This is a genomic window from Parvularculales bacterium (assembly GCA_036881865.1).
GTDB lineage: Bacteria > Pseudomonadota > Alphaproteobacteria > JAPOUT01 > JBAJNM01 > JBAJNM01.
Genome location: JBAJNM010000002.1, coordinates 1 through 57671, shown reverse-complemented (window position 1 = coordinate 57671; position 57671 = coordinate 1). Strand labels below are relative to the sequence as shown.

General features: G+C 50.1%; 53 protein-coding genes and 3 tRNA genes (1 of these 56 running past the window's edge). 10 read left to right on the top strand and 46 right to left on the bottom strand.

Annotated features, from left to right (window positions below; translation table 11 throughout):
• From V6Z81_01040 to V6Z81_00910, 27 genes are all read right to left on the bottom strand, one after another.
• On the bottom strand, positions 1-209 hold the 5' end (the start) of the coding sequence (locus tag V6Z81_01040; protein ID MEG9861081.1) for an ABC transporter ATP-binding protein. It extends 493 nt beyond the left edge of the window; only the first 209 of its 702 coding nucleotides appear in the window; it begins with the start codon at positions 207-209; its stop codon lies beyond the left edge, outside the window.
• Positions 202-1470, bottom strand: coding sequence for a lipoprotein-releasing ABC transporter permease subunit (locus V6Z81_01035; protein MEG9861080.1), 1269 nt, complete (start codon positions 1468-1470; stop codon positions 202-204). Before V6Z81_01035 ends, V6Z81_01040 begins: the two co-directional genes overlap by 8 nt.
• Positions 1471-1501: 31 nt before the next feature.
• Complete coding sequence (locus tag V6Z81_01030; GenBank protein ID MEG9861079.1) at positions 1502-2821, bottom strand: proline--tRNA ligase; 1320 nt, start codon at positions 2819-2821, stop codon at positions 1502-1504.
• Between the two features lie 10 nt (positions 2822-2831).
• Positions 2832-3110, bottom strand: a complete 279-nt coding sequence (locus V6Z81_01025) for a DUF1467 family protein (GenBank protein MEG9861078.1) — start codon at positions 3108-3110, stop codon at positions 2832-2834.
• A 14-nt stretch (positions 3111-3124) separates the two neighbouring features.
• On the bottom strand, positions 3125-3529 hold the full coding sequence (gene mce, locus V6Z81_01020; GenBank protein ID MEG9861077.1) for a methylmalonyl-CoA epimerase: 405 nt from the start codon (positions 3527-3529) through the stop codon (positions 3125-3127).
• 36 nt (positions 3530-3565) lie between these two features.
• The gene (locus V6Z81_01015) at positions 3566-5281 is read right to left on the bottom strand and encodes a ribonuclease J (protein MEG9861076.1); all 1716 of its coding nucleotides are present in this window, start codon (positions 5279-5281) and stop codon (positions 3566-3568) included.
• Positions 5278-6063: a biotin--[acetyl-CoA-carboxylase] ligase gene (locus V6Z81_01010; protein MEG9861075.1), complete on the bottom strand. Its 786-nt coding sequence runs from the start codon at positions 6061-6063 to the stop codon at positions 5278-5280. The genes V6Z81_01015 and V6Z81_01010 overlap by 4 nt, the downstream gene beginning before the upstream one ends.
• The gene (nuoN, locus tag V6Z81_01005) at positions 6063-7520 is read right to left on the bottom strand and encodes an NADH-quinone oxidoreductase subunit NuoN (protein MEG9861074.1); all 1458 of its coding nucleotides are present in this window, start codon (positions 7518-7520) and stop codon (positions 6063-6065) included. Before nuoN ends, V6Z81_01010 begins: the two co-directional genes overlap by 1 nt.
• Positions 7521-7549: 29 nt before the next feature.
• Entirely contained in the window at positions 7550-9034 is a 1485-nt protein-coding gene (locus V6Z81_01000) for an NADH-quinone oxidoreductase subunit M (GenBank protein ID MEG9861073.1), read from the bottom strand.
• 5 nt (positions 9035-9039) lie between these two features.
• The gene (gene nuoL / locus V6Z81_00995) at positions 9040-10965 is read right to left on the bottom strand and encodes an NADH-quinone oxidoreductase subunit L (GenBank protein MEG9861072.1); all 1926 of its coding nucleotides are present in this window, start codon (positions 10963-10965) and stop codon (positions 9040-9042) included.
• A 5-nt stretch (positions 10966-10970) separates the two neighbouring features.
• On the bottom strand, positions 10971-11279 hold the full coding sequence (gene nuoK, locus V6Z81_00990) for an NADH-quinone oxidoreductase subunit NuoK (GenBank protein ID MEG9861071.1): 309 nt from the start codon (positions 11277-11279) through the stop codon (positions 10971-10973).
• A gap of 3 nt (positions 11280-11282) precedes the next feature.
• On the bottom strand, positions 11283-11897 hold the full coding sequence (locus V6Z81_00985; protein MEG9861070.1) for an NADH-quinone oxidoreductase subunit J: 615 nt from the start codon (positions 11895-11897) through the stop codon (positions 11283-11285).
• A 22-nt stretch (positions 11898-11919) separates the two neighbouring features.
• The gene (gene nuoI, locus V6Z81_00980) at positions 11920-12411 is read right to left on the bottom strand and encodes an NADH-quinone oxidoreductase subunit NuoI (GenBank protein ID MEG9861069.1); all 492 of its coding nucleotides are present in this window, start codon (positions 12409-12411) and stop codon (positions 11920-11922) included.
• A gap of 46 nt (positions 12412-12457) precedes the next feature.
• Complete coding sequence (nuoH, locus tag V6Z81_00975) at positions 12458-13468, bottom strand: NADH-quinone oxidoreductase subunit NuoH (protein ID MEG9861068.1); 1011 nt, start codon at positions 13466-13468, stop codon at positions 12458-12460.
• 3 nt (positions 13469-13471) lie between these two features.
• Entirely contained in the window at positions 13472-15544 is a 2073-nt protein-coding gene (gene nuoG / locus V6Z81_00970) for an NADH-quinone oxidoreductase subunit NuoG (protein ID MEG9861067.1), read from the bottom strand.
• Between the two features lie 15 nt (positions 15545-15559).
• Entirely contained in the window at positions 15560-16861 is a 1302-nt protein-coding gene (gene nuoF / locus V6Z81_00965; GenBank protein ID MEG9861066.1) for an NADH-quinone oxidoreductase subunit NuoF, read from the bottom strand.
• Positions 16861-17448, bottom strand: a complete 588-nt coding sequence (gene nuoE, locus V6Z81_00960; GenBank protein ID MEG9861065.1) for an NADH-quinone oxidoreductase subunit NuoE — start codon at positions 17446-17448, stop codon at positions 16861-16863. Before nuoE ends, nuoF begins: the two co-directional genes overlap by 1 nt.
• Positions 17448-18626: an NADH-quinone oxidoreductase subunit D gene (locus tag V6Z81_00955; protein ID MEG9861064.1), complete on the bottom strand. Its 1179-nt coding sequence runs from the start codon at positions 18624-18626 to the stop codon at positions 17448-17450. The genes nuoE and V6Z81_00955 overlap by 1 nt, the downstream gene beginning before the upstream one ends.
• 55 nt (positions 18627-18681) lie before the next feature.
• On the bottom strand, positions 18682-19266 hold the full coding sequence (locus V6Z81_00950; protein MEG9861063.1) for an NADH-quinone oxidoreductase subunit C: 585 nt from the start codon (positions 19264-19266) through the stop codon (positions 18682-18684).
• Positions 19267-19283: 17 nt separating this feature from the next.
• The gene (locus tag V6Z81_00945; GenBank protein MEG9861062.1) at positions 19284-19781 is read right to left on the bottom strand and encodes an NADH-quinone oxidoreductase subunit B family protein; all 498 of its coding nucleotides are present in this window, start codon (positions 19779-19781) and stop codon (positions 19284-19286) included.
• A 47-nt stretch (positions 19782-19828) separates the two neighbouring features.
• Positions 19829-20194 carry an NADH-quinone oxidoreductase subunit A gene (locus V6Z81_00940; protein ID MEG9861061.1) on the bottom strand — a complete coding sequence of 122 codons (366 nt, stop codon included), beginning with the start codon at positions 20192-20194 and terminating at the stop codon, positions 19829-19831.
• A 134-nt stretch (positions 20195-20328) separates the two neighbouring features.
• Positions 20329-20406, bottom strand: a tRNA-Asp gene (locus V6Z81_00935).
• A 187-nt stretch (positions 20407-20593) separates the two neighbouring features.
• Positions 20594-20669, bottom strand: a tRNA-Val gene (locus V6Z81_00930).
• Positions 20670-20802: 133 nt separating this feature from the next.
• Positions 20803-21096 carry an HU family DNA-binding protein gene (locus V6Z81_00925; protein ID MEG9861060.1) on the bottom strand — a complete coding sequence of 98 codons (294 nt, stop codon included), beginning with the start codon at positions 21094-21096 and terminating at the stop codon, positions 20803-20805.
• 323 nt (positions 21097-21419) lie between these two features.
• Positions 21420-23894, bottom strand: a complete 2475-nt coding sequence (gene lon, locus V6Z81_00920; GenBank protein ID MEG9861059.1) for an endopeptidase La — start codon at positions 23892-23894, stop codon at positions 21420-21422.
• A gap of 111 nt (positions 23895-24005) precedes the next feature.
• Positions 24006-25262 (bottom strand): ATP-dependent Clp protease ATP-binding subunit ClpX, encoded by a 1257-nt coding sequence (clpX, locus tag V6Z81_00915; protein MEG9861058.1) that lies wholly within the window; start codon positions 25260-25262, stop codon positions 24006-24008.
• Positions 25263-25498: 236 nt separating this feature from the next.
• Positions 25499-26119, bottom strand: coding sequence for an ATP-dependent Clp protease proteolytic subunit (locus V6Z81_00910; protein ID MEG9861057.1), 621 nt, complete (start codon positions 26117-26119; stop codon positions 25499-25501).
• Between the two features lie 291 nt (positions 26120-26410).
• On the opposite strand from V6Z81_00910, the gene V6Z81_00905 reads away from it, so the two are divergent.
• Positions 26411-27115, top strand: a complete 705-nt coding sequence (locus tag V6Z81_00905; GenBank protein ID MEG9861056.1) for an ankyrin repeat domain-containing protein — start codon at positions 26411-26413, stop codon at positions 27113-27115.
• 195 nt (positions 27116-27310) lie between these two features.
• Here V6Z81_00905 and tig read toward each other — a convergent pair whose 3' ends face one another.
• The 6 genes from tig to V6Z81_00875 all read right to left on the bottom strand — a co-directional run bounded on the left by tig (position 27311) and on the right by V6Z81_00875 (position 33329).
• Complete coding sequence (gene tig / locus V6Z81_00900; protein MEG9861055.1) at positions 27311-28828, bottom strand: trigger factor; 1518 nt, start codon at positions 28826-28828, stop codon at positions 27311-27313.
• A gap of 54 nt (positions 28829-28882) precedes the next feature.
• Positions 28883-28967, bottom strand: a tRNA-Leu gene (locus tag V6Z81_00895).
• A 99-nt stretch (positions 28968-29066) separates the two neighbouring features.
• Positions 29067-29606: an N-acetyltransferase family protein gene (locus V6Z81_00890; GenBank protein ID MEG9861054.1), complete on the bottom strand. Its 540-nt coding sequence runs from the start codon at positions 29604-29606 to the stop codon at positions 29067-29069.
• A gap of 11 nt (positions 29607-29617) precedes the next feature.
• Positions 29618-31129, bottom strand: coding sequence for an NAD(P)H-hydrate dehydratase (locus V6Z81_00885; protein MEG9861053.1), 1512 nt, complete (start codon positions 31127-31129; stop codon positions 29618-29620).
• A gap of 30 nt (positions 31130-31159) precedes the next feature.
• Positions 31160-31747: a histidine phosphatase family protein gene (locus V6Z81_00880; protein MEG9861052.1), complete on the bottom strand. Its 588-nt coding sequence runs from the start codon at positions 31745-31747 to the stop codon at positions 31160-31162.
• 4 nt (positions 31748-31751) lie between these two features.
• The gene (locus tag V6Z81_00875) at positions 31752-33329 is read right to left on the bottom strand and encodes an acetyl-CoA acetyltransferase (GenBank protein MEG9861051.1); all 1578 of its coding nucleotides are present in this window, start codon (positions 33327-33329) and stop codon (positions 31752-31754) included.
• A gap of 185 nt (positions 33330-33514) precedes the next feature.
• Between V6Z81_00875 and glnA the strand changes: the two genes are divergently transcribed.
• Positions 33515-34924, top strand: a complete 1410-nt coding sequence (gene glnA, locus V6Z81_00870; protein MEG9861050.1) for a type I glutamate--ammonia ligase — start codon at positions 33515-33517, stop codon at positions 34922-34924.
• 47 nt (positions 34925-34971) lie between these two features.
• On the opposite strand, the gene V6Z81_00865 is transcribed toward glnA, so the two are convergent.
• Positions 34972-36270, bottom strand: a complete 1299-nt coding sequence (locus V6Z81_00865; GenBank protein MEG9861049.1) for an NADH:flavin oxidoreductase/NADH oxidase family protein — start codon at positions 36268-36270, stop codon at positions 34972-34974.
• A gap of 147 nt (positions 36271-36417) precedes the next feature.
• Between V6Z81_00865 and parE the strand changes: the two genes are divergently transcribed.
• The 3 genes from parE (at position 36418) to V6Z81_00850 (ending at position 40722) form a co-directional block, all read left to right on the top strand.
• Entirely contained in the window at positions 36418-38556 is a 2139-nt protein-coding gene (gene parE, locus V6Z81_00860) for a DNA topoisomerase IV subunit B (GenBank protein MEG9861048.1), read from the top strand.
• Between the two features lie 250 nt (positions 38557-38806).
• Positions 38807-40195: a DEAD/DEAH box helicase gene (locus tag V6Z81_00855; GenBank protein MEG9861047.1), complete on the top strand. Its 1389-nt coding sequence runs from the start codon at positions 38807-38809 to the stop codon at positions 40193-40195.
• A gap of 134 nt (positions 40196-40329) precedes the next feature.
• Positions 40330-40722: a hypothetical protein gene (locus V6Z81_00850; GenBank protein ID MEG9861046.1), complete on the top strand. Its 393-nt coding sequence runs from the start codon at positions 40330-40332 to the stop codon at positions 40720-40722.
• Positions 40723-40957: 235 nt separating this feature from the next.
• Here V6Z81_00850 and V6Z81_00845 read toward each other — a convergent pair whose 3' ends face one another.
• Entirely contained in the window at positions 40958-42427 is a 1470-nt protein-coding gene (locus V6Z81_00845) for a coniferyl aldehyde dehydrogenase (protein ID MEG9861045.1), read from the bottom strand.
• A gap of 264 nt (positions 42428-42691) precedes the next feature.
• Between V6Z81_00845 and V6Z81_00840 the strand changes: the two genes are divergently transcribed.
• Entirely contained in the window at positions 42692-43483 is a 792-nt protein-coding gene (locus tag V6Z81_00840) for an enoyl-CoA hydratase/isomerase (GenBank protein ID MEG9861044.1), read from the top strand.
• Between the two features lie 186 nt (positions 43484-43669).
• Positions 43670-45061 carry a surface lipoprotein assembly modifier gene (locus V6Z81_00835; GenBank protein ID MEG9861043.1) on the top strand — a complete coding sequence of 464 codons (1392 nt, stop codon included), beginning with the start codon at positions 43670-43672 and terminating at the stop codon, positions 45059-45061.
• On the opposite strand, the gene V6Z81_00830 is transcribed toward V6Z81_00835, so the two are convergent.
• The 11 genes from V6Z81_00830 to V6Z81_00780 all read right to left on the bottom strand — a co-directional run bounded on the left by V6Z81_00830 (position 45058) and on the right by V6Z81_00780 (position 55060).
• Positions 45058-45423: a TfoX/Sxy family protein gene (locus tag V6Z81_00830; protein MEG9861042.1), complete on the bottom strand. Its 366-nt coding sequence runs from the start codon at positions 45421-45423 to the stop codon at positions 45058-45060. The two genes, V6Z81_00835 and V6Z81_00830, sit on opposite strands and share 4 nt — an antisense overlap.
• Before the next feature lie 85 nt (positions 45424-45508).
• Entirely contained in the window at positions 45509-46558 is a 1050-nt protein-coding gene (locus V6Z81_00825) for a fumarylacetoacetate hydrolase family protein (GenBank protein ID MEG9861041.1), read from the bottom strand.
• 10 nt (positions 46559-46568) lie between these two features.
• Positions 46569-46985, bottom strand: a complete 417-nt coding sequence (locus V6Z81_00820) for a DUF6640 family protein (protein MEG9861040.1) — start codon at positions 46983-46985, stop codon at positions 46569-46571.
• 10 nt (positions 46986-46995) lie between these two features.
• Entirely contained in the window at positions 46996-47775 is a 780-nt protein-coding gene (locus tag V6Z81_00815; GenBank protein MEG9861039.1) for an SDR family oxidoreductase, read from the bottom strand.
• Positions 47776-47788: 13 nt separating this feature from the next.
• Positions 47789-49435 carry an FAD-dependent monooxygenase gene (locus V6Z81_00810; GenBank protein ID MEG9861038.1) on the bottom strand — a complete coding sequence of 549 codons (1647 nt, stop codon included), beginning with the start codon at positions 49433-49435 and terminating at the stop codon, positions 47789-47791.
• Positions 49436-49452: 17 nt separating this feature from the next.
• Entirely contained in the window at positions 49453-50538 is a 1086-nt protein-coding gene (locus V6Z81_00805) for a VOC family protein (protein MEG9861037.1), read from the bottom strand.
• The gene (locus V6Z81_00800) at positions 50535-50918 is read right to left on the bottom strand and encodes a carboxymuconolactone decarboxylase family protein (GenBank protein MEG9861036.1); all 384 of its coding nucleotides are present in this window, start codon (positions 50916-50918) and stop codon (positions 50535-50537) included. The genes V6Z81_00805 and V6Z81_00800 overlap by 4 nt, the downstream gene beginning before the upstream one ends.
• On the bottom strand, positions 50915-51811 hold the full coding sequence (locus V6Z81_00795; GenBank protein ID MEG9861035.1) for a glutathione S-transferase N-terminal domain-containing protein: 897 nt from the start codon (positions 51809-51811) through the stop codon (positions 50915-50917). Before V6Z81_00795 ends, V6Z81_00800 begins: the two co-directional genes overlap by 4 nt.
• Positions 51812-51827: 16 nt before the next feature.
• The gene (locus tag V6Z81_00790; protein MEG9861034.1) at positions 51828-52706 is read right to left on the bottom strand and encodes a fumarylacetoacetate hydrolase family protein; all 879 of its coding nucleotides are present in this window, start codon (positions 52704-52706) and stop codon (positions 51828-51830) included.
• Positions 52707-52809: 103 nt separating this feature from the next.
• Positions 52810-54408, bottom strand: coding sequence for a bifunctional 3-(3-hydroxy-phenyl)propionate/3-hydroxycinnamic acid hydroxylase (locus tag V6Z81_00785; GenBank protein MEG9861033.1), 1599 nt, complete (start codon positions 54406-54408; stop codon positions 52810-52812).
• 13 nt (positions 54409-54421) lie between these two features.
• The gene (locus V6Z81_00780) at positions 54422-55060 is read right to left on the bottom strand and encodes a TetR/AcrR family transcriptional regulator (GenBank protein ID MEG9861032.1); all 639 of its coding nucleotides are present in this window, start codon (positions 55058-55060) and stop codon (positions 54422-54424) included.
• Between the two features lie 118 nt (positions 55061-55178).
• Here V6Z81_00780 and V6Z81_00775 point away from each other — a divergent pair, with 118 nt between their 5' ends.
• From V6Z81_00775 to V6Z81_00765, 3 genes are all read left to right on the top strand, one after another.
• Positions 55179-56042 carry a glutathione S-transferase family protein gene (locus V6Z81_00775; GenBank protein ID MEG9861031.1) on the top strand — a complete coding sequence of 288 codons (864 nt, stop codon included), beginning with the start codon at positions 55179-55181 and terminating at the stop codon, positions 56040-56042.
• A 25-nt stretch (positions 56043-56067) separates the two neighbouring features.
• Positions 56068-56637, top strand: a complete 570-nt coding sequence (locus V6Z81_00770; GenBank protein MEG9861030.1) for a cytochrome b — start codon at positions 56068-56070, stop codon at positions 56635-56637.
• Positions 56638-56660: 23 nt separating this feature from the next.
• Positions 56661-57671, top strand: a 1011-nt coding sequence (locus tag V6Z81_00765) for a sulfatase-like hydrolase/transferase (protein ID MEG9861029.1), incomplete at its 3' end; no start/stop codon positions are given.

The window sequence follows — 57671 nt, the reverse complement described above, 5'->3', positions numbered from 1 at the left end:
GAAACCTCACCGCTATCGGGTTTTTCCAGCAACCCTGCAATATAAAGCAAAGATGACTTGCCCGCCCCTGATGACCCAACTAAAGCCACCAGTTCACCTTTGTTCAGATTAAGCGAAATATCTTCAAAGACAGGCAAAGTCTGCGCGCCCTGCATATAGGTACGAGCAACATGGGTTAACTCCAAAACCCGCTCATCACCCTCATTCATAACGTAAAGCCTCAACCGGGTCTAAACGGGCAGCGCGGCGGGCCGGATAAAGAGTCGCCATAAAAGAAAGTCCCAGAGCCATGGTGAGAATCCAGAAGACTTGCACCGGGTCCATCTCGGCGGGCAAACTACTCAAATAATAAACTTCGGGAGAGAAAATCTCCGTACCGCTTAGCTGCGATAACCACTGGCGCAGTGTTTCTATATTCAGACAGAACGTAACCCCAAGAATAAAACCGGTTACGGATCCGGTGATACCAATACTGGCGCCGGCCAGAAAGAAAATACGCATAATCATGCCTTGCGTCGCCCCCATAGAGCGCAAAACGGCAATATCCCGCCCCTTATCTTTCACCAACATGATAAGCCCCGATATAATATTCAGGGAGGCAACGACAATAATCAGTGTCAGGATGAGAAACATAACGTTGCGCTCTACCTCAAGAGCGCTGGATAAAGCTGAGTTGGCCTGCTTCCAGTCAGATAAGAAATAATTTGGACCCACTGCCTCTCCAATAGAGGCCCTGAGAACACTCACCTGATCCGGATCATCAATCATGACAGACACCCGGCCTGCTGAGGCTCCTGCATTAAAAAACGACTGGGCTTCCTCAAGGGACATATAGATGAAACCACCATCAATGTCGGACATCCCTATCTCAAACAGACCCGTGATAGGATAATTCCCTACCCGTGGCATAGTTCCGAAAGGTGTTGAGGTACCTTGTGGTGCATAAAGGGTCACGTTATCCCCAACATTAACTCTTAATGATTTGGCGAGACGCGCGCCCACTAAAACACCATTCCCTATATCAAAATCATTCAGAGAACCGCCCACGATGTTATCGGTAATAAGAGGTAGAGAGCGCAAATCATCTTCCCGCATACCACGCACCAACACCCCCTGAGTATGGGTCGCTGTTGCAAGTAGTACCTGACCCTCAACGACAGGTACGGCACCGATAACACCGTCCACCCCCTGAACTTGCTTAATAAGTGGATTATAATCCGGTATACGCCCCTCCACGCCATAGATCATAATATGACCGTTAACACCAAGAATGCGGCCTAAAAGTTCACTTCGAAAACCGTTCATCACCGCCATGACTATAATCAGCGTTGCCACCCCCAGTGCAATGCCGATGAGCGAAAACCACGCAATAACTGAAATAAACCCCTCCTTACGCCGCGCCCGCAAATAACGCAGAGCCACAGACCATTCAAAAGCAGAAAAAGGGCGTGTGCTTGTTTTAGATGTCATTAGATATCACGGAACTTTCTCACTCTCACAATTAATTTATGAAACGAGAAAGTATATCATCCGGAATTAAAATTTCACTGCTACCCGTTGCCCGGCACTTTAACTCTGCCACCCCTTCTGCTAACCCACGGGGACCAACGATAATTTGCCAGGGTAAACCAATAAGATCCATCGTGGAAAACTTGGCACCGGCCCGCTCATCCGTATCATCATAAAGAACCTCCACCCCGGCATCACTCATGCGCCGGTAAAGTCGTTCACATACGGAATCGCTATCTTCATCCCCTGCTTTAAGATTAACAAGACCAATCAAAAACGGTGCAACAGACTCGGGCCAAACGATACCCTTATCATCATGACAGGCTTCAATAATACCTCCGACCAGACGGGAAACGCCAATACCATAAGAGCCGCTTTGCACCGCCACCTGCTTTCCATCAGTTGATACGACCTCGGCACCCATGGGCTTGGAGTATTTATCGCCAAAGAAGAAAATATGCCCTCCCTCTATCCCCCGTGCTTTAATACGTTTGTCTGATGGTACGTTGGCTTCAAAGCGGGCGGAGTCATGTTTTTCTGAAGTCGCTGCATAAAGGGAAGTCCAGTTCTCTATAATAGGCTTAAGATCACCATCATAATCAACCGATGCATCAGGTGCCGGCATACTCAGGAGATCCCCGTGACAAAAAATCTCGGACTCTCCCGTATCCGCTAAGATAATAAACTCATGGCTCATATCACCCCCGATGGGGCCGGTTTCTGCAACCATGGGAATAGCTCTCAGTCCAAGTCTATCAAAAGTTCGTAGATAAGAAACAAACATGCGATGATAAGAACGTTGACCTTCTTCAGCATTAACATCAAAAGAATAGCCATCCTTCATAAGAAACTCCCGCCCCCGCATAACACCAAAACGGGGACGTATCTCATCGCGAAATTTCCACTGAATATGAAACAGATTAACCGGCAAATCCCTATAAGAACGTACCGCATTCCGGAAAATATCCGTTATCATTTCTTCGTTTGTTGGCCCGTATAACATTTCCCGGTCGTGACGGTCCGTAATCCTAAGCATCTCCCGACCATAGCCATCATAGCGACCTGATTGCTTCCACAAATCTGCTGACTGTATGGTAGGCATAAGAGCTTCAAGTGCTCCGGCCCGCGTTTGCTCATCGCGCACAATATCTTCAATTTTTTTTAAAACTCGCAATCCTAAAGGCAGCCAGGCATAAATGCCTGCACTGGTTTGGCGTACCAAACCGGCTCTTAACATAAGCCGGTGAGATATAATTTCCGCCTCTGCAGGATCTTCCTTTAGCACCGGCAAAAAATAACGCGATAGACGCATAACGACTTCTCTATTCCCATATTCTTTCAAGATTCGCCAGAAAACTGACGGAATCCCGAATCTCCGGCCACCAATAGATAATAGCCAGCAGTATCCCCCATACAAATACCGTCACGATTGTCGTCAAGACTGCCTTAAACCCAATGCGAGGACGTATAGGTGCACTTTCCGCCATGCCTGTCTCAACACTTCCCGCATCGCCATAGGTGGTAATACCCCATGGCAGAACAGCAAAAAAGATAACAGACCAGGTAATGCAAAACAGAACCAGTGCCAACACTAAATCCACGACGCCCGCTCCTGTTACGCCTGCTCCAGCTCGATCAAAGTGCCGCAAAAACCTTCCGGATGCATAAAAATAACCGGCTTGCCATGAGCACCAATCTTTGGTTCACCATCACCGGTGATTTTGGCACCCTTCTCAATCATTTCATCGCGGGCACTAAGTATATCGTCAACCTCATAGCAGAGATGATGCATCCCGCCTTTGGGATTCTTTTCCAAAAACCTTTTGATAGGCGAGGCATCCCCCAAAGGCTCTATGAGTTCAATGGTTGTATTAAGGAGTTTCACGAAAACAGTAGTCACACCATGGTCCGGTTGTGGCTGAGCTTCCGATACGTTGGCTCCCAGCGTATTATGGTATATCTCAGCCGCCACCTGAATATCAGGGACAGCAATCGCTACGTGGTTTAATCGTCCAATCATGAGTATGCCTCCTCTCGTTTCCTGTTCTTCCTACCACTATACTATAACAAGACTCACCTCAATAAGCGGCTTCTTGCCCCAATAGTCCTGAATTGCCTGTCTTATATACCGCCTCACCAAGTCTTTGATACGTCCTGTTTGACGCTCGTCAATTCGGTCCGGCGACAAAACCTTTTTAAACCCCTGGGAGGCCAACGCTTCCCGCGCTGCCTGTCGGGCCATATCCCGCACCGGCAGTTCATCGCTCTCGCCGTCAGGAAGCCCCAGAGCGTGAACATCCGGCTCTTCAATCAACTGCCCCTTTTTATTGAGGACTAATGCCACAAATACCACACCGGCATTGGCCAAAGTTCGACGGGCATGTAGCGCTGGGTCACCGTCGGATACCAACAGATCACCATCTACATAAATCCGCCCGTAAGGCACTTGATCTGTAATGTGCGCCTTGTCAGGTGCAAGATGCACCATATCGCCATTACGGGCCGTTATCACCTCAGGAACCTGCAAACTTTGGGCCAGACGTGCGTGCTCCGCTAAATGGCGGGCTTCGCCATGAACGGGAATAGCCACTTGCGGCTTGATCCAGCTATACATGTGGGTCAACTCATCCCTGCAAGGGTGGCCGGATACGTGAATCTCTCCTCCCCGATTGGTAATAATATCAATACCACGTTCTACCAGCATGTTCTTCATATCACTGATATCAACCTCATTGCCGGGAATAGAACGGGAGCTGAAAATAACCGTATCACCCTCCTCTAAGCGCAAGCTGGGATGTTTGTCTTCCGCTAAACGCATCAAAGCAGCCCGCGGCTCGCCTTGAGAGCCGGTACATAAAATCAAAACTGTCTCCGGCGGCAAAGTCCGTGCTTCATGCTCTTCTATAAACTTGGGTACATTGGTAAGAAATCCATTTTGCCGTGCGGCTTCCACCATGCGATGCATGCTACGCCCCGCCAATACAATGTGCCTGTCACATGCCTTGGCAACCTCCGCAATAGTGCCAAGACGCGCAATGTTAGATGCGAAAGTGGTTACAGCAACGCGTCCCGTGCAAGATTTTACTAAATCGTAAAGCCCATTAAATATTTGGGCTTCTGAACCGGCTACCCCCTCTTCAAAAACATTGGTTGAATCGCAAATCAATGCCCTTATCCCCGACACCCCTATTTTACCGAGAGCATCTTCATCAATAGCCTCACCAATCAGAGGGTCAGGATCTATTTTCCAATCGCCCGTGTGAAAAATATTCCCCAACGGTGTGCGTATCAAAAGACCATTCGGCTCGGCAATAGAATGCGTTAGCGTTACCAATTCAATATCAAATGGCCCAAGGTTTAGCGATCCTTTCAAGGGAAGAACATGAAGATATTCTGCGGCTTCCTCTTCAAACCCCTCACGAACAAGTTTACCTTTCACCAACGAGGCCGTAAACGAGGTCGCATAAACAGGACATTTCAGATGAGACCACAAATAAGGCACAGCCCCGATATGATCCTCATGCCCGTGAGTAAGTACAAGCCCCATTAAATCATCCCGTTTTTCTTCAATAAAACTGATATCGGGAGTAATGACGTCAATCCCCGGTGGCTCTCCGCGAGTGAAGGTGACTCCTAAATCCACCATAAGCCAGCGTCGGTCGTGCTCCGGACCAAAGCCGTAAAGATTGAGGTTCATACCAATCTCTCCGGCACCCCCCAAAGGAAGAAAGATTAACTCGTCGATTGATTTTTGTTTCTTTTTAACCATCATAAAGCATCACGCTTTAATGGTGTTGGAAAGAAAACATCCCCCGCCGGAATAGAACACACTCTCCCCCGCCCCTGAGCCAACATCAAGGCTCCCTGCTCATCTAATCCCGCAAAAATACCCTTATGAATGGTTGAAGGTAACCGCACTTCTATCTTCTCCCCTACGCCAGCTGCCCGCTCAAGCCATGCCAAACGGGTAGTTTCAAACCCTTCTCCATAAATCCACTCCTGAAACCGCACAGAAAACTTGTGTGCTAATAGAGGTAGTACCTGACTGATGGAATGAATCTCTCCTGTAAAAGCGGCAACAGATGCCGCCGGATAAGGTGTGTCTTTCGGATAGTGAACCAGATTAATACCAATGCCTATTATCAGACGCATTCGTTTGTTTGCCGTGCCTGATGCTTCCAGCAAAATACCAGCTATTTTTTTATCCGCCAACAAAACATCATTAGGCCACTTTAAACCAACATTTTTTTTCCCTCTCGATAACTCTACGATCATATCGTAAACTGCAAGTCCGGCAACAAATGATAATTGTGCTGCAACAATAGGCGTAACAGATAAAGAGAGTAACAGACTGGTCATCAAATTTCCTTCCGGCGAGGTCCACGCCCGTCCGCGACGCCCCCGTCCCGCCGTTTGCCGTCGTGCCACAACCCACAACGGCCCCTCCTCTCCCGCCTGCCCTAAGCGAAGAGCCTCCTCATTGGTGCTATCAAGAGTCTCTCTATACAGCAGATTATATCCTGCCGGCATATGCCCAAAATCAGGCACACTCATTATGGCACAAACAAAGCAATTGCTGCAGTATCTGCAGGAACAAGAATAACCGCAGGGTAAAGAACAAAAACGATGGTCAGTATTCCCATTGCTGCGATCAAAAAATTTATCTCCCGCGGCATTGGGCTAACAAAATCTTCAGTTGGCTCATCAAACCAAATGATTTTGATAACACGAAGATAGTAAAACGCTCCCACAACACTTGCCAAAACCCCAAGAACGGCCAAAACATACAGCCCTGCTCCTATGGCCGCTAAAAAAACGTAAAACTTAGCAAAAAACCCCGCAAGAGGTGGAATGCCCGCCAGCGAAAACATAAACACAGAAAGATAAAACGCCATCACGGGTTGACGCTGACCCAGACCCGCAAGATCGTTGATGTCTTCTGTTGCCCCCTCCCTATGTCGCATCCCAAGGATGCAACAAAAAGTCCCAATGTTCATAATCATATAAATAACTAGATAAACAATAACGCTCTGAAGCCCTACTTGTGTGCCTGCCGCTAAACCAACCAGAGCGAACCCCATATGCCCAATAGAACTATATGCCATCAGACGTTTTATATTGCTTTGCCCAATAGCGGCAAAAGCGCCCAATATCATAGATAGGGCAGAGACAAGAATAACTATCTGCTGCCAGTTATTTTCATAGGGAAAAAACCCGTCCATAACGACCCGCATGAATAATGCCATAGCTGCAATTTTTGGCGCACTGGAGAAAAACGCGGTAACAGGTGTGGGGGCACCTTCATAAACGTCCGGTGTCCACATATGAAACGGTACGGCTGATATCTTGAAAGACAGACCTGCTAAAATAAATACCAACCCTACCGTAAGCCCTGCCGACCCCCCGTGTGCATTCAAAGTGGCAGTTAAATTATCAAAACCCGTTGTCCCGCTAAAGCCATAAACCAACGAACAGCCATACAACAGCATACCTGATGACAAAGCCCCCAAAACAAAATATTTCAAACCAGATTCTGTAGAACGCACCGAATCCCGTTGAAAAGCGGCTAGCACATAAAGAGGAAGGCTTTGCAATTCAAGCCCCATGTACATGGCAATAAGGTCATTGGCCGAGATCATCATGAACATGCCAATGGTGGCAATTAAAATCAAAATGGGGAACTCAAACTGTTCCGCTTTTTCCTCTTCAAGCCATGCCAAAGAAATAACAATAGCCGCACCGGAGGCTGCCAGCACCAGAAGTTTCATCAACCAGGCAAAACCATCCATAACATAAGCATTACCAAAGGCTGTAATCCGCTCAGCAGGCAAAGCCAGTAAAACAGCCGCTGTCAGCGCCAACATCCCTAACGCGCCATAGGAAATCGCACGCAACATCGTACGCCCCCCCATATAGGCGCCGACCAACAACAAAATCATGGCTCCACAAGCCAGAATAATCTCCGGTAAGACGATAATTGGTATCCATGATTCTGGCGAATAAACGTTCATATTACCTGTATTTCCTCTAACCTGCTCTACTATCGCGCTAGCGCGTCTCTGTATCCGCTTATAAGGTTTTCAACCGAAACCGCTGTTACCGAAAATATCGCCTCCGGATAAAGACCAAAAAACAAAACTGCTACGAGTAAAGGGGCAATAGTAATAATTTCGCGGTGATTCATATCAAGAATATCTTTTAAATTTTCTCGCTCAAGCTCCCCGAAAACAATACGCCGATATAAGAAAAGCGCATACACTGCACTTAAAATAATGCCCGTTGTAGCCAAAACGGCAACCACGGGTTCAATCTGGAAGACACCTATAATGGATAAAAATTCACCCACAAAACCACTGGTTCCCGGCAAACCCACATTAGCCAGCGTAAACAACATAAAACAGAAGGCATAAATAGGCATTCTGTTAGCCAACCCCCCATAGTCCGCGATTTTCCTAGTGTGAATCCTATCGTACACAATGCCCACACACAAAAATAGAGCCCCCGAAACCCAACCATGAGAGAGCATTTGAAATAATCCTCCCTGCATCCCCTGTTCAGTTAGGCTAAACACACCTATAGTAACAAACCCCATGTGTGCTACCGATGAGTACGCGATAAGCTTTTTGATATCCTCCTGTGCAAGAGCAACCAGTGATGTATAGATAATGGCAATCACGCTCAGGGCATAAACCAATGGCGCAAAATAATCGCTAGCCAGAGGAAACATCGGTAGCGAAAAGCGTAAAAAACCATAACCGCCCATTTTAAGAAGCACACCTGCTAAAATAACAGAGCCAGCAGTTGGAGCCTCAACGTGAGCGTCTGGCAACCACGTATGCACGGGCCACATAGGCAATTTTACGGCAAAAGAGGCAAAAAAAGCGAGCCATAACCAGGTTTGTATTGCGGGCGGAAAATCGTGCGATAACAGCGCAATAATATCAGTTGTACCAGCTTGCCAATACATGACCATGATGGCCAACAGCATGAGGATAGAACCCAGAAGTGTATAAAGAAAAAATTTAAAGCTGGCATAAACGCGCCGTTCTCCCCCCCATACTCCTATAATAAGGAACATGGGGATAAGCCCTCCTTCAAAGAATAAATAAAACAACACCAGATCAAGAGAACAGAAAACACCAATCATCAATGTTTCCAGCACCAAAAAGGCAATCATATAATTCCTGACCTGCTTGGTGATGGATATCCAACTCGCTAGAATACATAAAGGAGTTAGAAAAGCCGTAAGCACGACGAGGAGAAGCGATATGCCATCCACACCCATGTGATAGGTGATACTGCCCCCTAACCATGCACGCCGCTCTACAAATTGAAAATCTGGTGTGCTGGGGTCAAAATTTGCCCAAATACCAAGAGCAATCAATAACGTCGCCAGCGTTGTCCACAACGCCACATGACGCGCATTGCGGGCAACGATCTCTTCTTCTCCCCGTATGGTGAGAATAACAAGCGTTCCCGCCAATGGCAGGAACGTCATAAGAGAAAGAATAAAATTAGATGACACGCCCCCTACCCTTGCACCATAAACCAAGTAATAAGGGCGGCAATCCCAATCAGCATAATAAAGGCATAATGATAGAGATAGCCCGTCTGCAACCTGACAACACTACGTGTGATAGTCAAAACACGCGCCGCAATGCCATCTGGCCCCAGGCCATCAATTAAAGCACCATCACCCTGTTTCCATAAAAGCCTCCCTAATCGCAGCGCCGGACGTGTAAAAAGCGCATCATAGATTTCATCAAAGTACCACTTATTAAGCAAAAAGCGGTATATGATATCATGGGCACGGGCTAGGGAAGAAGGTATATCAGGTTTGCGTATGTAGAGGTACCACGCCAGCACAAACCCTAAAACAAGAGCAAGGGTCGGACTCCACACAACCCAGGATGGTGCATCATGAATCTCATTTAAAACCTCATTACCAGTTTGAACTACAATAGACGTTCGCCAAAAAATATTGCGCTCTTCTCCCACAAAAAACTCAACAAACAATATTCCCGTAAACAGAGACCCTATCGCCAATATAAGAAGTGGTATCAACATAACGGGAGAACTTTCATGGACATGAGAAAGAGATCCCGCATCGGTGCGCATTTCACCATGAAAAGTAAGAAAAATTAATCGCCATGAATAAAATGCCGTTAAGAATGCGGCTACAAGAGTAAGAGTAAAGGCATAGGCATGAGCAGCAGAGTGCGACATATAGGCGGCTTCAATAATCACATCCTTAGAGAAATATCCTGCCGTTAGGGGTAGTCCTGTCAGGGCCAAAACACCAATAAGCATCATGGTATATGTAGCAGGAAGCAGAGATTTAACACCCCCCATACGTTGCATGTCTTGTTCATCAGACAAGGCATGAATAACAGACCCGGCACTTAAAAATAAAAGAGCCTTAAAGAAAGCATGAGTAAAAAGATGAAAAATTCCTGCTTCATAAGCACCTAATCCAAGCGCTACAAACATATACCCCAGCTGGGAGCAAGTGGAATATGCCACCACACGTTTAATATCGTTCTGGGTAACAGCCACCGTGGCAGCAAAAAAAGCTGTTGTTGCACCTATCACGGTAACAACCATCAAGGCATCCGGAGACAAAGAAAAAAGTGGCGAACACCGCGCTACCAAAAACACACCCGCTGTTACCATAGTAGCCGCATGAATAAGAGCTGAGACTGGCGTTGGCCCCTCCATAGCATCTGGTAACCATGTATGAAGAAAAAACTGTGCAGACTTACCCATGGCACCCATGAACAAGAGTAGGCAAATCACGGTGATAGCGTTGAACTCTTGTCCAAAAAGGAGAAAATTTTCACGCTCCATATCCGACGCTTTTTCGAAAACGATATTATAATCAAGAGAACCAAACAGATAAAAGATAGCGCAAATCCCTAACAACAATCCAAAATCACCAATACGGTTAACAACAAAAGCCTTAATAGCTGCCGCATTGGCAGAAGGTTTTTTGTACCAAAAGCCAATTAATAAATAAGAGGCTAACCCCACTCCTTCCCATCCAAAAAACAGCTGTAAAAAATTATCCGCCGTAACCAACGCCAGCATCATGAAGGTGAACAGTGACAGATAGGCAAAAAACCGTGCCCGGTGAGGGTCGTGAGACATATAGCCTATGGAATATATATGCACTAGGCTTGAAATACCGGTGACCACTACCAGCATGACAGCGGTAAGTGTATCTACATAAATAGCCCACTCAGTGATAACATCACCCACATTTATCCAAGGGAAAATAAAATCATAAATAACCGCCCCTTCAAAACCTACCTGATAAAAAATAATCAATGACAGCGTTGCCGAGATAACAAGCAGCACTGTAGTGAAAGCCATAGCCCCACGGTCACCAATCCAACGATGACCCAGACCTGCAATTAAAGCACCCACGAGAGGGAGAAACAAAACTGCCTGTGCCACTCTTGTTACCCCTTCATAAGATTAATATCTTCCACGGCAATAGTGCCGCGGTTGCGGAAATAGGTCACCAAAATGGCCAGACCAATCGCCGCTTCTGCGGCGGCTACCGTGAGGGCTAAGAGTGCAAATATCTGTCCGGTTAAATCTCCCAGAGCGGCCGAAAAAGCTACCAGATTGATATTCACTGCCAGCATTATTAGCTCGATCGACATCAAAATAATAAGGACGTTTTTTCGATTAAGAAAAATACCAAAAATGCCAAGAGCAAAAAGAATAGCTCCAACAGTAAGAAAATGTCCTAACCCTACAAGCATGATTCAAACACCATCCCCGGGTTTTATGTTTTTGAGTGCAACCGCCTCTTTAGGTTTTCGGGCAACCTGTTCATATATTACTTGCCGACGCACCCGGTCTCTGTGGCGCAGGGTAAGGGTGATGGCACCAATCATAGCAACCAGCAAAATAAGACCCGCCGCTTGAAAAAAATATATGTAATTTGTATAGAGGATCGCACCAATCGCTTCAGTGTTTGTCAACGTTGCCGGTTCAGGTACAGGCGTAGCGATACCCGACAAAGTTTCTGGACGCACCCCCCAACTTCCTAGCACCAAAACAAGTTCAACCAGCAAAATAATGCCCACAAGACTGCCTGTCGGTAGGTATTGCAAGAATCCTCGTTTTAGTTTAGCAAAGTCAACATCCAACATCATGACAACAAACAAAAACAAGACCGCAACAGCCCCTACGTAAACTACAATCAAAATAAATGCTAAAAACTCCGCGCCTGCTAAAATAAATAACCCCGCCGCGCTGAAAAACGCCATAATAAGGAAAAGAACGGAATGCACCGGATTACGTGCGGCAATCACCATAAAGCCTGACCCCACCACTACGGTGGAAAATACATAAAAGGCCAGTTCGTAAATGATCACACCAAATCCCCTCGCGATAATTCTACCGATATGGTGCGTCTTTGGCTAAATTTTCGGCAATAGAGCGCTCCCAGCGATCACCATTGTCCAACAATCGCTCCTTGTCGTAGAGAAGTTCCTCACGTGTTTCAACAGCAAACTCAAAATTAGGCCCTTCTACAATAGCATCTACCGGACAGGCCTCCTGACAAAAACCACAATAAATACATTTAACCATATCAATGTCATACCGGATAGTACGACGCGTTCCGTCTTCATTACGTGGCGCTGCTTCTATAGTAATCGCCTGAGCAGGGCAAATGGCTTCACACAATTTACAGGCAATACAGCGTTCTTCTCCGTTAGGATAACGCCGTAGAGCATGCTCGCCTCTAAAACGCGGCGAGAGCGGCCCTTTTTCATGTGGATAATTAAGAGTAGCCTTAGGTTGCACAAAATAGCGCAACCCTAATGCCAAAGCACCCCAGAATTCTTTAAGCAACAGAGGTTTTATAACACGCACTATAGATAGCATTTATTTGTATCTTTCATTGTTGCTACCCTACTCACTATTTTGATCTTTACGCCGGTAGAATATCAAAGAAAACTAATACACCTGCCGTAGCGATGACATAAAATAACGTTAAGGGTAAAAATACCTTCCACCCCAAACGCATCAGCTGGTCATAACGATATCGGGGCACGATGGCCTTTACCATAGATATCATAAAAAACAGAAAGATGACCTTTAAAAAGAACCACCCCACCCCGGATAACCAATTAAAGGGAGCTATATCTACGGGTGGCAACCAACCCCCCAGAAACAAAATAGTTCCCAGGGCGCACATTAAAATGACGTTAGCGAGTTCTCCGATCATAAATAGTAGAAATGGCGTTGAGGAGTATTCAACCATAAAGCCTGCGACAAGTTCTGATTCGGCTTCAGGCAAGTCAAAAGGTGGACGGTTGGTCTCTGCCAGAGCCGAAATAAAAAACACAATGAACATTGGAAAGAGAGGAATAAAAAACCAGACGTTTTTTTGTGCCAGCACAATTTCGGATAAGTTTAATGACCCTGCACATAACAACACAGTGATAATAACAAAGCCGATTGATACTTCATAAGACACCATCTGCGCTGCCGACCGCAAAGCTCCCAAAAAGGGATACTTTGAATTGGATGCCCAACCCCCCATAATAATGCCGTAAACGGATAGGGATGAAATAGCGAATATATAAAGTACGCCTACATTGATATCGGCCACAGCCCATCCGTCATTAGCGGGGATAACTGCCCAGGCGCTTATGGCCAGAAAGAACGTAACAAAAGGGGCCAACAAAAAGACCCCTCTGTTGGCTCTGGACGGAATAACGACTTCCTTAAAGACATATTTGAGAAGATCAGCAAAAGATTGCAGCAACCCCCATGGCCCTACAACATTAGGCCCACGCCGCATCTGAACCGCCGCCCATATTTTACGGTCAGCATACATAACAAAGGCTAACGACACTAACAAGACAACAACCACAGCCAGACTGTGAATAATCGTCCAAACTAATGGCAAGCCATATTCTGTCCAGAATTCAATCATAGATTAAAGCGCCGTCTTGCGCTGTTCGTCCTGCAGCACTTCTAGAGCAACCCTGCTACATTCAGACATCGTTACACTGGCCCGCGCTATAGGGTTAGTAAAATAAAAATCCACTATGGGGGACACAAAAGGCTCTAACCCTGACGCGGTGATTGTGTCAGGAATCGGCTGAACGGGATGCTCCGGTGTTGTAATAATCCCGTCAAAAGCAAAATGAGGGGCATCCTCAATTATAGAATCTCGTAGTGATGCCTGTGTGTCATAAGGCAATTTATGCCCCAGAACCTCAGATAAGGTACGGAGGATACGCCAGTCTTCGCGCGCCTCTCCCGGGGGAGAAACAGCACGTTTACCATATTGAACGCGGCCCTCAGTGTTTACCCAGATGGCATCTTTTTCCGTATAGGCAACCCCTGGCAGTATAACATCTGCCCCATGGGCGCCTCTGTCACCATGACTGCCTTGATAAATCACAAACGTCTTGTCAAAATCCTCCATGTCAATTTCATCAACGCCTAGCAGATAAACCAGATCAAGAGCACCCTCTTGTGCAGCCGCAATAATCTGTTGCGTATCGCGCCCGCCTTCGCCCGGTAAGAATCCTAAATCAAGGCCCGTAACCCGCCCCGCTGCCGTATGCAGAACATTAAAGCCGTTCCAGTCTTGACTAATGACGCCAGTTTCATGAGCGAGGGCCACTGCTTTATTAAAGACGGCCGCTCCATCGGCTCTTGCCAGAGCACCCATTCCTAAAATTATCATGGGGCGCTCGGCCCGCTTCAATACTTCATAAAAAGAATGTGTGCCGGAAACTACATAGTCCAATGCTTCCGGTCCGGCCCCCAACAAACTCGCCTCATAAGTTAGATCAAACGGCCCCCCGATAATGCTCACGGGAAAGGGTCCGGACCGCCAACGCTTACGAAGGCGCGCATTGATAACAGGGGCTTCATAGCGGGGATTACTACCTACTAAAAGCAAGGCATCTGCCTTTTCTATACCGGCAATGGTGCTATTAAAAAGATAATTGGCACGGTTACCGCCAATTTTGGCACCATCCTGACGGCAATCCCGATGAGGTGAACCCAGAGCGACCATCAGATCTTTTAACGCCTTAACAGACTCGCCACATACCATATCGCCCGCTAAAGCCGCAATGGCATCAGGTTTCGCTCGCCCTGCATGATGTGCAATCCGCTCAAAAGCCTCTCCCCAACTGGTGGGCCGCAAAACACCATCATCCCGCACATAGGGTTGGTCAAGACGCTGGTTTTTCAAACCATCCCATACAAATCGGGTTTTGTCAGAAATCCACTCCTCATTTACCTCATCATTGACCCGGGGCAAAATACGCATCACCTCACGGCCACGGGCATCAATCCGTATGTTAGAACCCGCTGCATCCATGACATCAATGGTTTCCGTCTTGCGCAGCTCCCAAGGCCGTGCCGTAAACGCATAAGGCTTAGCCGTAAGTGCTCCCACAGGGCAAAGGTCGATAATGTTGCCGGATAACTCTGAGTTGATGGATTTCTCCAGCCACGTGGAAATCTCCATATCCTCACCACGACCTATAGCACCCAAATCATCCACTCCTCCCACTTCAGCAACAAAACGTACACATCGTGTACAATGAATACAGCGCGTCATAATGGTCTTGACCAAGGGTCCCATATATTTATCTTCTACCGCTCGCTTGTTTTCTCCAAAACGGCTGGTATCAACGCCGTAGGCCATGGCTTGATCTTGCAAATCACACTCACCGCCTTGGTCGCATATAGGGCAATCTAAGGGGTGATTAATCAGGAGAAACTCCATCACACCCTTTCGGGCTTTAATAACGGTTGGCGTTTTAGTATGAACCACCATGCCGTCTGCTACAGGCATGGCGCAACTGGCAATCGGCTTGGGGGATTTTTCAACCTCCACCAGACACATGCGGCAATTTCCGGCAACCGAAAGACGTTCATGATAACAAAAGCGGGGTATCTCAGCGCCCGCCTCTTCACAAGCGTGAAGCAACGTCTCACCTTCGGCAACTTCAACCTCTATGCCATCTACGGTAAGTTTTGGCATTAGCCCTCAACCATTCTATTCCGCCGTCCGGGCAGGTTTAGATTCAACCTGCCCGCCACGGACTGCAATCCTTTCTTCAATCTCAGGACGAAAATGTCTGATTAACCCCTGAACCGGCCATGCAGCCGCATCTCCAAGAGCACAAATCGTATGCCCTTCTACCTGATAGGTGACATCCAATAGCAAATCAATTTCCGATGCCGAAGCTTTACCCCGCACCATGCGCTCAAGAACCCGCCACATCCAACCCGTTCCCTCCCGGCAGGGCGTACACTGACCACAACTTTCATGTTTATAGAAGGCAGCTAGGCGGGCAACCGCCTTAATAATATCCGTACTTTTATCCATCACAATTACTGCTGCTGTACCAAGACCCGATTGAACGTCACTTAACGAGTCAAAATCCATATACACATGGTCGCAAATACTCTTGGGCAATAAAGGTACTGATGAGCCTCCGGGAATAACCGCCAACAGATTATCCCAACCACCCCGCACGCCGCCAGCGTGTTCTTCAATCAGCAATTTAAGGGGAATACCCATCTCCTCTTCTACATTGCAAGGCCTATTCACATGACCTGAGATACAAAATATCTTGGTGCCCGTGTTATTGGGACGTCCAAGGCTGGCAAACCATTCGCTGCCCCGGCGCAAAATAGTAGGCACAACTGCAATACTCTCAACATTATTGACAGTGGTCGGACACCCATAAAGCCCTACATTAGCCGGAAATGGCGGTTTCATACGGGGCATTCCTTTTTTGCCCTCCAGACTTTCCAGAAGGGCTGTCTCTTCACCGCAAATATAAGCCCCGGCTCCGTGGTGCACATAAAGGTCAAAATGAAACCCCGATTCTGCTGCATTCACCCCTAACAAACCCGCTTCATAAGCTTGAGCGATGGCGGCCTCTAATATCTCACGCTCACGGACAAACTCACCACGTATGTAGATGTAACCCGTGTGAGCATTCATAGTAGCGCCCGCAATCAGACACCCCTCAATCAGTTTGTGAGGCTCGTGACGCATGATATCGCGATCTTTGCAGGTACCCGGCTCGGACTCGTCTGCATTCACCACCAGATAATGAGGCCGCTCTCCAGTCTGCTTAGGCATAAATGACCACTTAAGACCGGTTGGGAACCCTGCCCCGCCCCGCCCGCGCAAGCCGGATGCCTTGACGGCATCAATAATCTGCTCAGAACCCATAGCCACAATGTAAGACGTATTATCCCAATCGCCACGTGCTTGCGCTCCTTTAAGTCCCCAATCGTCAAACCCGTAGAGATTGGTAAAAATACGGTTTTCTTGCGATAGCATTAAACTTTTTCCTCTTCTGGTTCCGGTTCAGAAGAATGACGTCCACTTTGCGGCCCGGGCTCTACAGCCTGTCCTTGCCTCAATGCTACCAAGATGTCAGTGAGTTTTTTGCCGTCAAGATCTTCATAATAGTCATCGTTGATTTGTACCACCGGTCCATTAACACAGGCCCCTAAGCACTCCACTTCCAACCAGCTAAACTTACCGTCTGCCGAGACGGCCCTTTCCGGACCTATCACCTCACGGCATGCGTCTTTTAATGTGTCCGTATCCCGCAACCAGCACGGCGTCGTGCCACACAGTTGTACAAAATACTCGCCTACAGGTGACAAACTAAACATGCTATAAAAAGTTGCGACCTCATAAACCCTGATGTACGACATAGACAAAAAACCAGCCACATAACGAATAGCAGGTTCCGATAACCAGCCTCTGTGTTGTTTCTGAGCGCGCCATAACAAAGGGACAACAACACTGCTCTCCCGTCCCTTGGGATATTTATCTAATTGCTCTTTCGCCCATGCTTTATTTTCCGGCGTAAACTCAAAGCTTGCCGGTTGTACAGGGTCAAGTCGCCTTACAACCATTAGCGGTCCACTTCACCAAACACAATGTCCAGAGATCCCAATATAGCAGAGACATCCGCCAGTAAATGCCCCTTACCCAAAAAATCCATAGCCTGCAGATGGGCAAACCCAGGTGCACGAATTTTACACCGGTAGGGTTTATTGGTTCCATCTGATACCAAATAAACGCCAAACTCTCCTTTAGGCGCTTCTACAGCAGCATACACTTCACCGGCAGGTACATGATAACCCTCCGTATATAATTTGAAGTGATGTATGAGAGATTCCATAGATTGCTTCATTTCAGACCGGGAGGGAGGGGCAATTTTACCGTTTTGGGTTGTAACTGGCCCTCCCGGCATTTTCTCTATACATTGCTTTATAATACCTAGAGACTGACGACATTCCTCCACACGCACAAGATAGCGGTCGTAACAGTCGCCGTTTTTACCGACCGGAACATCAAAATCCAACTCATTATAGCACTCATAAGGTTGCGAGCGGCGTAAATCCCACGCCAAACCGGAGCCCCGCACCATGACACCTGAAAAACCCCATGCTTCGGCTTCAACCGCTGAGACAATGCCAATATCCACATTGCGTTGTTTGAAAATACGGTTCTCCGTCAGCAATTCCTCAATGTCATCTAACGTTCGCTCGCAAGGATCACAAAAGGTGTAAATATCCTCTAGTAAATCCGGCGGCAAATCCTGATGAACACCTCCCGGGCGAACATACGCTGCATGCATACGGGAACCACTGGCACGCTCGTAAAATACCATCAGTTTTTCCCGCTCTTCAAACCCCCATAGAGGCGGCGTTAAAGAGCCCACATCCAACGCCTGTGTCGTAATGTTGAGTATATGACTCAACAAGCGCCCTATCTCGCTATACAACACCCTTATATATTGTCCCCGCGGGGGTGGCGTTATACCCAACAACCGCTCTGTAGCCAATGCAAATGCATGCTCTTGATTCATGGGGGCCACATAATCAAGCCGATCAAAATATGGTACTGCCTGAAGATACGTCTTATGTTCAATCAGTTTTTCTGTACCGCGGTGCAATAGGCCAATATGAGGGTCTATTCTCTCAACAACCTCGCCGTCTAACTCCATCACCAGACGCAACACGCCATGAGCCGCAGGATGCTGAGGCCCAAAATTAATGCTGAACGTACGCTGTTCCGTATCTTGCATCGGGCCTATCTATTTATCCTGACCGGACAACAGGGAGGCATCACCGCTCTTCACATCACCGGACAATAGATCCCCCCATACCTTCCCAGGGACTCATGAAATCAAAGTTTCTATATTCTTGTGCTAATTTAACCGGCCCATACACCACCCGCTTTTGTTCATCATCGTAGCGTACTTCCACATAACCGGTGAGGGGAAAATCCTTACGCAACGGATGTCCCTCAAATCCATAATCCGTCAGCAGACGCCGTAAATCAGGGTGATTTGAAAACAACACCCCATACAAATCAAATGCCTCCCTCTCATACCAGTTTGCCGTTGGAAAAAGTGAACACACACTGGGAACCATAGTTCCTTCTCCAACCGGCAATTTAATCCGTATCCTTAAATTGCGGGTCATGCTGAGTAAATGATAGACAATGTCGAAACGTCGTTGGCGACCCGGATAATCCACACCACATATATCCAGCAGAACCGTAAACCGACACATCCCATCGTCCCGCAAAAACTTAAGTACGCTCATAATATGAGATGCCTCAGTAACAGCGGTCAATTCGCCATGCCTTATTTCCCGTTGCGTAATCCGTTCCCCTAAAACATTAACGAGGTGCTCCTCAAGTTCTCTTAACGCCTCATCCATAAATTCTGTCCTGTCCGTTAACGGTCAATAGTGCCGGTGCGACGTATCTTCTTTTGCAACTGCATCACCCCATAAACCAGTGCTTCGGCTGTTGGAGGGCACCCCGGTACGTAAATATCTACCGGGATAATACGGTCACATCCCCGCACCACAGAGTAAGAATAATGATAATATCCGCCTCCATTAGCGCACGACCCCATTGAGATGACGTAACGGGGCTCCGGCATTTGATCGTAAACCCGCCGCAAAGCCGGTGCCATTTTATTGGTCAATGTGCCCGCTACAATCATCACGTCAGATTGACGCGGAGACGCCCTCGGTGCAAAACCAAAACGCTCCAGATCATAGCGCGGCATGGAACTTTGCATCATCTCTATGGCGCAACAAGCAAGTCCAAACGTCATCCAATGCAAAGATCCCGTGCGCGCCCAGTTAATAAGCGCATCAGAGGCCGTTACAAAAAAGCCCCTGTCTGCCAGATTATCCACCAAATTATCAGACAGCGCCGTTGTCATCCGATCTTCAGATAGCTCTACCCCACCTGCCGGCTGCCCTGCCTCATTTAATCCCATTCCAACGCCCCCTTCTTCCACTCGTAAGCAAAACCAACTATCAAAATGCCAAGAAACACCATCATAGACCAAAAGCCCGCTATACCTATATGTCCAAGAGAAACAGCCCAGGGAAACAAGAACGCAACCTCAAGGTCAAAAATAATAAACAAGAGCGCTACGAGATAAAACCGCACATCAAATTTCATGCGCGCATTATCAAAAGGGTCAAAGCCACATTCATAAGCCATAAGTTTTACAGGGTCCGGCTTACTGGGTGCTATAAAAAAGGCAGATAGCATCAAGGCGAGGCCAATTCCTGCCGCCAAACCCATAAAGACAAGTATCGGAAAATAGGTGGCTACAAGTTCAGCCATTATCTCAACCGCCAGTTTTTTTCACTCAATCGCTACCACACTATACGCTCCCGCTACATCTTTTCATAGCCTAGAATATATCAAGCAGGCACCGATAAAGCATGGCACACGTCTGGCTTAAATATATACCGACATGGCGGGAGTGACGGGACTCGAACCCGCGACCTCCGGCGTGACAGGCCGGCGCTCTAACCAGACTGAGCTACACCCCCACAGTGTTGACGGCAGTGGATTTACGCAACCAACCGTGGCTCTGTCAAGTAAAGCCCTCCTGACTAAGTCTTGCATAATGAGATCTATGATAGTCTTGGTCAGCGGATAGATCCTTAATAGGATTAACAGGCCGTCCTTCCGTCTGTAGTTCAATATAGACTGAATAGCCGATAGACTGGACACCCATGGTGGGCGGTGACAGGATCGAACTGCCGACCTTTCGGGTGTAAACCGAATGCTCTCCCAGCTGAGCTAACCGCCCGTTGCCATAACAAGCCGTCACACGGGGCCGCTATTACATGCCACGCTCCCATCTGACACGAAAAGCCCTGCCCCAAAGATTCCAGTAAGGATTCCGGTTAAGAATCTACACAAAATACTAAAGAGAAGAACCGTTAAGGATTAAGGGAGTCCTTGAGAGCCTTACCGGCACGGAACTTAGCTTGTTTAGAGGCTTTGATGTCAATCACCTCTCCCGTCCTCGGATTACGCCCTTTAGAAGCAGCACGGTTTGTCACGGAAAACGTACCAAAGCCAACCAGCCTCACTTCACCACCTGATTTCAGGCAACCCGTAATAGTTTCCAGCATACTGTCAACCAGCTTTGCTGAATCGGTTTTGGAAATATTGTTTTTTTCAGCCAGTGCTGAGATTAAATCATTTTTATTCACTGTCTCGCCTTCCCTCAAGTTATGGAAATGGACCTAATGTCCCAGACTCAGTGGAGTCTATCTACTCAATTCTACCTCGTCAAACCCAAAAGCAAGAGTTTTGTAGGAGAATCACTCAACCACCCTATTCTATTCCATATATCCAGCAGAAGCACAATAAACTGTCTCTTTCATAAATATGCGCCAAAAGTGGGGATATTTGGCGCAGTGCCTTCTCTGAAAGCACGAAACGCAACAAAAGGGAAAAAAAGACCCCCATTATGGTCTCCGGACTCCATTAATCTCCAATCAGGAGAAATCACCCGAACAATATATACCCGGGCAATATTTAAAGATCTGAATCAGTGAGCGATAATTGTCTCGCCCGCTTCCTGAAGAGGCGTACCGGTTGCCTCCTGCGGTGTATTATAGAGTTCTCCCTCACCCTCATCTGATGAGAGCGAGGTCACTTTTTTCGTTAAAGCACGACCAATAACATCATCCATCGTGGCAACCGGAATAATCTCAAGGGCCTCTTTGACCTTCTCCGGAATATCAGGTAAATCTCTGGCATTCTCCTGAGGGATAAGTACCGTGTTGATGCCTCCCCGCAAAGCGGCCAGCAATTTTTCCTTTAATCCGCCGATAGGTAACACCCGGCCACGCAGGGTAATTTCTCCCGTCATGGCAATATCCCGCCGCACAGGAATGTGGGCCATTGTAGAGGCTATGGCCACCGCCATGGCAATCCCCGCCGAAGGGCCGTCTTTGGGGGTAGCCCCTTCCGGTACATGAACGTGAATATCATTTTTCTCAAACAAAGAAGGCTCTATGCCAAATGAGCATGCCCGCGACTTCACATAAGAGTTCGCCGCCGTGACAGACTCTTTCATCACATCACGTAAATTACCCGTAATGGTAACCTTACCTTTGCCGGGAGCTATAACACCCTCAACGGTTAGAAGTTCACCACCCATCTCGGTCCAAGCCAGCCCGGTTACAACACCGACTTGATCTTTTTCCTCTGCTTCACCATGCCGGTATTTAGGCACACCGGCATAATCCGCCAGATTGTTTGTGCTTACGTTTATTGACTCAACCCCATCCGTCAAAATACTCCGCACCGCCTTACGGGTTAAATTGTTTATTTCTCTCTCAAGGTTACGCACACCCGCTTCTCTCGTGTAGGTGCGGATCAGTTCTTTCAGAGCACCATCATCAAGAGACCATTCTCCTTCGCACAACCCATGGGCCTCAACGACCTTAGGAAGCAAATGCCTGCGTGCAATTTCGATCTTCTCGTCTTCGGTGTATCCCGCAATCCGGATAATCTCCATACGGTCTGCCAGAGGAGGCGGAATATCAAGAGTATTCGCTGTCGTCACAAACATGATATGGCTAAGATCGTAATCCAGTTCCAGATAGTGATCCGCAAAGGCATTATTTTGTTCCGGATCTAGCACCTCCAGAAGGGCCGCCGATGGGTCGCCCCGAAAATCGGCACCCAGTTTGTCAATTTCATCAAGCAGAAAAAGCGGATTGTTGTATTTCACTTTCTTCAAAGACTGCAATACCCGCCCGGGCATGGAGCCAATATACGTACGACGATGACCGCGGATTTCAGCCTCGTCCCGCACACCACCTAAAGACATACGCACAAACCCGCGTCCTGTTGCCCTAGCAATAGACCGCCCCAGAGATGTTTTACCTACCCCCGGTGGACCAACCAGACACAAAATCGGGCCTTTTATCTTATTAGTGCGCTGTTGCACCGCTAAATACTCAAGAATTCTTTCTTTAACCTTCTCCAGACCATAATGATCTTCGTTAAGTATTTTTTCAGCCGCCTTTAAATCTTTCTTTATGCGGCCCTTCGCACCCCAGGGAAGCGACAGTATCCAATCCAGATAATTACGCACCACGGATGATTCAGCTGACATACCACTCATCTGACGCAGTTTTTTGATTTCCGCCCGCGCCTTTTCACGGGCAGCTTTGGTCAGTTTCACTTTTTCGATGCGCTCTTCCAGCTCGGCAATATCATCCTTACCATCTTCGCTCTCCCCGAGTTCCTTTTGTATTGCCTTCATTTGCTCATTGAGATAATACTCGCGCTGATTTTTCTCCATCTGATGTTTTACGCGGCCTCGAATTTTCTTCTCTACCTGAAGAACACCAATTTCTTTTTCCATATAGATGTAAATTTTCTCCAACCGATCAGTTAGAGATATAATCTCTAACATCTCTTGACGTTCGCTCAGCTTGGCCTGAATATGCGCCGCCATGGTATCAGCCAGCAATGCAACATCATCAACGCGGGCAATGACCTCCAATACATCCGACGAGATCTTCTTGCTCAATTTAACGTAATTTTCAAAACGACGACGTGCAGAGCGGGCTAAACCCTCAATATGTTCAGCATCCTCAATAACATCCGGGACAGGGGCCACTTGAGCTTCCATACAAGCCTCACCGTCATCAAAACGCTCAATACGCGCCCGCTCGACACCCTCCACAAGTATCTTGACGGCACCATCAGGCAATTTCAATAATTGAAGAATGGAAGCAACCACACCAACATCATAAAGGTCATCACGGGCTGGATTATCTTGCCCCGGATCTTTTTGAGTAACCAAAAAGGCACGATGATCACCTTCCATGGCTTTTTCCAGCGCCCGAACAGATTTCTCCCGCCCGACAAACAACGGCACAACCATGTGAGGGAAGACAACAACATCCCTCAAAGGCAAAACCGGCAATGTTTCAACCTTTTGACTCTCCTTAGAGAGATCAGAAGAAATATCCGCACTGCCTACTGTATCATCGTCTATAGCCATCTGATCTTATTTATCCTGTTATTCTGTTACCTCTGAGTAAATGGGCGTTGATTACCTTATTTCAAGAGTGCCCCGCAATGTTAAAGAGAGTCCAAAAAAACTAAAAGCCAATCACGCAGACGTCTCTACCTCACGATTAAGGTCAGAATAGGTAAGCAAAGGCGCTGCATTCCCATCTACAACCTCACCGCTAACCACAACCTCTTCCACTTCTTCTAACTCCGGCAAATCAAACATGGTATCCAGCAATATGTTTTCCAAAATAGAGCGTAGGCCCCGCGCACCGGTTTTACGCTCAATAGCCTTCTTGGCAATTTTGCGCAATGCATCGCCGGAAAACTTCAATTTAGTGTTTTCCATTTCAAACAGGCGTTCATATTGTTTGGTAAGCGCATTTTTCGGCTCTGTTAAAATTTGAACCAAAGCATCCTCGTCTAAATCTTCTAACGTCGCTAACACAGGAACCCGTCCTACAAACTCGGGAATAAGACCAAACTGCAATAAATCTTCCGGCTCTAACCCTTTTAGGATTTCACCAGTCTTGCGCTCATCATCAGCCTGTATAGCAGCCCCAAAGCCAATAGACGTATCTTTCCCACGCTTTGAAATAATTTTCTCCAGACCCGAAAATGCTCCGCCACAAACAAACAATATATTGGTAGTGTTGACTTGTAGGAACTCCTGTTGGGGGTGCTTGCGGCCCCCCTGAGGCGGGACAGAGGCAATCGTGCCTTCCATAATTTTCAGCAGAGCCTGCTGCACACCTTCCCCCGACACATCCCGCGTGATGGAGGGGTTGTCAGACTTACGGCCGATTTTATCAACCTCGTCAATATAGACGATACCCCGTTGGGCGCGCTCTACGTTATAATCTGCCGCCTGGAGTAATTTGAGGATAATATTCTCTACATCCTCGCCCACATAACCAGCCTCCGTTAATGCCGTAGCATCAGCCATGGTAAAGGGTACTTCCAGAATACGTGCCAGAGTTTGAGCAAGCAGTGTCTTGCCGCATCCTGTGGGACCAACCAGTAAAATGTTGGACTTCGCCAATTCTACCCCACCGTTTTCACTGCTATGGTCAAGGCGTTTGTAGTGATTATGCACCGCCACTGACAGAACCCGCTTGGCGTGACTCTGCCCTATAACATAATCATCAAGGGTACTGTTAATTTCGGTTGGGGTTGGCACCCCATCGGACACCTTGACCGTGGAACTGCGGTTTTCCTCACGGATAATATCCATGCACAGTTCAACGCATTCATCGCAGATAAATACCGTCGGCCCCGCAATCAGTTTACGCACTTCATGCTGGCTCTTTCCGCAGAAAGAACAATAAAGGGTATTCTTTGAATCACCGCTACTCACTTTATCAGTCCTTAATTTGTCCTTATAATCCGTACTATTTGTGCTTTACCCGACTGTTATCCCTCGTTTAATCAGAATCGCGGGTTATGGGAGCATATTATCTCTAATCATATCAAGAGGATATTTCCCACATTACCGGAATTAAAGCCATATGGCTGAGCCATACGACTAAATTGTGGCACTGATCCATCGTAAAATTCTTAAAAAAGCAAGGTTACGCCACTTTTTATGTCGCTCTATGCCGCACTATCAAGGCTGGAACTATCCGGTTCAGGGCGTTGATTCACCACCTCATCAACAATGCCGAACTCTTTGGCTGCTTCTGCCGTCATGAAATTGTCCCTCTCCAGCGCCTCCTCTATGGCCTCTAAGGGCTGGCCGGTGTGATGGACGTAGATTTCATTGAGACGGCGGCGCATATCAAGAATCTCGCGGGCATGGCGTTCTACATCTGAGGCTTGCCCCTGAAACCCTCCCGAGGGCTGATGCACCATGACCCGGGCATTAGGCAGGGAAAAGCGCATACCGCTCTCTCCCGCCGCCAGCAAGAGCGACCCCATAGACCCCGCCTGCCCGACGCACAAAGTAGAAACCGGAGGGCGGATATACTGCATCGTATCGTAAATCGCCAGACCGGACGTCACAATTCCTCCCGGCGAATTAATATACATGGAGATTTCTTTTTTGGGATTTTCGGCTTCCAGATACAGCAATTGCGCTGTGATCAGACTGCCCACCATATCATCAATCCCGCCGGTGAGAAAAATGATGCGTTCCTTGAGTAGCCGCGAATAGATATCAAAGGCCCGCTCACCCCTATTAGTTTGCTCCACCACCATAGGGACAAGAGTGTTCATATAAATATCAGCCGGATTTTCCATATCTGCCATGATCGTCACTTCCCTGCTTATTCTTACCTTAATATAGGGCTTTATAGAGGATTCTGCTATCTCTCACCCAATATAGATCAACATAGATAAAGGGGCTTATATACGATAATCTCCAAAATCCAAAATCAGACATATGGTGTAACGGCAGTTTTTAGCCTGCCTGTTTTCTAGGCGGATATGCTAGCGGTCATTGAGAAACGCAACCTATGGCATCACCGAAGGTGCTCTGGAACGAAGTGAACAGAAAGGGAATACGCCATGAGAACAAAAACGGATATCTTTCTAGGGTGTTTGTTTTTACTTTCAGTTTTGCACTCCTCTCTGGCGGCCCAGAGCCCGAGCGCTACCGCAATGCAGACGCAGGACAATGTGCTGTTGGACGGGAAATTCTGGGAAACGGCCACCGTGGAGGAGGTTAAGTCCGCCCTCAAAGGGGGAGCGGATGTCAGTACCCGAACTAAGAATGGGCTAACACCCCTGCATTTTGCGGTGCGCTATAGCAGAACACCGATGGTGGTGGAATTGTTACTAGCCCACGGCGCCGATATAGAGGCCCGCCATGAGTTAGGCTTCACGCCTCTACATTGGGCTGCGAGGGATAACCAAACACCGGCGGTGGTGAAAGCTTTACTGGACCACGGAGCCAATATAGAGACCCGCACTAAGGATGGAGAAACGCCCCTACATTGGGCGGCTGTCTTAGATCCAACACCGGAGGTGGTGAAGTTGTTACTGGACCATGGAGCCGATATAGAGGCCCGCAATACGTATGGCAACACGCCCCTGCATTGGGCTGCGATGTTTAGCCAAACACCGGAGGTGGTAGAAGTGTTGCTGGATTATGGGGCAGACGGTACGGCGCTAGGGGAAACAGGAAAAACACCTTTTGAGTACGCTAAGGAAGACGAAGCCCTCAAGAACACCAAAGCCTATTGGCGGCTCAACGAGGCTCAATACCGGTAGGACAGTGAATCGTGGGAGATTGCCTTTGATTACTACTGTGTATAATCACTCTAAATTCAGAAGGCAGGTGAATTTTATAAATCTCTTTATGTATAACATATAAAACCTCGTGCAACATATTGATTATAGAACACGAATTCAAAAACACCTAATATTATTTCAAACCCAAAACCCCCTAATATTATTTCAAAAGGCTCACTTTGAGGTCTTTTTAGCGGTGGCCTTTTTCTTTGCCGCCGTTTTTTTGGCACCCGTCTTTTTCTTAGCGGCAGTCTTTTTGGCGGATGCTTTTTTGGCCGTCTTACCCGTCACACGGGATGACGCCCCGCCCTCCTCGTCAGGATCACGCCGCAATTCTTCCGGCGTTACCTGCCGGTCTGTGACCTGCACCCGTTCCAGAATAAAATCAACAACCTTCTCCTCGAAAAGCGGCATGCGGATTTGATCCATCAGATCAGGCCGCTCTTTGTACAGGTCAAAAACCTTCTGCTCCTGACCCGGAAATTGCCGGACATGATTAGCCAGAGCCTGCTGGATCTCCCCTTCTTCAACGTCGATATTATTTTTTTCTCCGATTTCCGCCAACACCAGCCCGAGGCGCACCCGCCTTTCCGCCATCCCCTGATATTCTGCCTTGAGGGCATCATCCTCCGCATTTTCTTGGTCCTGTTTTTCCGGTTCCGGAGCCTCTGATGCTTCTTCCCCTCCTTGAACTTCCTGAGCTTGTGCCTGATTTTGAGCCTGAACCTGCTTCCAGAGTTGATCAAACTCATGGCTAACCAGACTCGGCGGTAAATCAAAACTGTAGTGTTGATCGATCTCGTCCAGCAGCAGCCGCTTGACTTTGCTGCGGGCAAGAGTCTCATAATCTCTTGCAATCTGCTTTCCCATCTCATCTCTCAACCGGGCCAGACTTTCCATACCGAAATTCTTGGCAAACTCATCATTAACGACCACCTCCTGCGGCACCGCAACACCCTTCACGGTGACCTCAAAGACAGCCGTTTTGCCCTTGAGGTGCTCGGCCGGATAATCATCCGGAAATGTCACCGTCACCTCCGGCGTATCCCCCACCGAACTCCCTATCAGCTGATTTTCAAAACCCGGAATAAACTGACCGGACCCTAGCTCAAGATGCGCATCCTCTGCCGTACCCCCTTCAAAAGACTCTCCGTTGATACGTCCTACAAAATCAACGGTTAGCCTGTGCCCTTCTTCAGCCTTGGTTTTTTCAGGTGCATCCCCGTAATTTTTCTGATTGGCCGCCAACCGCCCAACCGCCTCATCAATGGCCTCTTCCGTTACCGCAACCGTCTCTCTCTCTACTGCAAGAGTCGATAAATCCATGATTTCTATGTCAGGACGAAATTCAAACTCCATGGAGTATGCCAAATCCGCCTCACCGGCCATAACCGCCTCCGCATCCCCCTCAATATGAATATGAGGTCGCTGCACGGGGCGCAAAGAGCGCTCCTCCAACGCCTGCACACTGGTTTCTCCAATAACTTGCTGGACAATCTCGCTCATAAACTGGCGGCCAAAGACTTTACGTAAATGACCAACCGGAACCTTGCCCGGGCGAAATCCTTTCAGATTAACCTGAGACTTTGCCTCCTCCAGCCGCTTATCCAGCCGGCCACTAAGGTCTGCACTCTCCACAACAATTTTAAAGGCGCGTTTTAGCCCGTCAGATTCTGTTTCTGTTACCTGCATGAGACCCACTCATTTCATCAACTAATCCAAACCATAACAATTATAACCCAATATTGGTGCGGGCGGAGGGACTTGAACCCCCATGCCTTGCGGCACAGGCACCTAAAGCCTGCGTGTCTACCAATTTCACCACGCCCGCTTTTGGGTCATTGACCCCTCTGCTGTTGTGCGTAGCCCCGCTCTATAGCAGCCACAACGCCCAAGCGCCAGTCCCTCTCCCGGAGAGACCGAAGGCTTATCAGAAAGTTTTTTCAAACCATGCCACATCCCAATATTGCTCAAACTTGAAGCCTACCTCCCGAAACAGACCACAGGGTCTGAACCCGAGACTCTGATGAAGAGCCACGGAGGCCGGATTGGGCAGGGTAATCCCCGCGTATGCACGATGAACACCCGTTGCAGACAATCGTGCCAAAAGAGAGTCATAAAGAGGTGGCCCGTACCCTTGATGACAATATTGAGGATCAAGATAGATGCTGGTTTCCACCGACAGGCCATAAGCCGCTTTAGGGCGAAATTTTGTGCTGCACCCATAACCCACAATGCGGTGATCTTCTTCTGCCACGAGGCATTGATAGCGTCCTTCCTCTTCAAACGACTCAAACCATGATGCCCGCCGTTCTTCTATTGTGTAGGGGGTGATATCAAAAGTGATCGCCGTTTCGCGAATATAGTGATTGTAGATATCAACGAGGCTGCTCAGGTCAGAGGGGTGTCCGTGACGAATGACGCATCTGTCATTTATGGTAGCAAGGGATGCGGAAAAGGACTGTGTCATTGGTCCGCTAATTATCTGTGGTCCAGCCATTCATAAACGGAGGGTATTCTATCGGGCAAATCTTCGGCAATCAGCCCGGGACCGCCAAAAGAGTCCGCCGCCGCCCCGTGCATCCATACCGCCATGGCCGCCGCCTCAAAGGCGGGCATGGCTTGTGCCAATAGTCCGCCGACCATACCCGCCAAAACATCACCTGACCCGGCCGTAGCTAAAAACGGTGGTCCGTTATCATTCAGGGCACAGGTCCCTTGCGGTGTTGCAATGACACTATCAGCCCCTTTGAGAATAACAACGGCCCCCGATCTACGGGCGGCTTCACAGGCGCGGGCTGTTTTGGAAACATGGTTTATATCAGGAAATAACCGTGCAAACTCGCCTTCATGGGGTGTGAGAACCACAGCCCCTTCGCGTTCGGCAATAAGGGCAAATAAACGCGGTGCCTCTTCCGCCCACGAGGTCAACCCGTCAGCGTCCAGCACCACAGCCGCTTGTGAGGCAAGAACGCACGCCACTCTTGTTCTGGTTTCTTCTCCCGCTCCGTTACCCGGCCCAATGACAATGACATTTTTACGCCGGTCCTGAAGTAATCTCTCCAGCACGGAGGTGTCATCAAAAGCCTCTACCATGATAGATGTCAGATGAGAAGCATTAACCAGTGCCGCATCCGGCGCACCGGCCACGGTTACAACACCGGCACCGGTCCGGAGAGCACCGCGTGCTGCAAGACGTGCGGCACCTGTCGAAAGCGGCCCGCCCGATATGACAACCACATGACCGCGCTCATATTTATGCCCCCCGACAGCGGCGTGTGGCATGACCTTGCTCCACAATTTTGCTTCATTGTAATGCAGGGATGGGTTTATGCTTTCCAATACTGAGGGGGGGATACCGATATCGGCGACGGTAATCTGCCCGCAATAATGCCGCCCGGGCATTAAAAAGTGTGCCGGCTTGGGACGAAAAAAAGTCACCGTCCGCACCGCCCGCAGTGCATACCCCCTGACAAAACCTCCATCACCATCAATGCCGCTCGGCATATCAACGGCAATGACCGGCGCACCGCACTCCCGTACAATGTTTATGGCGTCGGCCGCTTCTCCGGTTATATCCCGCACGAGTCCGGCACCAAACAAAGCATCCACAATGACATTATCCGGGCCGGCACCTTCACCGGTTAAATCTCTCAGGGACTTAATAGAGGACGTTTCATCCCCTCCCCCTTCATTCATCCAGCGCCGTGCCATTTCGGCCGCATCACCCGCCAAGTTTTCCGGGCTGCCTGAAAGATATACATCTACCATCCAGCCTCCCTCGCGCAAATGACGTGCAGCTACAAATCCGTCTCCCCCATTATTACCCGGCCCGCACAAGACCTTAACCGGCACTGACTTATCAAACGTCTCCATAAGTGACTGTGCAACGGCTTGTCCGGCATTTTCCATCAGGGTCAGACCGGACACCCCCTGCTCTACGGCTAGGCGGTCCGCCTTACTCATTTGCTCACACGTCAAAACAGCAGTCATGGGGAACCCTTTCCCGTCAATTTCTGTCAATCAGTTAACTTGCGTTTGCGCCTCATGCCCCTGCTTCACGAGATGCAAAGCACTTCCGTCACTTTCAAAAACCGTGCATGACCCGTTGTCGGGCCGAAAGGAGACAACATCATCGATTCCCCGGGCAAAACCTGCTGCTACGTTGATAGCCACAAAATGACTAAAGATGACAGCGTCCGCAGTACAACCCGTAAGGACCTTTATAACACCGCTCCGCCACCGGGATAACGCTATCCCTTTACTGTCGGGATCAGAGTTGGCATCCTGCCAGCTGCCGCTCATAATGCGCTGTAGCCAGGGTCCCCTGCTCTCCAGAGAAAGATTGTCCGGTGACGGTATTTCAGAAACCCCCGCACATACCGTTGCCTCTGTCTGCCAATGCCGCTCCAGAGGAGCTGCCGTTTCACGGCACCTTAATAAAGGACTTGTCAGCACAGATACCTCCGGTGGGGAAGCAATCAATAAACCCTCAATGGTTGCTACGGCTTGCCCGGCCTGTGCATGGCCATGCTCGTCCAGCCCCGGGTCACGGTCTTGCGTCCAGTGAGCGGCCGCACGTCCATGTCGTACCATAATTATTCTTGGCATGAGGTCACGCACTGCCACCCGGTGTAAAGATATTGCGGCCATCTTCACCGGCCCCGACATGACCGGGGAGGTCAAACCAGTCACGGGTCATCATGTCAGACCACATCCCGGGCTCTGATGGCGTATGGGCAATAAAACGTCCGTTGCCATCTTCCAGCCGTCCGATAACAAGGCCGATATGAGGACCGTTTCGGTTGTGTACGACCGTATAGGTTTCCACACGGGCAGCGCCCCGAGGATGGTCCACTGCTACCGGATGGGGTTCATTGTCAATCTCGGCCTGATAAGTAGAGGCCTCCTCACGTTGCCACGTGCCTTCCCTCGGCGTTGTTGAGTAAAGCCCGATGGCATGCTTGGTCAGATGCCACCCGTTGGCCGTGCATATTCCCCGGGAGCCGGGTTTGGCGCGGAGCCTGTCCATCATGGTTGCTACCGAGTGCATAACGTAACTGTTTCCCGCACCCCCAAAATAAGGCAAACCGCCTGTTACCGTTAAGGAGCGTAGGTCATCATCGGCAATGCCCAATGCTTCCCGGGCAATTTGAACGGCCGAGGGAAAACACGAATAGATATCAAAATAATCAACATCATCAATACGCCACCCGGCCATATCCAGCGCCTTGCGTCCTATGGTGCGAATGGCCGGAGAACTGTGATAGTTCACTCTTTCCGTTACATGCCAGATGTCATTGGCTTCTGCCCCCCCGTGGAGAAACACGTATTTCTCTTTAGGAATATTCAAAGCCTGCGCCACACCATAGGCCATCATCACAACGCAGGCTGCCTGGTCTACCTGCATGACGGCGTTCATATATTTCGTATAAGGAAAACCCACATAGCGGTTATCCGGTCCGGGGGTTGCAATTTCCTCCGCGCTGCGCGCTACCGGAAACCACGCTTGTGGATGATGGGCAGCAACCTCGGAGAAGGGCGCAAACAACTCTCCCAACTTGAACCGGTGGGCTTCACTCTTACGTTTTTTGTGATGCCGGATGCCATTCTCGAATAACGGATAAGCATTGACCGGAAACTGCAATCCATGGGTACGCTCAACCGTACTCACCCCATCCCGTTCAACCCCGAGGTTAATGCAATCACCTCCCGGATCATCTCCCCAATCCAGCGTTATCCCCTTGCCCATAGCCTTCATGAAACTGAAAAAACATTCGCCCCCTCCCACGAGAGCGACGTTCACCTCTCCTTCGGCGATACGGTCAGCCATGGCATTAATGAGATATTGCGGTGAGTTTCCACCGGTTGGTCCGTAGAACAACCTGTCCGGTTTGGTTCCCGTCAGTCTTGCCAACGTCGCCGGAGGGTTGGTGTAACGCCCGAAAGGAAACTCACGTACGCCGGGTGAATCTATGATAAATCGCACCACACACACGCTGTCCACCTCACCCCGGAGCCTGTCGCCCAGACCACTATCTTTAGCCGCCAACCGGGCGGCCTCGGACATAAGCGTGAGAGGTGATTTTGCTTCCTCCAACGCCCCACCCTTCTGAACCCGCTGCCCACAGCCCACCAGAACCGGTGTCCGCTCATCAATCAACCTATCTGGCATCATCTTTTTATCCGGCATACTTTCCCTCTTCTCTCTTTCTTTCCGTGAGATTACATCGGCTCCCTGAGTGAGTTTATCAGGACTGCCGGATAGAACAAAATGCTATAAATGACCTCAAAACCCTTTACAGAATGCTCATATCGTGCCAAATAGAGCCCTGATTGCGGGTCAACCGTACCCATCATAAAAAAAGGATAATCGCCATGGCGGCTGTGGATACCATTCAGAAAACAATCAAGGAGAAGGGCATCAAATTCGTTGACATCCGTTTTACCGATCCACGCGGTAAATGGCAGCATCTCACCATGGACGCCTCTATGATGGATGCCAGCGCCTTCAAAAACGGGATTCCTTTTGACGGCTCCTCCATTGCCGGCTGGCGTAGCATTGACAAATCAGACATGTTGCTCATGCCTGATGCGGAAAGTGCCGTGGTTGATCCTTTCTTCGCCCAGCCTACTCTTGTGCTGATGTGCGACATTTTCGAACCCGGCAATACGAAACCTTATGATCGTGACCCCCGCAATACGGCTAAAGCGGCTGAAGAATACCTCAAAGAGACCGGTATAGGCGATCAGGTTTTTTTCGGTCCGGAACCTGAGTTTTTTATCTTTGATAGTGTTCTCTTCTCGGTAGATCCCTACAACACGGGTTTTATGCTGGACGGCAGAGAATTACCCAGCAATATGGACACTCCCTATGAAACCGGCAACATGGGGCATCGCCCCCGCACGAAAGGCGGATATTTCCCGACACCTCCTGTCGATGCAGAACAGGATTTACGTTCCGAAATGCTGAGCGTTATGACCGAAATGGGTGTATCGGTAGAAAAACATCACCATGAAGTGGCTGCCGGGCAGCATGAACTAGGCATTACCTTTAACACACTGACGAACATTGCCGATGACGTCCAGAAATACAAATATGTAGTGCATAACGTAGCGCACTCTTTCGGCAAGACGGCAACCTTCATGCCTAAACCCGTTTACGGCGACAATGGAACCGGCATGCATTGTCATCAATCGATCTGGAAAGGCGGTAAGCCTTTGTTTGCCGGAGACCAATACGCCGGGCTTTCACAAGAATGTCTTTATTACATCGGCGGTATTATCAAACACGCCCGCGCCATTAACGCCTTCGCAAATCCCACGACCAATAGCTACAAGCGTTTGGTGGCCGGATATGAAGCACCGGTGTTGCTGACTTATTCCGCTCATAACCGGTCGGCATCCTGCCGTATTCCGGTTTCCCATTCGCCGTCCGGTAAGCGGATTGAAATCCGCTTCCCCGACCCTGCGGCCAATCCCTATTTGGCGTTCTCTGCTATGTTGATGGCGGGGCTCGATGGGATTGTCAACAAAATTGACCCGGGTGAACCTTCAGACAAAAATCTGTACTTCTTATCCAAAAGAGAACTGGACCTGATGCCGCACGTATGCGCTTCGCTACGACAGGCCTGTGATGCGTTGGACGAGGATCGCGAGTTTTTGAAACAAGGCGACGTCTTCACGGACGGTCAGATAGACAGTTACCTTGAACTCAAGAAAGAAGAAGCGGAACGCTATAAGATGACGCCTCATCCTGTTGAGTTTGATATGTACTATTCCGTCTAGGGTTGGTTAACGGTTTAGTCTTGCAATAACGCCTTTTTTGGTTTGCGTTATTCTTGCAATAGCGCCTTTGCTGTAGCCGTTTCGTTTTTCTGATAATTTATAAAAGCGCGTAACGCGCCCATTTTGATGTCCGGGTTTTTGCCGTCTCCCATGCGGATAAGTTGAAGGCAGAACCATCCCTGTGCTCCCCAGCCATTGAGAGCTTTAATCAGATTGACAGAACTATTCGGGCCTAAAAAGCCCGGGCCAATCCGTAAACTTTTCTCAAAACGGGGTCCTTCCGTAACCGACCCGTTCAGGAGTCTGTTAGGAAAAGAAGGATCTACACAAAGAGGCCGCCCGATCCCGATAACATCAAGAGCATCGGCCTCAAGGGCCGCCTCCATGGCCCCCTTGGTGCGAAAACCTCCGGTTACCATTAATGGCATGCCGGCTACCTCGCGAATGTCTTTGGCATATTCCAGAAAATACGCCTCACGGGCAAGGGTGCTTTCACGACGGGTTTCACTAAGTTCCGGATTAAGGGTCATCGAGTCACTGCCCACCATGCGTGGTTGCTCGTAAGTACCACCGGATATTTCTAATAAATCTATGCCTTCATCATTGAGCCAGCGCACAACTTGCAGGGAGTCTTCCGGAGCAAAACCGCCCTTTTGAAAATCTGCCGAATTGAGTTTGAGAGCTACCGGAAAGTCTGCGCCCACGGCATCCCGCACGGCCCGTACAACGGACAGCAACAGGCGTGCCCGGTTTTCTAAAGACCCGCCCCACTCATCATCACGAACATTGACATCAGGTGAAAGAAACTCGCTGATCAGATAACCATGAGCGCCATGAATTTGAACACCTGTAAATCCTGTATCCCGTGCTACACGGGCTGCAGAGGCAAAACGCTCTATGACCTCTTCAATCTCCGTATTCTTAAGGGCACGGGGTTTACCAAACTGCCCGCCCGGCATCGAAAGGCCAATGTCAGAGGGACCGACAGGTTCCGGATTGACCGATGCCGGTGTCTGACGGCCGGCATGACTTATTTGCATCCAGCAATGATTGCCGGCCGCCGTGCCGGCCGCCGCAAAGAGCCGCAGGGCCTCCATGGCCTCATTAGCCTGCTGTCCGTCAATAGCAACATTGCCGGGGCGCTCCAGATACCGCCGGTCTACCTGCACATTCCCCGTTAAAAGCATCCCCGCTCCTCCGGTAGACCAACGATGATACAAGTTTACATGGCGTGCCGTAGCCCTGTTGAGCGGGTCTGCCAACCCTTCTGTCATGGCAGCCTTCGCCAACCGGTTTTTCAAAACGGCACCACACGGCAGTCTTAAAGAAGAAGCAATCAGTGTCATGGTCAATATCCCCGTTCTTGTCTCTATATCCTCAAGAATGACAAAAAACGGTAAATTTGCAAGACAGTTCTTGGGGGATACTCCCTGCCCCTTTAAACTGCCGGAACCATTCTTTGATTCGCCCCGGGAGTCACCCTGAGCTTCTTCATGCCGACACGCAAAACCAGAACATCTAAAACGTCTAAAGCCTCTAAAGCTCCTGCTCAAAAAAACCTTGACCTTTTTGCGTCTCAGAGCACGCGCAAACCCGCATCTCGCAAATCTGCATCTAAAGTTAAAACTAAAAAGACCGCTACTAAAAAAACGTCAGTCAGAACGGCAAAAAAAACCGGGAACACACGTAAAACCGGCAGTTCTGCATCCTCCTCCTCTTATGACGCACGTGATATCGAAGTTCTGGAAGGGCTGGAGCCGGTTCGCCGCCGGCCCGGCATGTATATCGGAGGAACCGATGAACGGGGGCTTCATCATCTTTTTGCCGAAGTTCTGGACAATGCCATGGATGAGGTCATTGCCCATCATGCTTCCCGCATAGACATAACCCTCCATAAAGACGGTTCCTTAACAATTGTTGATAATGGCCGGGGTATTCCGGTGGATGCTCACCCCCGCTACAAAAAGAAATCCGCCCTTGAAGTGATCATGACTACTCTCCACGCTGGTGGAAAATTTAACGGTAACGCTTATGAAACTAGCGGTGGCCTCCATGGTGTGGGGGTTTCTGTCGTTAGCGCCCTGTCCGACTGGCTTGAGGTAGAAGTTATACGCAATAAGACGCTCTATCAGCAACGTTATAAACGGGGTCAACCAACATCCTCCTTAAGCAAAAAGGGAAAAACCGGCAACCGGCGCGGCACCGCCATTAGGTTTCATCCGGACCCGGAGATTTTTGGTAAGACGGCACGTTTTAATTCGACCGCCCTTTATCACACGGCTCGCGACAAGGCTTATCTGTTTGGCAATGTAAAAATTAACTGGCAATGCCCACAACAGCACGGTGATACGCCGGCCAAAGCGCAGCTTCATTTTCCCAACGGCCTGCAGGATTATCTGGCAGCCTTATTAGGCGGCAAGACAACGGTCACCGCCGCTCCGTTTTGCGGACGCATCGATAAACCAAAAGGCGGCGGTGCTGTAGAATGGGCCATTGCCTGGGTCAGTGATACAAACAATGCTCTGCACTCTTACTGCAATACCATTCCAACACCCGCAGGTGGTTCCCATGAACAAGGGTTACGCACGGCCCTGGCAAAAGGGTTGCGGGCCTACGGAGATCTTTCCGGCCATAAACGCGCCGCCAGGATTACAGCCGATGATGTTCTTGGCACAGCGAGCGCCATTTTATCGATCTTCATTCAGGAACCTGTATTTCAGGGGCAAACCAAAGAAAAACTGGTCAGTGCCGAAGCCACCCGCCTCGTTGAAAACACCATCCGTGATCATTTTGAGCACTGGCTTACGGCAGCCCCGGGTCAGGCGGACAGTTTGCTGGAATGGGTTGTTGAGCGCATGGAAGAGCGGTTGCGTTCCCGTAAAGAGCGTGAAGTCAACCGCCAGTCGGCCACCCGCAAATTACGCTTGCCCGGTAAACTTGCCGACTGCGCTATCAATGAAGCGGAAGGGGCTGAGATTTTTATTGTGGAAGGTGACAGTGCCGGAGGATCAGCCAAACAGGCACGCAACCGCCATACTCAGGCGGTGCTTCCCCTGCGTGGCAAAATCCTTAATGTTGTCAGCGCCGGCGAGAGTAAACTGCACCAGAACCAGCAAATTGCCGACCTTGTTTTAGCATTGGGTTGTGGCGTGGGACGCAACTATAAAGAAGGCGCGTTGCGCTATGAAAAAGTCGTCATTATGACGGATGCCGATGTGGACGGCGCTCATATTGCTTCTTTGTTGATGACCTTCTTTTACACCCAGACGCCGGATTTAATTAACAACGGGCATCTTTACCTTGCCGTCCCGCCTCTCTACCGCCTTTCTCAGGGGGCCCGCACGGCCTACGCCAGAGATGACACTCACAAGGATGAATTACTGGAGACAGCCTTTGACAAGCGCAGGAACGTAGATATCGGCCGCTTTAAAGGACTTGGTGAAATGCTTCCGGCCCAGCTTCGGGAAACGACCATGAGTCCGGAAACCCGCACTTTATTGCGCGTTACAACGCCCGACCGGCACCGCAAAAACACAAACACGCTTATTAATCATCTGATGGGCGTTAAGCCGGAACACCGGTTTGCATTCATACAGGAACGCGCTGCTTTTGCCGACGGCCTTGATATCTGAACACAATATTAATGACTAACAAATTAATGACCGGTAAAACGTCTTCACCGTGGCACCTTGACATAAAAATAGAATCTGCTACATTTACCGGTACAGGCTTAGGCCTTCCCGCTAAACAGGAACTCTGATAATAGAGATCTGCTCAACCACTCGATAAGAGTTCTACTCTGGTATAAGAGAATATGTTTTTTCGTATGCGCCATCGTAGCGCAAAACCGCTCTTGAGCGCACTGTAGCCCTTTCAATCAATATGACATTCAAAGAACTCGGATTGGATAGCGCCCTTTTAGACGCCATTGAAACGGCTGGCTATACGACCCCGACCCCCATTCAGGAAAACGCCATTCCTACCATCCTGAAAGGACGCGATGTTTTGGGGATTGCTCAGACCGGTACGGGAAAAACGGCTTCTTTTACTCTACCGATTATTGACCGGCTGGCACGTGGCCGCGCCCGGGCCCGTATGCCCCGGTCGCTTATTCTGGAGCCAACACGCGAGTTGGCCGTTCAGGTTTCCGAAAATTTCGAAAAATATGGAAAAAACCACAAACTCACCATGGCCCTCCTCATCGGAGGTGTGTCATTTACTGAACAGGACAGAAATCTGGACCGGGGCGTTGATGTTCTTATTGCCACACCCGGCCGGCTGTTGGATCACTTCCAGCGTGGCAAGGTGATGCTCAATGGAGTTCAGATTTTGGTTATTGATGAAGCTGACCGGATGCTGGACATGGGCTTCATTCCGGACATTGAAGAGATTTGCAAAAAAATACCTTTTACCCGCCAGACGCTTCTTTTTTCGGCGACTATGCCACCGGAGATTCAGCGTTTGTCGGAGAATTTTTTGCAGGGCGCTGAGCGTATTGAAGTTTCACCCCCGACATCTGCGGCAAGCACCATTACGCAGTTTATGATTACCGTAGGGACAGACAATAAGAACCGCGCTCTTGAAAAAATCTTGCGGGAAGAAAAGATAGAAAGCGGCCTTATTTTCTGTAACCGCAAACGCGATGTCTCATCTCTTCAACGTACTCTCGAAAAGAGCAATTTCAATATCGGCGCTCTGCACGGTGATATGCACCAGCACATCCGTCTACAGACCCTCAATAAATTTAGAAACGGCGAAACAACCCTTCTGGTAGCCAGCGATGTAGCCGCCCGCGGGCTGGATATCCCCGAGGTTAGCCATGTCTTTAATTTTGACGTACCAACCCATGCGGAAGATTACATTCACCGCATAGGCCGTACGGGCCGGGCTGGACGAACGGGACGTGCCTTCATTCTCGTTACCCCCCGCGATATCAAATATATTGAAGCTATTGAAACTCTTATTGGCCGCAAAATTGACTCTCACACAGGACACAATATTGATAAAGATGCCGGCACGGAGGAGACACAACCCCGCAAACGCAGTCGGGGGCGTGCACAGGCTGCAAAACGCCAACAGACTTCTCCTGACCCGGAAGGCCGCAGCGGGCAAAAGAAGACATCTGCCAAAAAAGGCAATCGGCCTAAAAAGGATGACAGGCGGCAACGGGCCAACGCTCAGGGGCAAAAAGAAGTCCCGGATGAGCCTGAAAGCAACGCCCATCTGCCTGACTTTCTGCTCAGGCCACCCATTCCTACAAACAGCGGGTAAGTCACCCTGACCGGTTTAGGGGTCAGGCCGGCTCCGTTTTCTTCCAACCCTACCTTTTGATCTGCCGTTAGTTTATATTAATCTCTCTGGAAACCGGCTATGGGTAAACAAGTCAAGTATAGAGGTATCAAAAAATGAATAAAGCAATTCTGGCAACTGTTGTACTGGGGTCCTTACTCATCGGGTGCACCTCGAGGGATACTCCGGTTTCAGTTGTTGCTGAGGATATTCAGCAACAGTCATGGAAAATTGTTTTCGATCCGCAAAGTGCCGACCCACAGGCCGGACCCAATGATCTTGATGCGGCGCTTCAGGCAGGTCTTGCCCGAAGGGGCCGGTTAGTGCTTGATCATTGCCATCCGATAGTCGCGATGGGTGTTTTTGGGGACGAGGCCGTCAGAAAACTTCATGAAAACCGTTTGCAGGCCTTGGGAGAATGGTTCAATGCGCGCGGCGTTGTCCTTGATCTGCGCACGGGCGATTGTGGGAAAGATGCCCCTGTAAGTTTCGTTTTGCGCGCCCGGTAGGAAGAGACGCCATTAACCGGTTTTAGGCATAGTGGTTCCGGGAACCGCCTTTTGCGGTGCCATGATGTTATCACATGAAATTAAGAACACCAGACAGGAGAGCAAGCAGAAGAGACAGGCATCAGGTGAGGACCGGCCTGACCTGATGTCTTGACAATTGGTGCCGATGGCGCATGGCAAAGCCGGCGGGTCTGATTCCCGGCTGCTTTTAGAGGAAAAGCTAGCGTATAAGCTCCTACTTTTTAATGCCGGTTGCAATCCGTTTCCGGGTCTTTTCTCCGTATGGTGGACGGAACATCTCCGCTACCATCTTGAACTTTGACTGCACATAAACCGCCTTGGCGTGGCTGAAAGTATGGAAGCCGTCAACACCATGATACGACCCCATACCGCTGGGGCCGACACCTCCAAACGGTAAATCCTCCATGGAGACATGCATAATCACGTCATTGAGGGTGACTCCACCGGAGGTTGTTCTGTCCAGCAGTTTACGCTCCTCGGTTTCATTCCGGCCAAAGTAATAAAGCCCGAGAGGCCGATCATGATCATTGACATAATCAATGGCCTCATCCACCGATTGATATTCCTTAACCGGCAAAACGGGACCAAAAATTTCATCCTGCATGACTTTCATGTCATCGGTAGGATTAAGCACAATGGTAGGTGGAATCTTGTGGGTTGCCTGCTGGCTGAAATCTTCCTTCGCCGGATTAATCTCGACGAGTTTAGCACCCTTGCTGTCAGCATCTTCAAGATAGCCCCGCAAGCGGTCATAATGCCGCTGATTGATAACAGACGTATAATCCGGATTATCTTTCAGAGTTGGAAACATGGATTCCACAGAGCGGGTTGCCTCACGCACGAAATTGTCTCCCTCTCCTTTTGGCACAAAAACATAGTCCGGCGCTAAACAGATCTGCCCCGCATTCATGGTTTTGCCGTTCATGACTCGTGCCGCAGCGTCCTCCATGTCCGCACTGTCGGAAATAATCACGGGGGATTTACCACCAAGTTCCAGCGTAACCGGCACCAGATTTTCTGATGCCGCCCGCATAACATGGCGTGCAACGGAGGTAGCACCCGTAAACAAAAGATGGTCAAAGGGCAAACGGCTAAAGGCCTCGCCTGTTTCCGGACCACCCGTAATGACGGTGACTTCCGTTTCATCATAGGCTTCACTGAACATGCGCCTCATCAGTTCAGAACTTGCCGGCGTGTATTCGGACGGCTTGATCATACAACGGTTACCGGCTGCAAAAATACCCGCCAACGGCGCAAATGTAAGATTAACGGGAAAATTCCACGGGCTAATAACACCAATACACCCTAACGGCTGATATTCAACCCGCGCCTTGGCTCCCATCAGGTTTAAGGGAAATTGAGGCTTTCTCTTTTCCGGTTTTACCCACCGGTGAATATTTTCTTTGGCGTGCTTCAACGGACCGACAGAACCCATAACATCGGTCAGTAAACTCATCTCTGAACTGCGGTGACCAAAGTCAGAGGAAATAGCTTCGGCAATCTCGGACTGATTATCCACCAGTAATGCAATAGCCCGGTCAATCCACTCAATACGTTTCTCGACGCTCGGGGGGCCAGCCTCCCTGTGAGCCTGTTTTTGGCGCTCAAGTATATTTTGCATAGTTTCGCCGGTCTGCCCCGTAGGTGTGGCGACTACATTAAGTCTGTCTTCTGCAACACTCATAACATTATCCTCCTCTTAACTCATGCGGCCGTACCCTCTCACGGGTGCACAGCCTCATGGTAGCACAACCTCATGCTTGCGCAACGGGAAACCCCATAACAAACCGGCAAAGCTCCCCAAAAAAATCCGGTTAACGGGAGAAATTGGGGGATTTCTCATGCTCTTGAAAACAATCCCTTTGAGGGCTAGCATGACGCCCCGTCAGGATGGGCTTCCGGAATGAGCCCATGAGACACAAAAGTTAATCAAGCAGGAGTAGAGTCGGTGGAATTTAATCGTGTCAAGCTGGATAGTGATGGCCAGTTGGGTATTATCACCCTTAACCATCCGGAAGTTATGAATGCCGTCTCTCCGGAAATGCTGGAGGGATTATCGGAGGTTCTGGATTATGTAGAGACGTCTGACAACGGGTTTCGTTGCCTGTTAATGACAGGCGAAGGGCGCGGCTTTTGTACGGGGGCAAATCTGTCAGGGCGCGGTGATAATAGAGAAGGTGCCAATGATGCCGGTTCTGCGTTAGAGACCGGCTATCATCCGATCCTGCGCCGTTTGCGCAATCTGCCCGTACCGTTTTTGACGGCGGTTAACGGCCCGGCTGCCGGTGTCGGCATGAGTTTTGCGCTGATGGGCGACATGGTTTTGGCAGGACGGTCGGCTTATTTTCTGCAGGCTTTTCGGCGGATTGGCCTGGTGCCCGATGGCGGTTCAACCTGGCTCCTCCCCCGGTTGGTGGGTATGGCCCGTGCCAGGGAACTCGCTCTGATGGGTGAAAAATTACCGGCCGAAAAGGCTCTTGAATGGGGTCTCATTAACAGGGTCTATGATGATGAGGCTTTGATGGAGGAAGCGATTAAACTGGGCCATGAAATGGCTCAGGGGCCGACCCGGGCTCTTGGTCTCATCCGCCGCGCTTTTTGGGAAAGCCCGGACAATTCTTATGAAGAACAATTGAATCTGGAACGCCAGTCACAAAGACAGGCCGGACGCAGCGGCGATTTCCGCGAAGGGGTCAAGGCTTTTCTTGAAAAACGCCCGGCACAGTTCAAGGGCCATTAAACAACTCTCTCAACACACTTGAATCTCCGGTCTCTCCGCGTCTTCCGGCCTGTGGCGGACTCTCAATCATCGCAAAGAAAATATGGCGGGGCGGGTTCAGACAATAGTACGATGGTGACGTCGGGATAGACAGCGATGCTCCTCTCGTACCTGAGGGTTTTCCTATAGAAATAACAATGATTAGAAATGATTAAAACCTTACCCTCAAGAGCCACTTTAATAGCACTGGCCGCTGTTGTTATTTTTGCCCTGTCCCCAGTTTCGGTTATGGCTGAGTCCATAGCTGACCCTGTAACTCCTTCCCTGTCCTCCTCCGGCGCCTCTATGGCATACGCCCAAAGGCTCATTGACACGGGGCGCTTTGAGGAGGCTCTAAAAATACTGCAATCCCTGCCACCCGGTGACCTCAGCACCATAGAGGCCCTGTTTCTGTTGGGGTTGACGTCTCTGGAAGTAGCCAGTCGGGAAACGGCAGAAGACAGGAAAAATGCTTTACTCGATCAGACCATTACCGCCTTCCGGTCAATTTTGACAAACAATCCGGGTCTTGTGCGGGTACGGCTCGAATTGGCACGTGCTTTTTTTCTGAAAGGCGACGATGATTTGTCCCGTGAAAACTTTGAACGTGCTCTGGCGGGCAATCCGCCTCCGGTTGTCGCTGCCAATATCCGGTACTTTTTAACCTTGATACGGCAACGCAGACGCTGGAGTAGTTATTTCGGCATCTCTCTGGCACCCAGCACCAATATCAATGCCGCATCGGAGAACGACACAGTATATATTTTCGGGCTGCCTTTCCGCTTTGGTGAAGAATCCGGCTCAAAATCAGGAATCGGTGTTAATATCTGGACAGGAGGGGAATATCAGTATCCTCTGGGCGACAAGATCAGATTGCGAACCGGCGGTTCGATTTCACGTCAGGATTATGCCGCCAAAAGTTTTGACAGAACCACAATCTCCGCCCATATCGGGCCGCGCCTGCTTACCGGTCCGGATACGGAATTCAGCATACTGGCCAACGTCCGTATGAACCTGACGGCCGGTCGACGTTACAACCGGGAAACCGGGCCCTCTCTTGAAATTATTCACCGCCCCACCCGGAGCCTTCAGATTGACGGGCGCCTCTCCCGGTATGAGCGTTCTTTTCGGACGCAAAAACATCTTGACGGATATCAAACGGTCCTTGGACTGGGTGGCACATACATTGCATCCCCCACCGTGCGCCTTGAGGGCATGGCAAACTATATCTGGGAGCAGACCGAAGCGGAAAGATGGCGCAATGCTACCCGCCGGTTTCGGCTGGGGACATCAATAGCCCTGCCGCGGGGATTTACACTGGGCATCGGCGGTGAAATACAGCGGGTACGGTATAAGGGCCAGTGGCTTCCTTTCGTATTGGATGGCTCATCCCGCAGAGACAGCATCTGGCAACTGGATATATCCCTTTTTAACAGGGCTTTCACCATAGGCGGCTTTAGTCCTCAACTTTTCGTTGCCCGCGAAGTGCGCTCGTCAAACGCGCAGCTCTACGACTACCGCCGGACCCGCGCTGAAATGAGAGTTGTTCGTCAGTTTTAGCGGCGTTTTTTTGTGCGGGCAGGCTTGGCGGCTTTAGCCGCATGGGCAACATCTAAAGCACGGCGGGCCCACACGGCGGCCTCTTCAGGGTCGTCATAAAGATAGTCCGGCAAAGACCAGTACGACATGGTCGCGCTACGGCCATTGGCCATTTCAAAAACAAACGGGCTGCATCCTTCCGCCTCATATGAGGGGATCGTAGTCTCATTAACTTTAAAATAAAGCGTTTCATCGGCGATGAGGGCAAACATCACCTCTTCACAATAGACCCCTCCCCCGCCGAACATATTTTTAATGCGCACCGCCCCGAGTCCTTCAAGCAGTTCGCACACCATTTCTTTATATTCTGCACTAACCGCCATGACGCCCCTTCTGGAGTCTTAAGTGAACACCGCAGTCAGAATCCGCTAAAATAGGGAAATTATAGTCCTGTTTACCCATTGACTGTTATTTTCCGATGCGGGTTTCCAGAATGCCCAGATGGGTGCCGTAGGTCAAAATCATGTCGCCTTTGCGCAAATAGGCCCATGGCATCCATATATTGGGCAATTGGAACGCTACCCCTTCCGGTGTACCAAGCAGAACCGCCGTGCCGCGTTTCAGGCCATCGCATTCGGCGATTTTCAGGATCTCTTTGTGCAAATAAAAATCCTCACCGCAAATTGAAAGAGCCTTTTGGGCAATGGCATCTGCATCCCAGATCATCAGAGCCGCACCGGCACGCTGGCGCAGACGACCGTTAACACTGAGGCCCAGTTCAATTTCATTGTAAAATTCAGCCTGTTTGGGAACGGTCAAAATAGCGCCAACAGGCAGCATACCTTCACCGCCCTTGCCTTCCGGAAAGCCGGTGCGGCCAAGCGGGGTTTTAAGACTAATGTTTCTTAGCAAAGCCCATCGGTCAGTCAGATCATTACACAACACGTATGCAAAACGTCCTTTTTGTCCGGACGCGATGTCGTCAATGGCAACCGCGCATAGTTCAACCTCATAATCCAGTCTGGTGCGCTGGACCACAGGTACCTGCCATGCGGTCGGCTCTGATAATTTCGGAAACAGAAACGGTCCGTCCTCCAAGCCGACTTCTTCGGCATGGGCTTTGAAGTTGGTGCCGGCGGCGATAATGGTGGTTTGCGTATCAAACGGCACGCCGAGGTCTTGCCAGCCATAGTTTTTGCTTTCACCGCCGATCAGCGGCATCAATCCCTCTTCACCAAGCGCCCTGAAATAGTCCAGTGGTTCGGATTTTTGTGAGCCGGTAGCAGCGGCAAGATCAACGGCCGTCACACCGTTGCGGCTCATCTCTGTTACCAGAAGACTTCGGCCATCCGGCGTGCGGGCAAAACTCAATGCTTTTTCCACCGGCGCAAGGGTGAAAGCGGCCTCCGGTGCTTCACTCAAATGCTCTTTGAAGAGTGGCTGTGAAACATAAAGACTGCGGCCAACAAAAGCGGTAACCGCAATGAGGAGAATAAGGGCGGTTATTTGCAATGCCATTCTCATACCCTTAGGCCAATACGAGGCCGGTCGTGTTGAAAATTGTCATGATGGAGGCGCCGAACAAATTGGTATCGACTTTCACAACCTTGTTTCCGAACTTCCAGACAAACGGCTTGATACCGTTTACATCGGCTAGTGCCCCTTCAAACATAGGCATGGCGGCCATTGTCGCAAAAAAAGTGGCAATCCAGATATAATTCATCAAAGCACCGAGCACGAGATTGTCCATTCCCCAGATGAAATACAAGGTTAACAGCGCCAGTGCCGAATTGGTCAGCACTTGCCAGACAACATGAAAGCGCGCATGGGGTGTCCATAAAGGATTGGTAGCATGGGTCTTGTTAAAATCGGCAAACACCGGGCCAATCATGATCATCACGGCGACAAGGCTGACGAACCCATGAGCAATTAAATTCACAACCATTTGTCTCTCCTCAAATCAATCCGGAATAAGAACCGCCATCCAATTGCAGATTTTGACCGGAAATAAATCCGGCCTGCTCGGAACATAAAAAGGCACAGGCATCACCTAATTCCTCCGGTTGTCCGAGGCGGCCGGCGGCAATGCTGGCTTCCATCTCGGCCCACGCTTCCTCGTATGAAATCTTCTTTAGTGCCATGGCCAGTTCGGCCATTTGCTGCTGGCGTTGCGTGTCAAAACGCTCGGGTAGCAAATTATTAATCGTCACATTATCTTTCGCGACCTCTTTGGATAAGCCTTTCGAAAAGGCCGTCAAAGCCGAACGGGCCGAATTTGAAAGCCCCATATTGGGGTGGGGCGATTTAACCATGGCTGAGGTTATGTTGACGATGCGACCGAATTTGCGTTCGCGCATACCGTCCACCACAGCACGGATAAGCAGTGCCGGCGCAATCATATTGGCAGTGAAAGCATCACGCCACATGGCTTCATCCCATTGCTGATAAGTGCCGGGCGGAGGGCCGCCATTATTGGTCACCAGAATATCGGGCGCATCGCATGACTCCAGAAGTGCCGCACGCCCGTCTTCGCTGTCCAGATCCGCCACCACTGAACTGACCGCGCCTGCTTTCAGTTTTCTAATCTCGTTTTCAGCCGCCGTCAGTGTCTCGGCGTTGCGCCCGTTAATGATAACATGTGCGCCCTCGCGCGCCAGCGCGGCAGCGCAGGCATAACCAAGCCCGCGCGATGATGCACAGACCACTGCTTTTTTACCTGTTAATCCGAGATCCATTATGAACTGCCTCCTATTGATTGGCCAGCACACGGGCTATAGCCGCGCTGACATTTTTCTCACTCACGCTACCGGCTAAAAAATGAGCAGCAATGTGCCCGTCAGGCCGCACAAGCAGAGCCGCCAGATTATCATCCCACGCGGCCAGTTGCTCACTCCAGTTGCCGGTAAAATCAATTCCGTCCCGCATAATATCCAGTCGCTCATCGGATATTGGGGGGACTTCCTGATTATCGCGCAACAGCAGGGTAAAGTGCCCGCTCTGAACCAGTTCAATAAGCGGTAGTGTTGCTTGTTTATGGTTGACGGCACAATGCGGCAGGCAATCGCCAATGCGGAATTGCGGGCGGTAATCATCAATACCGAGCGCGGTATCGTCGTGACCGCCATAACTATAGCCTATTTGCAGGCGCAGACTGTCGAAATGGAGCTTTTGCGCCGCTATGGCACCGGCCAGTTCAGTCGAACTTTCGGCATGTTGGCAAATGGTGTCAAAATGCGTTTGCATATTTTCCGGATCGGGCCCAAGCAAAAACCCGATCAATTCAATCATCCGCATGGCGTTTTCAAGGCTTTGGGCGCTGTTGGTTTCGGCCACCGGTTTACGCTCGGCCTCATAACTGTCCAGCAAAACCGGTCCGGCAACACCCTTTTTAACGGCTGCCAGCTTCCACGCCAGATTTTGCGCGTCACCAACGCCGGTATTCAGCCCCAGCCCGCCGGCCGGAGGAAACCGGTGCGCCGCATCACCAACCAAAAAGGCCCGGTGCTTGCGGTATTGCACCGCCACTTGTGCCGTCATCACCCAGGGGTCAATAGTGTGAATGGTAAACTCAACGTCATTCCGTCCCAGCGCCGCCGCCACCAAACCGCGGCAGCGTACTTCATCATAAAGTGCCGGATCTTCCCCATCGGGCGGGCAATTATGCATCAGAACCCAGTTTTGACCATCATCATAAGAGATCAGCGCAGCCGCTGCCGTTGGCTCCATAATCCAATGCAGAATACCGGGCTTGTCGCCGATCAGTTCCGACAAATCGGCATGAAAATGAATCGTCATAAAATGTTGCAGCGCGTCCGGCCCTTCCATCTCAATGCCCATTTGCCGGCGCAGAGGAGATCCGGCGCCATCGGCGGCAATCAGATAATCACCCTTAAGGGTTTCTTCCCTGCCCTCCCCGCTCTGCACAATCGCCGTCACGCCTCTATCGTCCTGACTAAAACCGGTGCATTGCATCCCGCGTGACAGGCTGATTCCGGGATTGGCCGTCACATGGTTTTCCAAGATCGCTTCAAAGCGTGGTTGTGAAATATTGACCAGCCTGTAGGGAGCAAGTTCCAGAACCGCATCATCCTGACGTTCATAAGGCAACCCGCCGAGATAAGTGCCCGACAGGGTCGACCAGAAATTAACCATACCGCCGCGCCTCACAGGCATACCGGCGACGTAAATCTCTTCGGCGGGAATACCGGCCGTGCTGCTAATTTCAATTGTTTTGCCGTTTACCGCATGAGCGCGTGGTGTTTCCGCAATTTTTCTGCGCCGCTCAACAATATGGCTACTCAGTCCGTGCCTGGCCAGGAGAAGTGCTGCCAGCATGCCGGCAGGGCCCGCCCCGATAATGATAACGTCCGCATCATTGTTGCCGGTTTCCGACATCGCACTTGTCTCTGATTTTAGCGGGGGGCGCCTTTGACAATGATATCGACCAGACCTGGCACGGCTTCACGGAAATCGTCCAGTGCCTCAGGCGGCATCGGCAGATTAAAGCTGGAATGAGGAGTCGGCCCATATTGCCCCTTCACCACATTGATGAAGGGTACATCCTGCGGTGGCTGATCGGCGGTTACCAGATCGCCATCAGTCCAGTGCTCAAGAATAAAACCGGCTGTGTCACGCCAGTAATCATACAGTTGGCTCCCCAGAAGATGACGCCCGATACCCCATTCGTGGGTGTATTTGCCGGTGGTTTTCATATGAAAGTGACCGGCCAGCAAATCATCCATCGATTTTTCCAGCTCGAAGCCGGCATGGCCGAATGTGCCGTGAAACGGTTCGGCTTCAGGCGGCAGGGCCACCACATTTAATGTATGGTGATCGCTCGGCATTTCGCCATTATCGCAGCGAATGAAAGCCCCGCCGACATTACCGTCCGGCCCGATGATATTATCGGAGACAATCATGCCCAGCACATCATGATACCACTGTATGCTGGCCTGCCCGTCTTTCACATTGATGGCGGTATGACCCAGCCGCATGACGCTGCTCGGCAGGGCGTAGCGCATATTACCCTCACTGTCGATTTCCCACTCATCCGCACCGCGCCCGAAACGCTGGGGTTCATTCAGTCGTTTTTTCTGCTTGCCGGAGTTCAATACCGGCACGCTTTCATCAATCGGGCTGGATTTATTGACGCCATGATAGACTTCAACGCCCAGACCGTCGGGATCTTTAAAGCGCACCATTTTACCGCCCATCAGTGCATCGCCGTCTTCAACCTCAACGCCTTGTGCAGAAGCCAGAGCGTCCAGTTCGTCCATTGTGTTGACTTCATAACCTGCGGCAATAAAAGCATCTGCCCCGCCTTTTTCAGCGGCATAAATATACGCATCGGTGCCGGTGCCACGATAGTAAATTGACTCATTGTCTCTGGTGACGGCAATCATGCCAAAATCTTCCAGATAATCGGCTTGCGCCTTGAGGTCGCGCAACTGAAACCGCACAAAAATGACATCAGAAACTTTTGCAACCGGTCGGGTCATTGGGCCATCTCCTCATCCATTTCTTTCCAGACATCATCCAGTATGGAACTGGCGGTGACGGCCACAGGCCAGCCTGCATAATGGGCCACATGCAGGATCACTTCCTCAATGGTCTCACGTTCTATGCCGAGGTTGCGCGCGCCGCGGAAATGCAAAACCAGCTCATGCTCGCGATTTAGTGCAATCAACGTTGTCAGGGTGATAAGGCTGCGTTGCTTCAATTCCAGCCCGTCGCGCGTCCATATAGTACCAAACAGGGCCTGGAGCGTATGCGCACGTAAATCATCGCTCAGCGCCGGACCGGCCTTTGACAGCAAACCCAGTTTTTCAACAATGGCTGCACCCGCAGCCATTTTTTCTTCATCAATTTCATAACTCATGCGGCGTCCTTTCCTTGCTTTTGGGCGGCCAGATGCTTATCCACTTCACTTGCCAGAAGCGGCAGGAAGGGTGAAGGCCGGCCTTTGTAAATCTCATCTATGGCGGCACGCCATTCCCAACTGTGAAACCCGGTTATTGCCGGTTCATAGCTGGGCCGTGCCCGTACGCGTTGCCAATAGGCAGTAAGATATGGCAGGCGGCCGGTGGTGAAGATCATATCGAGATGCACATCTTCCAGCCGGTGAAAATGTGACGTCATCATCACATCAAGTAGCGAATAATCGCCAAACATGTAATCACGGCCGTCAGACAGCCGCTGCTCGCTATCGGCCAGACCCCGTGCGAGACGGCGGATGAATTTTTCATAAAGCGGCTTGGGCAGCCCGCCACGCAAACGCAGCACACAAAAAGCGACTTTGCGCATGCGGTCCGGATGTTTGGTCAAATAATCCCACATCACCGCCGGTACCGGACGGCGCTTTAATATATTGGCAAGGATATAAGTGCTGGCACCGGCAATTGATGTGCCGAAATTTTCACCCAGTTCTACATCACCGCGGAGCGCATTTTCATGCACTAAACTGTCCAGTGCAGCCAGACCTTCCGCCGTTTTCGGCAAAAGTGGCGTGCCCTGTTGCGGCGCATAATCATCCAGATAGCGCAAAATTTCCCAACTATTATAAATCGGCGTGCCGTTATGCACGAGCACCGGGACAACCACATTTGGATTGATTTTCTTATAAGCACGCGACAGGTTTTCGCCGGTCAGTTCCAGATGCATGTGGTGTGACTTATAGGCAATCTGCTTTTCCTCCAACGCCAGACGCACCATTTGCGAGCACAGGGACTCGCCATAATGATAGAGTTCGAATTCTGCCTCATGCGGGATCATCTTCTATCCATCTGCCCTATTCTATAACGGTACCGACCGGATCTTTTTCGACAATGTTTTCGATTGTGCCGAGCGGACCGAAATTACAGGTGACGACATCACCGGGCTTCAGCCAGGGCTGGCCTTCCATCCAGAGCGCCACGCCCGAGGTTGTCCCGGTCAGGATGATATCACCCGGATGCAAAGTACATACCGTTGATAAATGGTTGATGAGGGTCGGAATATCAAACACCAGAAGACCGGTATTGGAGCTTTGGCGTACTTCGCCATTCACCAGACAGGTGAAATCAATATCGGCAAAATCAAGTTCATCCGGCGTCACCAGTGCCGGCCCCATTGGGCAATGACTGTCCCAGCTCTTACCCATCGTCATGGTTTGCGAGGCCATTTGCCAGTCGCGAATGGAGACATCATTGGCGGCCATGCCACCGGCAATGACCTCGTGCGCACGCTCTTTAGGGACCCGGCGGCAGGTTTTGCCGATAACAATGGCAAGTTCGGCTTCATAATCCAGTTGCTCGGATTCCGGTGGCAGATAAATCGGGTCATAGGGGCCGGTGACGGAGGAGTTTTGCTTGGTGAACAACATCGGTATTTTGGGTGCCGGAAAATCCGGCATGGCTTCCTGCACTTCTTTCAGATGATCGGAATAATTCAGGGCAACGGCCAGAATTTTACCGGGCTGCGAAACAGGCGAGAGGAGCTTGACGTCGTTTAGTGCAAAATCATCACCTTTTGCGGCACGTGCAACCTGTACAGCCGCATCACCGGCGCGTAAAAATGCGTTCATCTCGCACGGTAAATCCGGTTTGGCGCGGGACAAATCGGTGATGCTTTCACCATTCAAAACGCCAATACGCATTGTGCCATCTTGTGTAAATGTAACCAGTCTCATAAATCCCTCCTCTTGTTCAATTGACTGTCCGAAATTTTCAAACGTCTGTCAATGAGTTATTGACACTTTGTCAATTTTCGGATCTTTGGTGCATGGGGTTCTTTCATTCTGCAGGCAATTTTTTTCCGTTGGCAAAAAGATGTTGCGATAAAGTTGCCAAATGCTCTTCCAACTGGTGTGGCAACGGTGGGCCGCCCTCTTTCAAAGCGGCATAAATTTGCCGGTCTGGCCTTAATAAAAACCCGCTCAGCCGATGTTGTCCGGCCATGACTGAGAGCAATCCATCGGTTTCTACCAAATCATCTCCCAACACCAGAATTTTACAATCGAGTTGCGGATAGGCATCACTGACTCTCTGGAAATCGGCTTTACCGGTATTGTGCAGGGCCAGCAGGCAAAATCCCTCCGGCAAAAACGCATCAAGCTTTTCCGTTTTGTCAGGCGTATTGGGGTGATGCACAAGCGGTTGCGGAATTTGCCGGCCGGAGGCCGGATCACCCGAAAAAAGACCGCTACCGAGCCGCCAGGTCTGACCGAATTCAATGCCGCTAAGCAGTTTCGGCAGCAGCTTGCCGAGGCGCAGAAAAGTATCGCGCATAATGGCTTTCAGTCGGTTTCGTGTCTGGATAATTTCACCAATTTTCACGGCCTGTTTTATAACCGCCCGGACATGCGCATGCCGTTCACTGTGATAGCTGCTGAGAATATGGGCTTCATAGCGCCCACCCAAAACGCCGGCCAGTTTCCATATGAGATTTTCGGCATCACGCAAACCGGCGCACATGCCCTGACCCAGAAAAGGCGGCATTTGATGTGCCGCATCGCCCATCAAAAACACTCTTCCGGCACGCATGCGCTCAGCCAGCAGGCCATGAAACTGATAGACTTTAGAGCGTAATATCTGCCCCTGATCGGGGCGAATATGGGGTGATAAATGGTGCAGATAAGGTGCCATCATGGCACGCACGGCATCTTCCTCTTCCATCGCATCATAATCATCACCCGGGTTAATCATAAATTCCCAGCGAATGTGCTGACCGGCGCAGGGAACTAAAGTGCCGGGCCGTGCCGGATCGCAAAACTGGTAAACATCATGATTAAACGTGATATCCGGCTCAAGCTCCCAATCAACCACCAGCCAGGGTTCATCGCATTGCATATCTTCAAGCGGAATATCCAGCAATTGGCGCACTGTGCTATCGGCCCCGTCAGCGCCGATGAGGTAAGCCGCCCTGATCTTCTTTGCTTCGCCGCTTTCAACATCTTGCAGTGTCAACTCTACGCCGTCTTCATCTTGCATCAGCTCCCGCAATGCCCAGCCCGGATTTTCGGTGACGCTGTCAAAGTGGCTCAAATGATCACGCAGGTGTTTTTCCACCAACGGCTGGCGGAAGAATATACTTGCCGGCCAGCCGGTAGTTTGCGGCAAACCATCCAACTCCACCCGCATAAGCGATAAGCCACGGCTATTGACGAAATTCAGAGATTTGTTGCATGCACTCTGGGCAAAAATAGCATCAGCCAGACCGACCGACTGGAAAATCCTCATCGTCTCGCCATCAAAATGCACACCGCGCGGAATGTCATAAATCGCCGGTTGCGGGTCAACCACCAGCGTGCGGATACCGTACTTACCAAGCAAATTGGCCGCCAGAGCACCGGTCGGTCCAAATCCGGCAATCACCACATCATAATCACGCAACGGGTAGTCCTCCTTACGGTGCGCTTAAAATCTCTTTTAGCATGGCCGGATCGCCACCCGCCCCGCGCAATAAAATTTGCAAGGTGCTGACCGCTTCATGCGAGGGCACGGCATCATCGGCATGGCGTGCAACCAGACTCAAAATACCGGCAACATAAATTTGCATAAAAATATCAATCTGTTTCTCCTCGAGGGTCAAACTTCCCTCGGCAATCGCTGCCTTGATATCGCGGCGCAAATTCTGCATGCGTATATGGGTGAAGGCGGGGTCTGAACCCATCAGTTTCACAATCGCCTTCCTGCGGTTTTTATCACGCAAGCCCATCTTAACCAGACTGAGTGGAATGCGCGCCAAGCGGTGCAGCGCACTTTTATCTTCGGTTTCATGCGCCTCATAAAGCGCTTCCACCCTGTCAATTTCACGCCGTATCATCGCGTCAAGTAAATCATCAACGGAGTCGAAATAAGTATAAAAACTTGGCCGCTTCATCTGTGCGGCGGCGCATATTTTGCCCACCGTTAACTCGCGCAGCGAAATTTCACCCAATAATTCCAATCCCGCATCCATCAGCGCCTCACGTGCCCGCGCACCTTTGCCGGGCGTGTCTTTTACCTTTTGGGTCAGTTCTGTCTTGGTCTGGCTGGCTGGCATGGATACTTTCTTTTACGTCGGATAGGCTAAAAAGAGTATTGACATACTGTCAATTCTATTTTTAGCTTGAATCGAAGGAATACGGATATTTCGTGTAAAATGGCAGGGAGAATGGGCCTTGGTAGAACTGGCTGAATTTGATGTCCTGACCAGAGAGGTTTTGCACTGGCAGGGTCTGCATCTGTTTCATTTCTCCGGCTCGTCATGCTCGCAAAAATTGCGGATTTACGTGCGGCTGAAAAATATTGAACTCACCCTGCACCCTGTAAATCTGGTCAAACGTGAAAACCAGACTGATTGGTATATGGGCATCAATCCGCGCGGGTTGGTGCCGACCCTGATTGATGATGGTAAAGTCATCATTGAAAGCAATGACATCATCACCTATCTGGAAAACAAATTCCCTACACCGGAACTGATACCGGACGGACAGGCCGAGGAAGTGAGCGAACTGCTGGATTTTGAAGACCGCTTGCATATGGATTTGCGCGCCATCACCATGCGGTTTTTCGTGCCGTCTGCCATGGCGCAACGCAGTGACGAACAATTGGCGCACTATGAGAAAGCAGGTTCCGGTCAGGTCTGCGGCCGGCCCGATGACCATAAAGCCGGGGAATTGGCCTTCTGGCAGGATATGAAAGCCCACAACGGAATTCCGGATGCGCGGGCGCAAGCAGCAGTCACGGCCTTACGCACCGCGCTGGAAACGCATGAGGCTACCCTCCGAAAGCAGCCCTATTTGCTGGGCAATACGCTGAGCGTTGTGGATATTGCCTGGTATATTTACGCCAACCGGCTGATCGGCGCAGGCTACCCGCTGGCCACACTGCACCCGCATGTCGGCGCATGGTTTGATGGCCTGCACAAAAGGCCATTGTTCCGCAACGAGGTGAAGACGCCGCTACCGGTCAAACTCATTTCCGCCGCAACCCGTCTGGCACATCGCGCCGGACGAAGGCATATCCAAACTTTCATTTCCTGAAAAGAAAATAGAATAGGAGCGCCGGATGCAAAAAGATTACGCTATTGTCCAGAAAGTCATTCACTGGATCATGGGTATTTTTATCATTCTTGATTTGTTTATTGCCCAGAAATTCGGCGATTTTATCGGTGATCCTGACGGGTTCATTGCCTACTATGATGAAACCCGTTTCGCCTCGCTCGCCGACCATGCGACCATGGGCTATATTTTGGCCACTCTGTTTGTGTTACGGCTGTATTTCCGGCATCGCCATGGCGGTGCTGAACTCCCCTCCGGCATGCCACGCTGGCAGGTGCTCGCCGCACATGCGGGTCATATAGGCTTGTATGTGCTCATGGGAGTACTTTTACTCAGCGGTATTATTACTGCCAGTGCGGCCAGCCAGCCGATTGTTATTTTCGGCTTTTTTGACGCGGCTTTTGGCGCGGCTGATGAAAGTTTTTTCCAGTCGGTGCGGTTAGTCCATGAAACGTGCACCAATTTGATTATCGCCCTCATCGTCATTCATATCGTCGCAGCGCTATATCATCATTTTATTGTTCGCGATAGAACCATGCTCCGCATGCTGCTATTTTGGAAAAAAACGCAGCTCTGACCGCTTGTGGAATTGCAGGGACCATGCGTTTTTTAATCTTACTCGCTACTCTTATGGGGTTTCCCACAGGTTGGGCCGGGGCGGCCGGACTGCCTGATATCATTTTCATTCTGGCCGATGATTTGGGCTGGCAGGATGTCGGCTTTAACGGCAGCGAGATCAGGACACCAAACCTTGACCGGTTGGCCGCCAATGGTAAACAGCTGACGCGCTTTTATGCGCATCCGACCTGTAGCCCGACACGGGCGTCGTTGCTGACCGGACAATCGGCTTTGCGTCTCGGTGTCACGCGTCCCTATTCCAAGCTCAATCCCAATGGCCTGCCGCTTGACCGCACGCTCTTGCCTGAATTTCTGAAACAGCACGGATATCAGACGGCATTGGCCGGAAAATGGCATCTGGGGCCGCGCAAAAAAGCCCATCTCCCGAACAATCGCGGCTTTGACAGTTTTTACGGTCATCTGACTGGCGGTGTCGGTTACTGGGATCATGTGCATGGCGGCCATTATGATTGGCAACGCGACGGTGTGACCGCGCGGGATGAAGGCTATACGACCCATTTGCTGGCCGATGAGGCGGTGCGGGTCTTACGCCAACGCGATAAGGCCAAACCCCTGTTTCTTTATATTGCTTTTGGGGCGCCGCATTTACCCAATGAAGCTCCGCCCGAAGCGCTAGCACCTTATGCGGCTATTGAATCGGAAAAAAGGCGCATCCATGCCGCCATGGTCAGTGAAATGGATAAGGGCATCGGGCGCGTTCTGGACGAACTTAAGGCGCAGAAAATGACAAAAGACACGCTCATTTTATTCATGAGCGACAATGGAGGTTTGACCGGACATGAACTCTTGCCGCGGTTTGCTTATCAGTTTGTCAATGGCATGCAATCACTGTTTGGCGTTCCCCTGCCCGTGCGCTTTATGGAATTCATGCGCACCAATATGTATGACGGGGCGGCTGATAATGGTGATTTGCGGGGCGGCAAGGGCTCTGTTCTGGAGGGCGGTATTCGTGTGCCGGCGCTGATAAGCTGG

Bases quoted from the DNA above. Each gene is read 5' to 3' on its own strand.
- V6Z81_00875 (MEG9861051.1), bottom strand. From the start codon at position 33,329: ATGCCGGATAAAAAGATGATGCCAGATAGGTTGATTGATGAGCGGACA.
- V6Z81_00940 (MEG9861061.1), bottom strand. From the start codon at position 20,194: ATGGCTGAACTTGTAGCCACCTATTTTCCGATACTTGTCTTTATGGGT.
- nuoI (MEG9861069.1), bottom strand. From the start codon at position 12,411: ATGCTATCTATAGTGCGTGTTATAAAACCTCTGTTGCTTAAAGAATTC.
- V6Z81_01030 (MEG9861079.1), bottom strand. From the start codon at position 2,821: ATGCGTCTATCGCGTTATTTTTTGCCGGTGCTAAAGGAAGATCCTGCA.
- glnA (MEG9861050.1), top strand. From the start codon at position 33,515: ATGGCGGCTGTGGATACCATTCAGAAAACAATCAAGGAGAAGGGCATC.
- V6Z81_00905 (MEG9861056.1), top strand. From the start codon at position 26,411: ATGAGAACAAAAACGGATATCTTTCTAGGGTGTTTGTTTTTACTTTCA.
- V6Z81_00815 (MEG9861039.1), bottom strand. From the start codon at position 47,775: ATGGATCTCGGATTAACAGGTAAAAAAGCAGTGGTCTGTGCATCATCG.
- parE (MEG9861048.1), top strand. From the start codon at position 36,418: ATGCCGACACGCAAAACCAGAACATCTAAAACGTCTAAAGCCTCTAAA.
- nuoE (MEG9861065.1), bottom strand. From the start codon at position 17,448: ATGGTTGTAAGGCGACTTGACCCTGTACAACCGGCAAGCTTTGAGTTT.
- V6Z81_00770 (MEG9861030.1), top strand. From the start codon at position 56,068: ATGCAAAAAGATTACGCTATTGTCCAGAAAGTCATTCACTGGATCATG.
- mce (MEG9861077.1), bottom strand. From the start codon at position 3,529: ATGATTGGACGATTAAACCACGTAGCGATTGCTGTCCCTGATATTCAG.
- V6Z81_00890 (MEG9861054.1), bottom strand. From the start codon at position 29,606: ATGACACAGTCCTTTTCCGCATCCCTTGCTACCATAAATGACAGATGC.
- V6Z81_00850 (MEG9861046.1), top strand. From the start codon at position 40,330: ATGAATAAAGCAATTCTGGCAACTGTTGTACTGGGGTCCTTACTCATC.
- V6Z81_00845 (MEG9861045.1), bottom strand. From the start codon at position 42,427: ATGAGTGTTGCAGAAGACAGACTTAATGTAGTCGCCACACCTACGGGG.
- nuoH (MEG9861068.1), bottom strand. From the start codon at position 13,468: ATGATTGAATTCTGGACAGAATATGGCTTGCCATTAGTTTGGACGATT.
- nuoF (MEG9861066.1), bottom strand. From the start codon at position 16,861: ATGCTATCGCAAGAAAACCGTATTTTTACCAATCTCTACGGGTTTGAC.
- V6Z81_00825 (MEG9861041.1), bottom strand. From the start codon at position 46,558: ATGGCATTGCAAATAACCGCCCTTATTCTCCTCATTGCGGTTACCGCT.
- nuoG (MEG9861067.1), bottom strand. From the start codon at position 15,544: ATGCCAAAACTTACCGTAGATGGCATAGAGGTTGAAGTTGCCGAAGGT.
- V6Z81_01015 (MEG9861076.1), bottom strand. From the start codon at position 5,281: ATGATGGTTAAAAAGAAACAAAAATCAATCGACGAGTTAATCTTTCTT.
- V6Z81_00865 (MEG9861049.1), bottom strand. From the start codon at position 36,270: ATGACACTGATTGCTTCTTCTTTAAGACTGCCGTGTGGTGCCGTTTTG.
- lon (MEG9861059.1), bottom strand. From the start codon at position 23,894: ATGGCTATAGACGATGATACAGTAGGCAGTGCGGATATTTCTTCTGAT.
- V6Z81_00800 (MEG9861036.1), bottom strand. From the start codon at position 50,918: ATGAGTTATGAAATTGATGAAGAAAAAATGGCTGCGGGTGCAGCCATT.
- V6Z81_00795 (MEG9861035.1), bottom strand. From the start codon at position 51,811: ATGATCCCGCATGAGGCAGAATTCGAACTCTATCATTATGGCGAGTCC.
- V6Z81_00855 (MEG9861047.1), top strand. From the start codon at position 38,807: ATGACATTCAAAGAACTCGGATTGGATAGCGCCCTTTTAGACGCCATT.
- V6Z81_00830 (MEG9861042.1), bottom strand. From the start codon at position 45,423: ATGGCGGTTAGTGCAGAATATAAAGAAATGGTGTGCGAACTGCTTGAA.
- V6Z81_00955 (MEG9861064.1), bottom strand. From the start codon at position 18,626: ATGCAAGATACGGAACAGCGTACGTTCAGCATTAATTTTGGGCCTCAG.
- tig (MEG9861055.1), bottom strand. From the start codon at position 28,828: ATGCAGGTAACAGAAACAGAATCTGACGGGCTAAAACGCGCCTTTAAA.
- V6Z81_00790 (MEG9861034.1), bottom strand. From the start codon at position 52,706: ATGAGACTGGTTACATTTACACAAGATGGCACAATGCGTATTGGCGTT.
- V6Z81_00880 (MEG9861052.1), bottom strand. From the start codon at position 31,747: ATGCCAAGAATAATTATGGTACGACATGGACGTGCGGCCGCTCACTGG.
- V6Z81_00805 (MEG9861037.1), bottom strand. From the start codon at position 50,538: ATGACCCGACCGGTTGCAAAAGTTTCTGATGTCATTTTTGTGCGGTTT.
- V6Z81_00810 (MEG9861038.1), bottom strand. From the start codon at position 49,435: ATGTCGGAAACCGGCAACAATGATGCGGACGTTATCATTATCGGGGCG.
- V6Z81_01010 (MEG9861075.1), bottom strand. From the start codon at position 6,063: ATGAGTGTGCCTGATTTTGGGCATATGCCGGCAGGATATAATCTGCTG.
- V6Z81_00835 (MEG9861043.1), top strand. From the start codon at position 43,670: ATGATTAAAACCTTACCCTCAAGAGCCACTTTAATAGCACTGGCCGCT.
- V6Z81_00780 (MEG9861032.1), bottom strand. From the start codon at position 55,060: ATGCCAGCCAGCCAGACCAAGACAGAACTGACCCAAAAGGTAAAAGAC.
- V6Z81_00950 (MEG9861063.1), bottom strand. From the start codon at position 19,266: ATGGATGAGGCGTTAAGAGAACTTGAGGAGCACCTCGTTAATGTTTTA.
- V6Z81_00910 (MEG9861057.1), bottom strand. From the start codon at position 26,119: ATGAACACTCTTGTCCCTATGGTGGTGGAGCAAACTAATAGGGGTGAG.
- V6Z81_00820 (MEG9861040.1), bottom strand. From the start codon at position 46,985: ATGGTTGTGAATTTAATTGCTCATGGGTTCGTCAGCCTTGTCGCCGTG.
- V6Z81_00945 (MEG9861062.1), bottom strand. From the start codon at position 19,781: ATGACAACGGCGCTGTCTGATAATTTGGTGGATAATCTGGCAGACAGG.
- V6Z81_00885 (MEG9861053.1), bottom strand. From the start codon at position 31,129: ATGACTGCTGTTTTGACGTGTGAGCAAATGAGTAAGGCGGACCGCCTA.
- nuoK (MEG9861071.1), bottom strand. From the start codon at position 11,279: ATGCTTGTAGGGTTAGGACATTTTCTTACTGTTGGAGCTATTCTTTTT.
- nuoN (MEG9861074.1), bottom strand. From the start codon at position 7,520: ATGAACGTTTATTCGCCAGAATCATGGATACCAATTATCGTCTTACCG.
- V6Z81_01035 (MEG9861080.1), bottom strand. From the start codon at position 1,470: ATGACATCTAAAACAAGCACACGCCCTTTTTCTGCTTTTGAATGGTCT.